At 64.1% G+C, this 56,051-nt stretch carries 55 protein-coding genes, 1 pseudogene and 1 other annotated feature; of the genes and pseudogenes, 31 read left to right on the plus strand and 25 right to left on the minus strand.

Going from position 1 to position 56,051, the window contains the following annotated elements; genetic code table 11:
- Window positions 1-119 precede the first annotated feature (119 nt).
- The 3 genes and pseudogenes from J1N50_RS09960 to J1N50_RS09970 form a co-directional block, all read right to left on the minus strand.
- A protein-coding gene (locus J1N50_RS09960; protein ID WP_137869471.1) for an IS3 family transposase occupies window positions 120-1,270 on the minus strand; the annotation gives its coding sequence in 2 pieces (ribosomal slippage) (window positions 120-1,018 and window positions 1,018-1,270; 1,152 coding nt in all).
- Between the two features lie 64 nt (window positions 1,271-1,334).
- Window positions 1,335-1,944 (minus strand): annotated as a pseudogene (locus tag J1N50_RS09965) (IS3 family transposase); the annotation flags it as partial.
- Window positions 1,550-1,664, minus strand: a sequence feature (AL1L pseudoknot). (Overlaps the previous pseudogene by 115 nt.)
- Before the next feature lie 103 nt (window positions 1,945-2,047).
- Window positions 2,048-2,413: a helix-turn-helix domain-containing protein gene (locus J1N50_RS09970; RefSeq protein ID WP_215353379.1), complete on the minus strand. Its 366-nt coding sequence runs from the start codon at window positions 2,411-2,413 to the stop codon at window positions 2,048-2,050.
- A 473-nt stretch (window positions 2,414-2,886) separates the two neighbouring features.
- Between J1N50_RS09970 and J1N50_RS09975 the strand changes: the two genes are divergently transcribed.
- The 12 genes from J1N50_RS09975 (at window position 2,887) to J1N50_RS10030 (ending at window position 12,566) form a co-directional block, all read left to right on the plus strand.
- Complete coding sequence (locus J1N50_RS09975; protein ID WP_246553357.1) at window positions 2,887-3,570, plus strand: DsbC family protein; 684 nt, start codon at window positions 2,887-2,889, stop codon at window positions 3,568-3,570.
- Between the two features lie 184 nt (window positions 3,571-3,754).
- Window positions 3,755-4,069 carry a hypothetical protein gene (locus J1N50_RS09980; RefSeq protein ID WP_062770222.1) on the plus strand — a complete coding sequence of 105 codons (315 nt, stop codon included), beginning with the start codon at window positions 3,755-3,757 and terminating at the stop codon, window positions 4,067-4,069.
- A 135-nt stretch (window positions 4,070-4,204) separates the two neighbouring features.
- Complete coding sequence (locus J1N50_RS09985) at window positions 4,205-4,471, plus strand: type IV conjugative transfer system protein TraL (protein ID WP_054588706.1); 267 nt, start codon at window positions 4,205-4,207, stop codon at window positions 4,469-4,471.
- Window positions 4,472-4,479: 8 nt separating this feature from the next.
- Window positions 4,480-5,115 carry a TraE/TraK family type IV conjugative transfer system protein gene (locus J1N50_RS09990; protein ID WP_062770225.1) on the plus strand — a complete coding sequence of 212 codons (636 nt, stop codon included), beginning with the start codon at window positions 4,480-4,482 and terminating at the stop codon, window positions 5,113-5,115.
- Window positions 5,099-5,863 (plus strand): type-F conjugative transfer system secretin TraK, encoded by a 765-nt coding sequence (locus J1N50_RS09995; RefSeq protein ID WP_062770228.1) that lies wholly within the window; start codon window positions 5,099-5,101, stop codon window positions 5,861-5,863. The genes J1N50_RS09990 and J1N50_RS09995 overlap by 17 nt, the downstream gene beginning before the upstream one ends.
- Window positions 5,860-7,161, plus strand: a complete 1,302-nt coding sequence (locus tag J1N50_RS10000) for a TraB/VirB10 family protein (protein ID WP_082813416.1) — start codon at window positions 5,860-5,862, stop codon at window positions 7,159-7,161. Before J1N50_RS09995 ends, J1N50_RS10000 begins: the two co-directional genes overlap by 4 nt.
- Before the next feature lies 1 nt (window position 7,162).
- Window positions 7,163-7,903, plus strand: coding sequence for a DNA-methyltransferase (locus tag J1N50_RS10005; RefSeq protein ID WP_062770231.1), 741 nt, complete (start codon window positions 7,163-7,165; stop codon window positions 7,901-7,903).
- Window positions 7,904-8,227: 324 nt separating this feature from the next.
- Window positions 8,228-8,836, plus strand: a complete 609-nt coding sequence (locus J1N50_RS10010) for a TraV family lipoprotein (protein WP_246553339.1) — start codon at window positions 8,228-8,230, stop codon at window positions 8,834-8,836.
- Complete coding sequence (locus J1N50_RS10015) at window positions 8,833-11,367, plus strand: TraC family protein (protein WP_062770234.1); 2,535 nt, start codon at window positions 8,833-8,835, stop codon at window positions 11,365-11,367. The genes J1N50_RS10010 and J1N50_RS10015 overlap by 4 nt, the downstream gene beginning before the upstream one ends.
- Window positions 11,364-11,693, plus strand: coding sequence for a hypothetical protein (locus tag J1N50_RS10020; protein WP_062770237.1), 330 nt, complete (start codon window positions 11,364-11,366; stop codon window positions 11,691-11,693). The genes J1N50_RS10015 and J1N50_RS10020 overlap by 4 nt, the downstream gene beginning before the upstream one ends.
- Complete coding sequence (locus J1N50_RS10025) at window positions 11,690-11,926, plus strand: hypothetical protein (protein ID WP_162928323.1); 237 nt, start codon at window positions 11,690-11,692, stop codon at window positions 11,924-11,926. The genes J1N50_RS10020 and J1N50_RS10025 overlap by 4 nt, the downstream gene beginning before the upstream one ends.
- A 37-nt stretch (window positions 11,927-11,963) precedes the next feature.
- Entirely contained in the window at window positions 11,964-12,566 is a 603-nt protein-coding gene (locus tag J1N50_RS10030) for a hypothetical protein (RefSeq protein WP_062770330.1), read from the plus strand.
- A gap of 217 nt (window positions 12,567-12,783) precedes the next feature.
- Here the strand turns inward: J1N50_RS10030 and J1N50_RS10035 are convergent, their stop codons facing one another.
- Entirely contained in the window at window positions 12,784-13,380 is a 597-nt protein-coding gene (locus tag J1N50_RS10035; RefSeq protein ID WP_062770243.1) for an SRPBCC domain-containing protein, read from the minus strand.
- A 260-nt stretch (window positions 13,381-13,640) separates the two neighbouring features.
- On the opposite strand from J1N50_RS10035, the gene J1N50_RS10040 reads away from it, so the two are divergent.
- The 7 genes from J1N50_RS10040 to J1N50_RS10070 all read left to right on the plus strand — a co-directional run bounded on the left by J1N50_RS10040 (window position 13,641) and on the right by J1N50_RS10070 (window position 21,022).
- Window positions 13,641-14,720, plus strand: coding sequence for a TraU family protein (locus tag J1N50_RS10040; RefSeq protein WP_082813418.1), 1,080 nt, complete (start codon window positions 13,641-13,643; stop codon window positions 14,718-14,720).
- Window positions 14,721-15,062: 342 nt separating this feature from the next.
- Window positions 15,063-17,006: a hypothetical protein gene (locus tag J1N50_RS10045; protein ID WP_294027726.1), complete on the plus strand. Its 1,944-nt coding sequence runs from the start codon at window positions 15,063-15,065 to the stop codon at window positions 17,004-17,006.
- Window positions 17,003-18,118 carry a conjugal transfer protein TraN gene (traN, locus tag J1N50_RS10050; RefSeq protein ID WP_062770246.1) on the plus strand — a complete coding sequence of 372 codons (1,116 nt, stop codon included), beginning with the start codon at window positions 17,003-17,005 and terminating at the stop codon, window positions 18,116-18,118. Before J1N50_RS10045 ends, traN begins: the two co-directional genes overlap by 4 nt.
- Before the next feature lie 43 nt (window positions 18,119-18,161).
- The gene (locus tag J1N50_RS10055) at window positions 18,162-18,983 is read left to right on the plus strand and encodes a type-F conjugative transfer system pilin assembly protein TrbC (protein WP_246553341.1); all 822 of its coding nucleotides are present in this window, start codon (window positions 18,162-18,164) and stop codon (window positions 18,981-18,983) included.
- Window positions 18,955-19,554 carry a S26 family signal peptidase gene (locus J1N50_RS10060; protein WP_062770252.1) on the plus strand — a complete coding sequence of 200 codons (600 nt, stop codon included), beginning with the start codon at window positions 18,955-18,957 and terminating at the stop codon, window positions 19,552-19,554. Before J1N50_RS10055 ends, J1N50_RS10060 begins: the two co-directional genes overlap by 29 nt.
- Window positions 19,554-20,441, plus strand: coding sequence for a conjugal transfer protein TraF (locus J1N50_RS10065; protein ID WP_215353381.1), 888 nt, complete (start codon window positions 19,554-19,556; stop codon window positions 20,439-20,441). The genes J1N50_RS10060 and J1N50_RS10065 overlap by 1 nt, the downstream gene beginning before the upstream one ends.
- The gene (locus tag J1N50_RS10070; RefSeq protein WP_062770264.1) at window positions 20,438-21,022 is read left to right on the plus strand and encodes a thioredoxin domain-containing protein; all 585 of its coding nucleotides are present in this window, start codon (window positions 20,438-20,440) and stop codon (window positions 21,020-21,022) included. The genes J1N50_RS10065 and J1N50_RS10070 overlap by 4 nt, the downstream gene beginning before the upstream one ends.
- An 11-nt stretch (window positions 21,023-21,033) precedes the next feature.
- Here the strand turns inward: J1N50_RS10070 and J1N50_RS10075 are convergent, their stop codons facing one another.
- Complete coding sequence (locus tag J1N50_RS10075; RefSeq protein ID WP_215353382.1) at window positions 21,034-22,200, minus strand: ATP-binding protein; 1,167 nt, start codon at window positions 22,198-22,200, stop codon at window positions 21,034-21,036.
- Window positions 22,201-22,299: 99 nt separating this feature from the next.
- Between J1N50_RS10075 and J1N50_RS10080 the strand changes: the two genes are divergently transcribed.
- Both J1N50_RS10080 and J1N50_RS10085 read left to right on the plus strand, forming a co-directional pair.
- A complete protein-coding gene (locus tag J1N50_RS10080; protein WP_062770270.1) occupies window positions 22,300-23,712 on the plus strand; it encodes a conjugal transfer protein TraH in 1,413 nt (470 codons plus the stop codon).
- 5 nt (window positions 23,713-23,717) lie between these two features.
- Window positions 23,718-27,452: a conjugal transfer protein TraG N-terminal domain-containing protein gene (locus J1N50_RS10085; protein ID WP_215353383.1), complete on the plus strand. Its 3,735-nt coding sequence runs from the start codon at window positions 23,718-23,720 to the stop codon at window positions 27,450-27,452.
- On the opposite strand, the gene J1N50_RS10090 is transcribed toward J1N50_RS10085, so the two are convergent.
- Together J1N50_RS10090 and J1N50_RS10095 are read right to left on the minus strand one after the other, a co-directional pair.
- Complete coding sequence (locus J1N50_RS10090; RefSeq protein WP_215353384.1) at window positions 27,449-27,895, minus strand: hypothetical protein; 447 nt, start codon at window positions 27,893-27,895, stop codon at window positions 27,449-27,451. The two genes, J1N50_RS10085 and J1N50_RS10090, sit on opposite strands and share 4 nt — an antisense overlap.
- A 163-nt stretch (window positions 27,896-28,058) precedes the next feature.
- Window positions 28,059-28,466: a MarR family winged helix-turn-helix transcriptional regulator gene (locus tag J1N50_RS10095; protein ID WP_120218834.1), complete on the minus strand. Its 408-nt coding sequence runs from the start codon at window positions 28,464-28,466 to the stop codon at window positions 28,059-28,061.
- Between the two features lie 232 nt (window positions 28,467-28,698).
- Here J1N50_RS10095 and J1N50_RS10100 point away from each other — a divergent pair, with 232 nt between their 5' ends.
- Both J1N50_RS10100 and J1N50_RS10105 read left to right on the plus strand, forming a co-directional pair.
- On the plus strand, window positions 28,699-28,938 hold the full coding sequence (locus J1N50_RS10100) for a ribbon-helix-helix domain-containing protein (protein ID WP_172594965.1): 240 nt from the start codon (window positions 28,699-28,701) through the stop codon (window positions 28,936-28,938).
- A 3-nt stretch (window positions 28,939-28,941) separates the two neighbouring features.
- Window positions 28,942-29,370, plus strand: a complete 429-nt coding sequence (locus J1N50_RS10105) for a putative toxin-antitoxin system toxin component, PIN family (protein WP_215353385.1) — start codon at window positions 28,942-28,944, stop codon at window positions 29,368-29,370.
- Here J1N50_RS10105 and J1N50_RS10110 read toward each other — a convergent pair.
- From J1N50_RS10110 to J1N50_RS10130, 5 genes are all read right to left on the minus strand, one after another.
- Complete coding sequence (locus tag J1N50_RS10110; protein ID WP_120218831.1) at window positions 29,367-30,290, minus strand: HEPN domain-containing protein; 924 nt, start codon at window positions 30,288-30,290, stop codon at window positions 29,367-29,369. The genes J1N50_RS10105 and J1N50_RS10110 overlap by 4 nt on opposite strands.
- Window positions 30,291-30,323: 33 nt before the next feature.
- Entirely contained in the window at window positions 30,324-30,638 is a 315-nt protein-coding gene (locus tag J1N50_RS10115) for a type II toxin-antitoxin system RelE/ParE family toxin (protein ID WP_120218830.1), read from the minus strand.
- Between the two features lie 2 nt (window positions 30,639-30,640).
- Window positions 30,641-30,898 carry a ribbon-helix-helix domain-containing protein gene (locus J1N50_RS10120; RefSeq protein WP_215353386.1) on the minus strand — a complete coding sequence of 86 codons (258 nt, stop codon included), beginning with the start codon at window positions 30,896-30,898 and terminating at the stop codon, window positions 30,641-30,643.
- A 90-nt stretch (window positions 30,899-30,988) separates the two neighbouring features.
- Window positions 30,989-31,258, minus strand: a complete 270-nt coding sequence (locus J1N50_RS10125; RefSeq protein ID WP_215353387.1) for a DUF7662 domain-containing protein — start codon at window positions 31,256-31,258, stop codon at window positions 30,989-30,991.
- A gap of 46 nt (window positions 31,259-31,304) precedes the next feature.
- Complete coding sequence (locus J1N50_RS10130) at window positions 31,305-31,541, minus strand: hypothetical protein (RefSeq protein WP_172594964.1); 237 nt, start codon at window positions 31,539-31,541, stop codon at window positions 31,305-31,307.
- A gap of 377 nt (window positions 31,542-31,918) precedes the next feature.
- On the opposite strand from J1N50_RS10130, the gene J1N50_RS10135 reads away from it, so the two are divergent.
- The 4 genes from J1N50_RS10135 to J1N50_RS10150 all read left to right on the plus strand — a co-directional run bounded on the left by J1N50_RS10135 (window position 31,919) and on the right by J1N50_RS10150 (window position 38,406).
- Complete coding sequence (locus J1N50_RS10135; RefSeq protein WP_120218826.1) at window positions 31,919-32,503, plus strand: RNA polymerase sigma factor; 585 nt, start codon at window positions 31,919-31,921, stop codon at window positions 32,501-32,503.
- Window positions 32,500-33,462: a FecR family protein gene (locus tag J1N50_RS10140; RefSeq protein ID WP_120218825.1), complete on the plus strand. Its 963-nt coding sequence runs from the start codon at window positions 32,500-32,502 to the stop codon at window positions 33,460-33,462. Before J1N50_RS10135 ends, J1N50_RS10140 begins: the two co-directional genes overlap by 4 nt.
- Window positions 33,463-33,580: 118 nt before the next feature.
- Entirely contained in the window at window positions 33,581-36,457 is a 2,877-nt protein-coding gene (locus J1N50_RS10145) for a TonB-dependent receptor domain-containing protein (RefSeq protein ID WP_062770303.1), read from the plus strand.
- Window positions 36,451-38,406 (plus strand): Atxe2 family lasso peptide isopeptidase, encoded by a 1,956-nt coding sequence (locus J1N50_RS10150; RefSeq protein WP_062770306.1) that lies wholly within the window; start codon window positions 36,451-36,453, stop codon window positions 38,404-38,406. Before J1N50_RS10145 ends, J1N50_RS10150 begins: the two co-directional genes overlap by 7 nt.
- Before the next feature lie 43 nt (window positions 38,407-38,449).
- Here J1N50_RS10150 and J1N50_RS10155 read toward each other — a convergent pair whose 3' ends face one another.
- The 7 genes from J1N50_RS10155 to J1N50_RS10180 form a co-directional block, all read right to left on the minus strand.
- Complete coding sequence (locus tag J1N50_RS10155) at window positions 38,450-40,057, minus strand: asparagine synthase-related protein (protein ID WP_162928326.1); 1,608 nt, start codon at window positions 40,055-40,057, stop codon at window positions 38,450-38,452.
- Window positions 40,058-40,146: 89 nt separating this feature from the next.
- Window positions 40,147-40,797, minus strand: a complete 651-nt coding sequence (locus J1N50_RS10160; RefSeq protein WP_062770312.1) for a lasso peptide biosynthesis B2 protein — start codon at window positions 40,795-40,797, stop codon at window positions 40,147-40,149.
- A gap of 44 nt (window positions 40,798-40,841) precedes the next feature.
- Window positions 40,842-40,976, minus strand: coding sequence for a hypothetical protein (locus tag J1N50_RS17955; RefSeq protein ID WP_255266016.1), 135 nt, complete (start codon window positions 40,974-40,976; stop codon window positions 40,842-40,844).
- 101 nt (window positions 40,977-41,077) lie between these two features.
- Window positions 41,078-41,698: a GntR family transcriptional regulator gene (locus J1N50_RS10165; protein WP_062770315.1), complete on the minus strand. Its 621-nt coding sequence runs from the start codon at window positions 41,696-41,698 to the stop codon at window positions 41,078-41,080.
- The gene (locus tag J1N50_RS10170; RefSeq protein ID WP_215353388.1) at window positions 41,695-42,537 is read right to left on the minus strand and encodes a phytanoyl-CoA dioxygenase family protein; all 843 of its coding nucleotides are present in this window, start codon (window positions 42,535-42,537) and stop codon (window positions 41,695-41,697) included. The genes J1N50_RS10165 and J1N50_RS10170 overlap by 4 nt, the downstream gene beginning before the upstream one ends.
- Window positions 42,538-42,610: 73 nt before the next feature.
- A complete protein-coding gene (locus tag J1N50_RS10175; RefSeq protein ID WP_281414829.1) occupies window positions 42,611-43,321 on the minus strand; it encodes an acyl-homoserine-lactone synthase in 711 nt (236 codons plus the stop codon).
- Window positions 43,305-44,045 carry a LuxR family transcriptional regulator gene (locus tag J1N50_RS10180; protein WP_062769491.1) on the minus strand — a complete coding sequence of 247 codons (741 nt, stop codon included), beginning with the start codon at window positions 44,043-44,045 and terminating at the stop codon, window positions 43,305-43,307. The genes J1N50_RS10175 and J1N50_RS10180 overlap by 17 nt, the downstream gene beginning before the upstream one ends.
- Window positions 44,046-44,391: 346 nt before the next feature.
- On the opposite strand from J1N50_RS10180, the gene J1N50_RS10185 reads away from it, so the two are divergent.
- The gene (locus tag J1N50_RS10185; RefSeq protein ID WP_062769488.1) at window positions 44,392-44,910 is read left to right on the plus strand and encodes a helix-turn-helix domain-containing protein; all 519 of its coding nucleotides are present in this window, start codon (window positions 44,392-44,394) and stop codon (window positions 44,908-44,910) included.
- Window positions 44,911-45,021: 111 nt separating this feature from the next.
- Here the strand turns inward: J1N50_RS10185 and J1N50_RS10190 are convergent, their stop codons facing one another.
- Window positions 45,022-45,513 carry a hypothetical protein gene (locus J1N50_RS10190; protein ID WP_215353389.1) on the minus strand — a complete coding sequence of 164 codons (492 nt, stop codon included), beginning with the start codon at window positions 45,511-45,513 and terminating at the stop codon, window positions 45,022-45,024.
- Between the two features lie 62 nt (window positions 45,514-45,575).
- Between J1N50_RS10190 and J1N50_RS10195 the strand changes: the two genes are divergently transcribed.
- Together J1N50_RS10195 and J1N50_RS10200 are read left to right on the plus strand one after the other, a co-directional pair.
- On the plus strand, window positions 45,576-46,748 hold the full coding sequence (locus tag J1N50_RS10195) for a JAB domain-containing protein (protein WP_215353390.1): 1,173 nt from the start codon (window positions 45,576-45,578) through the stop codon (window positions 46,746-46,748).
- Between the two features lie 235 nt (window positions 46,749-46,983).
- Window positions 46,984-47,745, plus strand: a complete 762-nt coding sequence (locus J1N50_RS10200; RefSeq protein WP_062769479.1) for a DNA -binding domain-containing protein — start codon at window positions 46,984-46,986, stop codon at window positions 47,743-47,745.
- A gap of 36 nt (window positions 47,746-47,781) precedes the next feature.
- Here the strand turns inward: J1N50_RS10200 and J1N50_RS10205 are convergent, their stop codons facing one another.
- From J1N50_RS10205 to J1N50_RS10220, 4 genes are read right to left on the minus strand one after another with little or no spacing between them, the layout of a single operon-like run.
- Window positions 47,782-48,426 (minus strand): lytic transglycosylase domain-containing protein, encoded by a 645-nt coding sequence (locus tag J1N50_RS10205; protein ID WP_322787082.1) that lies wholly within the window; start codon window positions 48,424-48,426, stop codon window positions 47,782-47,784.
- On the minus strand, window positions 48,416-51,352 hold the full coding sequence (gene mobF / locus J1N50_RS10210) for a MobF family relaxase (protein ID WP_062769515.1): 2,937 nt from the start codon (window positions 51,350-51,352) through the stop codon (window positions 48,416-48,418). Before mobF ends, J1N50_RS10205 begins: the two co-directional genes overlap by 11 nt.
- A complete protein-coding gene (locus J1N50_RS10215) occupies window positions 51,349-53,376 on the minus strand; it encodes a type IV secretion system DNA-binding domain-containing protein (protein ID WP_082813374.1) in 2,028 nt (675 codons plus the stop codon). The genes mobF and J1N50_RS10215 overlap by 4 nt, the downstream gene beginning before the upstream one ends.
- Window positions 53,373-53,696, minus strand: coding sequence for a hypothetical protein (locus tag J1N50_RS10220; protein ID WP_062769473.1), 324 nt, complete (start codon window positions 53,694-53,696; stop codon window positions 53,373-53,375). The genes J1N50_RS10215 and J1N50_RS10220 overlap by 4 nt, the downstream gene beginning before the upstream one ends.
- Window positions 53,697-54,177: 481 nt before the next feature.
- Here J1N50_RS10220 and J1N50_RS10225 point away from each other — a divergent pair, with 481 nt between their 5' ends.
- Window positions 54,178-54,423, plus strand: a complete 246-nt coding sequence (locus J1N50_RS10225; protein WP_058804246.1) for a hypothetical protein — start codon at window positions 54,178-54,180, stop codon at window positions 54,421-54,423.
- 193 nt (window positions 54,424-54,616) lie between these two features.
- Here the strand turns inward: J1N50_RS10225 and J1N50_RS10230 are convergent, their stop codons facing one another.
- Window positions 54,617-55,603: an SLOG family protein gene (locus tag J1N50_RS10230; RefSeq protein ID WP_058804219.1), complete on the minus strand. Its 987-nt coding sequence runs from the start codon at window positions 55,601-55,603 to the stop codon at window positions 54,617-54,619.
- Between the last annotated feature and the right edge of the window lie 448 nt (window positions 55,604-56,051).

The raw sequence follows: 56,051 nt of genomic DNA on the forward strand, positions 1-56,051 counted from the left end.
CCCTCCGACGCCGATTTCATGCGCCAATTGCAGTCTTGGGCGAGGAATGGGTGTGAGATTGACCGGCCCCCACCGAGTGGTCCGTGCGGATTGTGACGTGCTCCCCTGATTGTTACCAGTCAGAGGTAGAGTCCGGCTCCTTCATGATGGTTGATTGATGGGATGGCAATGGTCCTGGGGGCATGCCCCCAGGACCATTGGCCGGCGATCTCGGCGGGTGTTTGCCCGCCCAGTTTCGAGTGCGGCCTGACGTGATTATAATCGTATCGCCAAGCCATGAGCACGAAGCGGGCATGCGCCAGCGACGTGAACAGGGTCTCGTTGAGGCATTCGTCACGCAGGCGTCCGTTGAAGCTTTCAACGAAGCCGTTCTGCATCGGCTTCCCCGGCGCGATATAATGCCATTCGACCTGACGCTCCTGCGACCAGCGCAGGATCGCCGACGAGGTCAGTTCGGTGCCGTTGTCGCTGACGACCATGTGAGGCTTCCCCCGCAGGCCGATCAGCGTCGTCAGTTCCCGGGCAACGCGGATGCCCGACAGCGACGTATCGGCCACCAGCGCCAGACACTCCCGCGTAAAGTCATCGACGATGCACAGGATGCGGAACCGCCGACCGCACACCAGGCTGTCCGATACGAAGTCGAGCGACCAGCGCTGGTTCGGACCCTGCGGCAGTGCCATCGGCGCCCGCGTGCCCAAGGCCCGCTTGCGGCCACCACGGCGGCGGACCCGCAGTCCCTCTTCGCGATAGATACGCAGCAGCTTCTTGTGGTTCGGGCGCATGCCCTCCCGCGCCAGAAGATACCCCAGACGACGATAGCCGAACCGGCGGCGCTCGGCCGCCAGCTCGCGCAGGCGTTGCCGCAGAGCACCGTCATCCGGCCTCGTCGGCTCATATCTGATCACCCGGCGGCTCACGCCGACCAGGCTGCACGCCCGACGCTCGCTCAGCCCGTGATGGTCACGAGCATATGCGACGGCTTCCCGCTTGGCGCCGGGCGTCACCATTTTTTTGATGTCAGATCCTTCAGCACCGCATTGTCCAGCATCGCCTCGGCCAGAAGCTTCTTCAGCTTCGCATTCTCGTCCTCAAGCGCCCGAAGCCGCCGCGCCTCCGACACGTCCAGACCCCCGAACTTGGCCTTATACTTGTAGAAGGTCGCCGAGCTGATCCCGTGCCGGCGGCATACATCCGCCGTCGGCATCCCCGCCTCATGCTCCTTCAATATCGCGATGATCTGCTCTTCGCTGAACCTGCTTCGCTTCATTACGTCCGACTCCTTCGCGTCGGACTCTACTCAAAATCGGTCACATTTCAGGGGAGCACGTCACCAGCCCCATGGTCCGCATCAGCCGTTCCACGGTACACTTGGCTACCGCGATGCCCTCGCGGCGCAGCTGGTGCCAGACCTTGCGTGAGCCGTAGAGGCCAAAGCTGTTCTCGTGGACACGCTTGATGTCTTCCTTGAGTTCGTCATCGCGTCGCACACGGGCCGGACGCCTGCCGGGATCGGCAAGACGGACGGCATGCTCGTGGTAGGAGGATGGGGCGACCGCCAGTTCGCGGCAGATCGGCTCGATACCCAGTTCCTCGCGGTGAGCGTCGATAAACGACATCACCATTTGCCGTGGCGGTCGAGCTCCGCCTGAGCAAAATATGCGGACGCCTTGCGCAGGATCTCGTTGGCCCGGCGCAACTCCTTCACTTCGCGTTCCAGCGCCTTGACCCGGTCCCGGTCGCTGGCGGCCTGCGCCGCTGGTCCCGCTCGTCGGCCAGCCTCCTCACGGCACCAGCGGCGCAAGGTCTCGGTCGTGCAGCCGACCTTCCCGGCAATCGAGGACATCGCCGCCCACTCCGACGGGTAATCCCCCGGTGCTCCTCCACCATCCGCACCGCGCGATCGCGAAACTCAGGCGAAAACTTGTTCCTTATAGCGCTCATCGTAGCTCCTTCTCACAAATAGGAGCCTCCGGAAAACCCGGGACGCTTCAAACCGTTGGGGGCGTACCTTCAAATGAAAGCAACCCGTGGGTAATTAGTCCTGTCAAGGTGTTGTTCGCCTTCCCTGTGTGTGCCGCGCGATCAGACGGATACAGCGATACTCGAGATCAGCCTGATTGTGATGTGGCGGATCAGCCGACAAAGGCTTGCCGTGCGCGTGAAAAAGCAGTGGGAAAAAAATGTGGCTTGGCGCGAGACCCAGCGCCGCCCCGCAGCGTAAGTGATCCTCCAACTTCACGGCCGGATTGCCACTCTCAATTTCGCGCAGCCACCGAATGCTAATACCGACCCGCGTTGCGAACTGTCGTTGCGAGAGGAATTGACGTCGTCGTTCTCCCTCAATCCGTCGACCTGAAGATTCCTTCAGTTGCGCCAGCAATGCATCGTGACTGGTGGTTACGATTGTCATTTTAATTCCTGCCCGAAATGGCCAAGCATTGACTGCGTTCGGCAGGTGCAATGCTGATCGGCCATCGTGAGCCGGGCAACGGGAACTGCTTGCAAACCGAAAGTTTCGTTCAGCTTGTCGCCAGATTGGGATCACCCGGATCCCGCTCCGTTTAGAAATGGCGCGCTCATCGGCGGACCCGCTTTGCACTCTCCTGCCTGCTATGGGCAGCACGGTGCCCCCTGCCTTGTCCCGCCGCGCCGTAACCGCGATCCACCCTCCACATGAACAGCGGTCAGGGCGCAATGATGTCTTCATGCCCAGTCTCCGCCCCGGTCAATGTCGAATGGCGCACTCCGCGCTGAGGAGGACACATGCTACGCAATTTTGCCGATGATTGCTCTTCGCGCCTTTTGTCCGTCGCAAGCCTTCCGCTGATTGCGGCGTTGTTCAGCATCAGCCCCGCCGCCAATTCCCAGGAAATCGGCGAGAGGATGGCACTGGCAAAAGCTGCTGCCGACGCGGAGCAACAGCTCCACCAGACCTTCACCAATCTCCAGTTCGAGGACTTCGGGCCGGCACCGGTGAAAGGACCGCTCTACCAGGCAAGTGCCGGTGGCCGCATCGTGTACTATGCCCCCGAGAGCGAGCATCTGCTGTTCGCGTCGATCTTCGACAAGAACGGCGTCAACCTGACGGCGCTTGCGCAGGAGGCCGGGGCGGCGAAGCGACTGAAGGCGATCGACACTGCGGTCGCATTCGCTGTCGGCCCCGAGAACGCGCCGACCATCATCGAGTTCACCGATCCCGATTGCCCCTATTGCCGCGCGCTCGACCGCTATTGGGCGGCGAAAGCAGCGGAAGGCAAGCCGGTCCGACGCCTGGTCTTCTTCGTCAGCGGCATCCATCCCGAGGCGGCCGCGAAGGCCGAGCATATTCTCTGCTCATCGGACAAGGAGGCTGCATTCAAGTCTATCTACGCCGGCGCCGCGCCCGCGGTGCTCCGAACTTGCGCCGAGGGCCGCACCAAGGTCGAGGCCCACGCGCGGATTGTCGGCTCGGCCGGTATCACCGGCACGCCGACACTGATCGCCGGCGGCAAGCTGATCTCCGGCTTCCAGCAAGCCGAGATCGAGGCGTTCCTCTCTTCAGCGAAGACCGCCCATGCGCCTCGCTGACGCCTTCCCCTTTTTGGCGGACGCCCGAGCACCGGGAGCATCATCGCTCCCTGCCCGGGCGCACCGGAATGCCGGCGGCGGCGCCCCCATCGGGCCGTCCAGCGCAGTCGTCGGCCGACAGCGATACTCGTCGATGCCGGCAGGCAGGTCAGCGGACAGCCCGACTTTTGAGAAAGTGAGTAATGTGATCAAAAATCTCCGAAACAATGCGCTCTCGGTCGCCAACATCGGCATCCCGGTGCTGCTGCTGTCGATCATCGCCGCGAGCGCGCATGCGTTCACCGCGCCGGTCGCCGGCGACCTCGGTTACGACATCTACGACATCGTCGTGAACCAGGGGGTCAAGGGCCCGCTCGGCTTCGTCGGCGGCGTCGCCGCCTTCCTGTTCGGCGTGTCGCGGCTATTTTCCAACATCATGATCGGCATCCCGACGATCGTGGCGGCGGTCTGCCTGATCAAGGCGGACTCGATCCTCCAGACCTTTGGCATGGTGATCTGACGGCATCGGATTGCAGGCGATCGTTCCGGTTCCACCGTTCGCTTGCAATCCGGTCACCGGGAGGATGGCTCCCGGAAAAAGCCCCGTGGCCAGCGCCTGCGGACGCGGGGTTGTGAAGCAGGAGGAGAAGGGTCGATGGACGAACGCCTGCCCCAGTATCTGCACAAGCCGGTCCAGATCCTCTGGTTCGGATCGGACGAGTTCGTGCTGGTGGTCACGACCATCTTCGTCGCCGTCATCGTCGGCGGTCTGGTCGGCTGGGCGTTCATCGCGGCCCTTCTCCTTTTCCTGCCGTGGAAGCGCGCGCAGCCGCGCGGCTTCCTCGCGCATCTCGCGTGGCGATGGGGAATGCTGCGCTTCCGTCATTATCCGGGTCCGACTCAGACCCGCTTCTACGAATGAGGGCGCCCATGTTTTCGCGTTCCCGCAAAACCGCTCCCGTCGACCCGCTGGTTGGCAAGCCGGCGAGCTTCGGCATCCACCGTTATGTCCAAGGCTCGTCGAACCTGTTCGAGGAGAACCGGCTGCTCAAGTTCGCGATCGTCGGGCTGTTCGGCATCACCGCGGTGCTCGGCGCTGTCATCTACAGCTCCGACCAGAAGCAGCGCACCGTGGTCGTGCCGTTCGGCGCCGGTGGCGATCTCTATGTGACGGGCTCGAAACCGTCAGCCGCCTATATCCGCACGATCACGCGCAACATCGTCGCGCTTGCCGGAACCTATTCGGCCTATTCGGCCGATCGGCAGTTCCAGGAACTGCTCTCGATCGTCCATCCGTCGGCCTACAACAGCATGCGCGACAGCCTGAACAGCATCCTCGACGAGCTTGCCGGCAACCCGACGCTGTCGATCGCAACCTATATCCGCCCCGACCAGCCAGTCCAGTGGACCGACCGCGACATCCTCGTCCCCATCGAGAAGGTGCGGGTCATCGGCGGCGTCATCCGCAAATTCCGCGGCAACCTTCGCATTCGCTACGCCATCGAGAACGGCCGCTTCTGGCTGGTCTCGCTCACCGAGGAGAGTTTTGATGTCCAGGCTCGCTAGGACGGGCGTGGCGCTCATTTGCGCCGCGTCGCTGCTGCCGACTTCCGCATTCGCGCAGGCGATTACCGCGTTACCCGATCAGGTCAGCACGATCCGGCTCTCGAACCGCGACGTCAATCATATCGTCTGCGTCGGCGGCGAGATCGAGGATGTGAAGTTCTCGGCCGAGAAGGCTATCGCCGTCGAGCGCGCTGGCTCGGACGCCTGGATCAAGTTCCTCGTCAAAGAGATCGACGACATGGGGGCGGTCACCCGCACCTATGTGACGACACCGAGCGAGTTCTTCATCTCCTGCAATGGCGCCATCTATCCGCTTCACGCCGAGCCGTCGGATATCCCGGCCCAGACCGTGACTCTCGTACCCGGTCGTCCGCAACGCGCGCGGGCCAACGAGGATTTGCTCGGCCCACTGGTCGAGGAAGAGCGGGCCATCTCGATCAGCCTCGCCATGCTGCAGGACCGCGTGCCGGCGAGCTTCACCGAAGTCGCACCGCGATCAGGCCTTATCACGATCCAGGCTATGCCGTCGGCGACACTCACCGAACGCCGCCAGCTAGAGATCGAAGGATCTGGCCTCTCGGCTTCCGAATATCGCATCACCAGCGACAGCGATGCGGCTCTGGAGGAACGGCAGTTCCTCGACCGTGCGCTCGGCTCCGACATCTTTGCGGTGACGCTCGACCGGCTTTCCCTCAAAGCTGGCGAGAGCGCCCGGCTGGTCGTCATCCGGCGCGGAGATGGACAATGACCGCCGCCCCCGAACAGGAGGCGCTCGACCTCGGCGAGATTGGCCAGCCGCTACCACCTGAATCCGCGCGGCCCGAGCGTGGCCCAGCCCTGCTCGCGCTCAAGGAGCGCTGGGCGAGGATGAACTCGAAGCAGAAGCTACGCGCCAAGCAGCTCGGCGTCGCCGGCGTCGTCGCGCTGCTCGGCACCGGCCTCTACACCGCCAGCACGGGCGGTGATGACAGCAAGCCCGAAGCCCCCGCGGCGACCAAGCTCGACATGGGTGCGGGGCTCCGCGGCGACAGCCTCGAGGTGAAGCTGCGCGGCGACCTCCAGAAGATCCTCGAAGGCCAGTCGCTGCTCGGCGAGCGCGTCGCGGCGATTGAGGAAGGCAAGGTCATCCCCGGCAGCAAACCCGCCTCGTCTCCCGATGGCGATCCGGGGCTGCCGCCCGCGCTGCCCGGCGCCATTCCCGATTACCCGCCGGCGCCCGGCGAAGCCGAAGGCATGGCGGGCGAAATCCCGGCGCCGCCCATGCCGCCTGCCGCTCCCCCTGCCCCGCCCGCACCACCCGTCGAAAAGACGATCGGCGCGATCGGTGCCGCCGTGTCGGCGCCAGGAGCGGTCGCTGCGGCCGACGGGAAGGCCGCGCCAGGTAGCGCTAAAAAAAAGACGCGGACGATCTATTTGCCGCCTGGTTTCATGAAGGCGAGGCTGCTGACCGGGATCGACGCGCTCGCGAGCCGCGATGCGACTTCGAACCCCGAGCCGCTGATTGCCCGCGTCCAGGCGCCCGCGGTCTTGCCCAATGATGTGAAGGCAAACCTCTCGGGATGCTTCGTCATCGGCAACGCGACGGGCAGCCTCGCGAAAGAGCGGGTCGAGGTCCAGCTCGTCTCGCTGTCCTGCGTCGATTTCGACGAACGCTCGGTGGTCGACCAACCGATCAAGGGATTCTTCGTGGACACGGACGGAAAGAAGGGGCTGTCGGGCAAGGTTGTCACGCGCGCCGGGGCGAGCCTTGCCCGCGCGTTCCTGGCCGGCACGATCAGCGGCATCAGCCAGACGGTCGAGAACACCATCGGCGACGTCTCGACGTCAGCGCTTGGGTCGGTGCGGACGCTCGATGCGGGCGACGCCGCCAAGGCTGGGATCGCCGGAGGTCTTTCGAAGTCGTCGGACAAGCTGACGGATTTCTATCTCGATCTCGCGCGCCAGGCCGGTCCGATCGTCGAAGTCGGCGCCGCGAAAGATGTTGTCGTGGTTATCCAGGAGGGCGTTACCCTCGAGATCAAGCCGACGGCCGGAAGCAAATTCTGATTTGGCGGGTTGCCCTGCCGTCCTTTGCGGCGACTGCCGCGAGATCGCGGCCGCCCATGGTCCCTATGACCTGATCATTGCCGGTCCTCCTTATTGCATCACTACCCTCTGCTGGGACAGGCGTGTCGAAGGCCGGCATGCGCTCGCCGCGGCATTGCTCAAGCCCGTAGGCTCGCTTTGGGTCTTCGGTTCGTTACGCTATCTGCTCGCCGACGCTGGCCGTTTCGAAGCAGTGGGGTTGCGTTACGCCCAGGACATCGTCTGGCGCAAAGCCAACGGAACCGGATTTGCAGCCGACCGCTTCAAACGAGTCCACGAGATCATCGTGCAATATTATCGTCACGACGCGCTTTGGAGAGACGTCTACAACGACGTTCAGCGCGTACCAGCGACAACGCGAAACAAATCGGTTCAACTGAGGCGAGCGCGGACGAAACACACCGGGTCAATCGGCGGCGGCGCCTATCATGACGACGGCACGCGGATCATGAAATCGGTGATCGAGATAAACAGCGTGCGCAGCGGCCTCCATCGCACCGAAAAGCCCGTGGCGTTGCTCGCGATCCTTATGCGCACCTCCTGTCCGACTGGCGGTCTCGTCGGCGATTTCTTCGCCGGCTCCGGCGCCGCCGGCGAGGCGGCTGCGTTGACCGGGCGCCGCTATGTCGGCTGCGAGGTCGATCCGCTCATGGCTGCAAAGGCGCGGGCGCGATTGAACGCACTGCATAACCGTCCCTCCTAAGCCGGCAGCAAAAAGAAGGGCCGGCTCACGCCGACCCTGCGAAGTTTTGGGAGAGGATGCCTGAAAGGCATCAGGGATATGGGTATCCTCATTTCATGCTGCAAGTGCGAACAGAAGAAATTCTGACCGGTTAGTTTCGGCCGACGGAAGGGAAGCACGACGCTGCCTCCGACCGGCAGGTTCCTGCCCCTGCCCTTGTTCGCGACCCGGAAACGCGGCCATCCAAAGATTACTAACCCCGGTTCGCGAGCATCCAATCCACAATGATTGGTCGACCCTCGCACGGCCGCTCTCACCCCGCGCCACCGGCGCAAAGGAGGACTCATGATGCATTGCCGCCCACACGATCGCCCCATTCGCAAAGCATGGCTGTCATCCCTCGCTGTCATCCCCACGTTGCTGTCGGGCTGCACGGCGCTCGGATCGGCGATGTCGCCCTACAGTGAGAAGTTCAGCTGCAAGAACGACGATCACGGCCAATGCATCCACCCCGAGAAGGCCTATGAAGATGCGGCGCTGGGCCACGCGTCGCACTCGGACCCGCCGGTCACCCGCGACAAAGCTCTGCTCAAAACGAACTCGCGCGGCGCGGTAGGCCGCGGCCGCGGCGACACCGGCGCCTACGGTAGCTATCGCGACAGCGTCTATCGCGAGCTCCAGGGACTTATCGACGCACCCGATACGCCGATGCTGCGGCCCGCCCAGGCCGTGCGGACGCTGATCCTCCCCTATGCTGATCGCAATCGGCCCGACCGGCTCTACATGCCGCGCTTCGTCTACTCGGTCCTCGAAACCCCCTCCTGGGTGGTCGGCGGCTATCTTGTCCCGCCCGTCTCGGCCGCTACGCGCGCGCCGGTGCTCGAACAGGTGCGCGAGACGCCCGGGACCGAGCCAGCCCCAACGATATCGCTGCCCGCCGAGCTGCGCCCGTGAAGGCGCCCGGGACGCGAACGGGCGGCGGCCTCACCTTTGCCGACCTCCATCGCGGCGTCGCGCGCGACCGTTATTCGGACTTCCTGCCGCTCGTAGCGTGGGTGGAGGAAGAGGAAGCCTTTCTCTGCATCGACGACGGCTGGGGCTATGCCTGGGAACTGACGCCCGCGGCCTATATGTTCGCGCATGTCCACCAAGCCCTTCTCGGTCTGCTCAATATCCAGTTCCCCGAGAACAGCGTCGTCCAGCTCATCAGCTTCGCCGACCCGCTGATCGCGCCCGCGCTCGACCAATATCTCGATCTCAAGACGCGGCCCGATCCGCTGATCCAGGCTTCGGCGCGGCGAACCCATGCCTATCTCAACGAAGGGCGAAATGGTCTCGCCGCGCTTCACGGCATCCCCGTGCGCGATTTCCGGACCTTGCTTGCCGTCAAGACGCGCGCGCCGATGCACAGCGACCTTCGCCGCCAGATCGAGGAGCAGCTTGCCAAGCTCGGTATCCGCCGCCTCGAGCCCGAAGAAATGGTCGCCTTCTATCGGCGCATCTTCAATGGCGTCTTCGACGCCGCGCCCGGCGTCTACGCCACGGCTGCAGCCGCCCACGCGGCGCCGCCGATCCGCAAGCAGATCATCGATGCCGGCCCCGATCTCGCGTTCGATGGTCCGGAAGTCTTTCTCGGCAACCAGGTCGCGCGCTGCCTGACGCCGAAAGCACCGGCGCGGCGCGTCACCGCGGAGCGCGCCAACCGGTTGACAGGCGGGATGCGGGGGAGTGCCGAGGACAGCGACCAGATCGGCGGGCCCTTCCTCTATTGCCTCAACATCCTCTTCGACCATTCGCAGTTCGAGATTCACAAGCGCGCGCAGATCCTCTCGGCGCAGAAAGCCGCGGGAAGCTTCGCGGTCGAGGTCGGCAAGCAGATCGAGGAGATCGGCTGGGTACTCGACGAGGCAGGCAACAGCCGCTTCGTCTCGGTGATGCCCTGCGTCTGGGTGTTCGGCCGCGACCGCCACCAGGCGCGCGAGATGGCCGCGCGCGCGAAGCGCCTCTGGGAAAGCGAGCCGCTCCCCTGGATGGTGCAGGAAGAATCCTACCTCAATCCCATCCTGCTCACCGCGAGCCTGCCGTTCGGCCTCTATCCCGAACGCCGGACGATCAGGATGCTCGAGCGCGATTTCAAGATGCCGGTGAAGGCGACTGCCCTGATGGCGCCGATCCAGACCGATTTCCGCGGCGGCGGCCGCCCTGCCCTGCTCTACACCGGACGCAAGGGCCAGCTCATCACGCTCGATCTCTTCGACCCGCGCATCAACAATTATAATTTCATCGTCGCGGCCGAAAGCGGCGCCGGCAAGAGCTTCCTGCTCAATGACCTTTGCCGCCAATATTTCGCGCAGAACGCGCTGATCCGCATCATCGATATCGGCGGCAGCTACCGCAAGCTCTGCACCCTCTGTTCGGGCCGTTATATCGACGTCGGTGAGGAACGGCTCGTTCTCAACCCCTTCGATCTCGGGCTTGCGCTCGACGGCGAGGACAAGCAGTCGGCGATCGCGATGGCGGTCGCGATCGTCGCCGAGATGGCGAATGCCGCGACGCGCAAGGGTGTCTCGACCTCGGAATGGAACCTTATCAAATCGGCGGTCCAGTGGACGATCGACGAGGGCCATGCCGACGAAGGCATCGATTCCGTCCGTGCGTGGCTCGGCGCCTATCCGCAATTTGCCGCAGCCGACCTCGACCGCGTCGACCATCTGAAGCCAGTCGCCCGCGAACTCGCGTTCAACCTGCGCGATTTTGGGTCGGACGGAGCCTATGGGCATTTCTTCAATGGGCCGTCGACCTTCGACATCAGCTCGGACGAGTTCGTCGTGCTCGAACTCGAACGCCTGAAAGCCATACCCGACCTGTTCAACGTGGTCGTGATGGTCGTGATCAACGCGGTGACGCAAGAGCTCTACCTCTCGGCCCGCGATCGCCCGCGATTCGTGATCTGCGACGAAACCGCGCAGTTCATGCCCAACAACCCGGGCCAGGATTTGTCCCGCCTCGCCGAAGCCATCGCCCAGGGCTATCGCCGCGCGCGCAAATATCGGGGCAGTTTCGGTATCATTCTCCAGAGCATGAACGACCTTCTGCTGTTCGGGGGCATCGGCCAGGTGATCCTCGAAAATGCCGCCACCCGGTTCCTGTTGCAGGGATCGACCTACGACAAGGCGGTCGAAAACAAGATCCTCGATTATTCGGGGTTCGTTCTCGACCTCCTGAAGTCGGTTCGCAACAACAAGCCGAACTACAGCGAGGTCTTCATCGACAGTCCGCTCGGGCTCGGCATCGCTCGCATCGTTGTCGATCCCTTCTCGTACTGGATCAACACGTCGGCGCCCGAGGATGTGGCGGCTTTCGAGGCGCTGGTACGCAGCGGTCGTTCGCCGCTCGAAGCCGTGTGCGAACTGGCGGGCGTGGACCCGCGCGAGATTCTCGGCGAGCGGTCGTTGCCAGCCACCGCGCATGAGCACCTGCCATGACGCGGCGCGCGGCTAACGCGGACCAGCTTCGGCTCGATCTGGCCGCCATGCTGCCGTCCGACCGCATGCGCTTCGAGGCAGCTGTCGCGGCGGAGGCCGAGCGTCGTGCCTTCTATTGGCGCTTCCGCCTTGTCGCGATCGAGACGGTGATGATGTCGGGACTGGTGCTGATCGCCGGCCTGCTTGTCGAACAGCCGACGGACATCGTCGTCCAGGCATCCGTGACGGTCGGCATCGCCTGCTTCGCAAGCGGGATGCTGCTGATCTGGCTGTCGAACGTCGCGAGCGGGTTGATGATCCGGTGGCGCGGGCGTCGGCAGCGGTGAACGGCATCTTCTCCAATGCGCCGTCGCCCGGCGTGATCCGGCTCGTGGTCTCAGGGCTCCTCTTCGGCGTGGTGCAGGCCGCAATCCTGCTGGTTGCGCCTGCGAACATGCCTTCCCCTCGGTCGCTGATCATCCTCCTCGGTCTGCTGACCCTAGGCTGCTTCATCGGCGCGGTCATCGGCGAAAGCGCGGTCGATCCGAAGGACAGGTGGAGAAATCGCGGTGGACCATGACGCCCAGCGTATCCGGCTCGCGGCCTTGCAGTTCGGGATGTCGATAGGGCTTGTCGCCGCCGCCGTCTTCATAGGCGCGTCAGCGCATGGTCAGACGTCGATCATTGGCCGGACCTGGCCGATTGCCGAGCCCGACGCCCTCGCCGAGATTGAGGCGCGCGCGGCGCGGCAGCCGCCGAGTATCGCCGAGCGGTTCGGGCCACGAGAAGGCTGGAGCGCTATGAAATCCGCGGCCCTCGGCGTCGCGGCGGTGGATCGGCGGCGCACCGTCATCCCCTTTCATACGCTCGATTTCGAAATTCGCTTGCCCGATGGCAAGCTGCTCTACCCGAAGGGCTACACCTTCAATCCCCTTGCCTATGTATCGTTGCCGCAGCGGCTCGTGGTCGTGCATCCGCGTGATATTGGCTGGGCGATCATGCAAGCCCGTCCGATCGACTGGATATTGCTGGCCGGGGGAGAGACAGCATCGACCGATCCGATCGCGCTCGGTGAGAAGGTGGGACGACCGCTTTTCATCCTCGAAGAGCGTATCAGGGATCGGCTCGGACTGACCGTCGCGCCCGTCATCGTGGAGCAGGTTGGGCAGAAGCTCGAACTGCAGGAGTTCGAGATCGAACGTCGACGTCCGATTAAATAGACCGCGCGCCCTTCGCAACGATTGGCCATTGCTCGCTGCCCAGAGCGGAACAATCTTTCGCGTCCTGGCCTTTTGGCGCTTTCATCCAATCCCGAATCGAACAGAGCGCATAACCCGGCACTGCGACCCAGGAGAGCTCTCCCTCGGCAACGAGGACAGGGATCTTCATCTTGACACCCATTCGGCTTCGGCCGGGTGGGTGTCATTTTTTTGATCGTTATTCGACGAAGTTGGCGAGCTTCTTGAGCATCATATCCATCCCGGCGCGACAATCGCCTTCGCTGATCCCGGACGGAACATCCGCCGCCGCTATCGTAACCTTTGTCCCGTCTTTGACTTGCTCGAGTATGGTCGTGATCGACAATTCTCCCTGCGAGGGAGGGTTTGCGATGTCGAAGCGGACGCTCTCGACGATCCGCTCGTCGGGAAGAATTTCCGCGAACCTGCCGTCGACGACACCGGCAACCTTGCTCGATTCGCTCTCCTCTGGCCCCTCCCGCGATTGCTGAAATGCGATGCGGTAAGCCCCGCCCGGGCGAGAGTCGAAATGTTCGATCTGGGCCGTCACGCCGCTCGGCAGGCGCCACGCCGGAATCGTCTCAGGGTCGAGCATCGTGCGAAATATCGCGCGCGGCTTCGCGAGGATGACGCGGGAGTTCTTGTGAGTCGCCGGGAAGGTCATGACCTTCCCACCTATTGCGACGACAGCCGCGAGAACAAGACATTCCTGCGCCGGCACGCCAATCTCGTGAAATACTAACCAGAGCGACGCGGCTTCCAGGCCGCCGACGATCGATGCGCGCTGGGTGATCACCGCTGAGGCGCCAGTTCGAGCGGATCGTCACTCGTCATTAGTCCGGATAGTTCGCGGGGATTCCCGAAGCCTCCGCCGGCAAATGCGGAACAGCCGCGCCTCTCGTCGGCACGTTCGCGCCCCACCCGTTGTTGCGGGGCGTTCAGACCTGCATTCCTGCCCGCGGATAGGGCCGAGATACCGGCAGATCGCAGGATCGAACACCGCCTTTCCATCTTTCGCTGACCTTCACGCGCCCCGAGCGGCGCAACGGAGATTCTATGCTCGCTCGCTCCGTCCCTTTCGACGCGCCGTCCGGCACCGAGCCGCGCGGCGCGAGCGCGAAGCGGGCGAGACGGTTGAAGTTCGCCGCGCTTGCCGCCGCGCTCCTCGCCGGAATCGCGTTACCTGCAGCGCCCGTCCACGCCTCCAAATGCCCCTCGGACGCGATCTTCAACCCGATCACCAAGGTACGCTGGAACTGCATCTTCCCGATCACGATCGGCGGCGTGCGCGTCGGCAGCTATGACAAGCTCGACAAGGCGCTCGACGCCCAGTCGGCCTCCAGGCCGCTTTGCGCCTGCCGCAAGGGCGCGAGTTTCTGGTTCGGCGTGAAGGTGAGCTTCTGGACGCCCAACCGGATGATCGACGTCGTGACCGAGCCCGGCTGCATGATGGCGCTTGGGCTGGACATCATGCCGACCGGCGGGCGCCTGCAGGGCAGTCAGTCGTCGATCTCGGATGGCACCAACACGACCAAGCTGTTTGCACAGATGCATTATTACCAGGCGCCGGTCTGGAAGATGCTCGACATGTTCACGGACCTTCCTTGCCTCGAAGATGACGGGTTCGACGTTGCGCTGATGACCGAGGTTATGCCGACCTGGCAGTCGGGAACATTGGGTGCGATCATCCAGCCCGAAGGCATCCTCTTCGGTAACCCCGCGGCGGGTCTCGCTTGCATGGCAGACAGCGCGGCCGCCGCCGCCGGCAAGGTCGTCGATCCGCTCTTCTGGTGCATGGGAAGCTGGGGCTCGACCTATCCAGTCGCCGGCGACATCCACATGGGCGACCGGGTCGAGGCCTGGGCAGGGCTGGCCGCGCGCGGCACCTTCATGATGGGCCGCATGGGCGCGCTCACTATTCATTCGGCGGACGGCTGCTCGTTCAAGCCGCAGCCCATCTGGACCAAGAGCCGATACAAGCTCCAACTGATGGAGCCGGTGAAGGGCGGCAAGTGCGTCAACATCGGCCGCCCGGGCGCACTCTGGACCTCGGGCAAGCATGCGCCCGGCAAGGACAACGCCCAGTTCATGCTCTTCGAGAAAGCGATTTGCTGTGCTGGCATCTCGACGCCCTGATGCGGCGCCGGTTCCGGCGCATACCGATCGCCTTGCGCGCAGCCCGGAATCGGCCCGGTCTGCCCGCCACAGCCCTGGTGGCTGCCGGCAGGCGCGCGAGGCGGGGGCGGCGCCCTGCCCCCTCTCCTTGGGCGCCGCTCCACCTTCAGCCGAGGCGGCCACCGAACCTCGGACGGCGGAAAGCTGTGCCTCAACCCCGCTGCGTTCGCAGGTGAAGGCCGTGCTCACCGTCTTCGAAGGCCAGGCGGCGTTTCGGCTCCTCCCGCCCGGATGCGATGATTTCCGGGCGGGAGACCTGTTTCGCGTGGCCCATGGCTCGCGCACCATCGACGGGAATCGCTCGTGACCCCGCGGTTTCTTGCCCTGTTGCCTATCTCGGCCGCGCTCCCCGGCGTGGCGCTGGCCCAGACGATCGAGGACCGTGCGCGCACCGCGGCCGAGGCGTCGCGCTCCAAGAGCAGCGACAGCGAAGCCATCCTCGAAAATTACATCAGCCCCGGCCTCGCCGGGCAGTCCATCGCGACGGTCGACAAGAGCAAGAGCTTCACGCCGAACCTCGCCTGCCAGAAGACGGCGAACTTCCTTGAAATCCTGATCCAGCCTGGCGCGGGCGGCGATATCACTACCGTCCGCATCGCGCGCGACAAGGATATCGACGGCCAATTCGATAGCGTGACGACCTTGCCCGTGCCGGTGTCGGGGATTTGCGCCAACGGCGTGATCTCCTGCCGCCCCGGGAGCTGGAGCGACTGCCGCAGCTTCCAATGGGATGTCGACAGCAGCGGCGACCTCAAGCTCGCCGAAGTCGAGATGCCTGCGCTCGCCGGCTGCTATTGCGTCAACAACAGTTGCGGCGCGAACCTCGTCATGGGCAATCTGCCGTCGGTGCTGAAAGATCTTGGCGGCGGTGCGGTCGGCGCGCTGTCGAGCCACGATCCGCGCAACGGTGTCGCCGACGCACGGGTGAACGGTCCCGTCATTCAATATGTCGGCGCGCAATCGACCGCGTGCAGCCCCGATCCCGCCCTGCCCCAGACGGCCTATCGCGCGAACCCGACCGCAATCCAGGGCGACGCTTTTGCCGCATCGCGGTCGAACAGCCTGTTCCAGTCGCTCGCTGGCTCACCTGCCGGCACGGGCCGTGCCGAGCAGGTCCGGGCCTGCACGATCGAGCGCGAAGTGACCTTCCTGCCGCTCGGTTACGACGATATCGTCTCCGCGTCGGGCTCCATTTATTCGGTTCGCGACTGCGGCGAGGGATGTCGCCGCTATCGCATCATCGGCGACGGCGATTGCAGCGGATCGCCGCCAATCTTCACCGCGCGCTTCGAAGTCAGCGACCCCGCGAAGCTTATATCCGCACAGATCGTCGAGATGGGCGCCGACGACTGGGTCCAGGGCCGCGTCAACGGCCGCATCGTCAGCTCGGCCGGACCGCGCCCCTGGCTGACCACTGGATTGCCTTCTGGCGATTGCCGCACCGACGGCGGCGCGGCGCGCAACTATACGCCTTATGATTTCACGGCCGACCTCCGGGCAGGTCCCGCAACCGTATCGGCGCGCGTGCGGGGCGGGGGCGGCGGCGCGCCGCTCACGACCCAATGGGGTCTCGTCGATGTCGAGATCCGCGTCTCGCCCGGCTGCGAGCCCAGCGAGCGGCTCGTCGACCTGTGCGCGGGCACAGGCGGCGATACGAAGTGCCGCCTCGACAGCGAAAATGTCGACGGCGTCCAGACCTTCCGCAATGGCATCAGCACCGGCCTGAGACCCCTCACCCAAACCCGCCTGTTCGGCACCGGGTCGTGCACCATCCAACTCACCCGCGACTTCTTCCGCCGCGAGCGCAGCTATAAATGCGTCGTCGACACGGGCTCCATGCCCGAGCCCGATCTCAGGCGCGGCGCGTGGATCATCGACCATTCGACCGAGACGATGCTCGCCGACCGCGTGCGCACCGCCGACGGCGGCATGGCGTCGTTGACGCGGCCGTTCGCGCTCCCCGACCGCGGCTCGGTGCCCGCCTGCGAGGCGATCTGCAAGACGCGGGCGCCCAAGGCGAACGCAGACGCCGCGCCCGATGGCGTCGTCGGCGCCAGGCAGACGAACCCGACCGGGTTCGACACCTTCTATCATGTCTGCCGCGCCGACAATGTCTGCCCGGCGGGTCCCGGCGAGACGATCGTCAGCCCCTGCGGCTGTCTCGACGATTTCCCCGAAGCGGTGGTGGTGATGCAGACGGTCCGGCTCGCCGGCGCCGATCTCGCCTGCACGGCGACGGCGCGATGAGCTGGCGCGACATCCCTTGGCCGCACCGGGCCGCGCTGATCCTTTTGCTAGTCCTGGGGCTGGCTATCGGCAGCGCGCTCGCGGCCGCGCCAGCGCACGCCCAGCAGATTTGCGCCGCCGATCTCGACGGCAGCGGCGAGGCCGACGGCCCCGGCGAAACAGCAAGCTGCACCGGAACAGCAAACGGCGGATGGCAATGTCCGCTCGAGCGCGCCTGGTGCGCAGCCGAGCCCGGCGGCGGCTGGTCGTGCCCGCTTGGACCCCAATATGGCTGCGAGACGCCGACGAGCGGCGGCGTTCCGGCCTGCTCGCCGCATAGCTGTATCGATACCGCCGCGAACCCGATCGAGGATGAGCCCGTTATCGACGATCCCGGCGCGCCCGCCGATGGGCCGGTCGATGCCGATGGCAATTGCCTCGGCAATATCGAGATCTTCGCGGGCCGCGCGCTGCGCTGCCGCCCCGCCGGGCTCAAGACCGGCTTCCAGAGCTGCTGCAAGGACAAGGGCAAGATCGTCAAGGACGGCATGGGCTCGTCGCTCGCATCGACCCAGACCAAGATCGCGATCGCCAAGGGCGTGTTCACCGGCGCCAAGGCCGCCTATGCCGCCTTCCAAGCCGGGGCGACAGCGAGCCAGGCGGCGAGCGCGGGCGCCAATGCGATCATCGTCGGCATCGATCCGACCTCGATCGCGATCAGCCTCGCGATCAACGTGATGATCGATTTCCTGCTCACCTCCTGCGACCAGCAAGATATGGAAGTCGGCATGCTGCGCGGCTCGGGCATGTGCGTCGAGATCGGCAGCTATTGCTCGTCGAAGATCCTCGGCATCTGCGTCCAGAAATCGCGCAGCCATTGCTGCTTCAACACCAAGCTCGGCCGCATCATCCAGGAACAGGGCCGTCCGCAACTCAAGTCCTTTGCCGATGGCTGGGGGCCGGTGAAGACGCCGAACTGCCGGGGGTTCACGCCCGAGGAATTCCAGGCGCTCGACTTCAGCCGGATGGACCTGTCCGAATATTACAACGAGATCGAGGCCCGCGCGCAAGCCGACATCCAGATCGACATGAAGGATCGCATCGATGCCTATACGCAGGCCATCGGCCGCTAGGCCGCGCCTTGCCGCGCTGATCGCGCTCGCCGGATGGGCGGGGATGCCCAGCGCCGGGACAGCGCAGGTGTCGCCGGGGACCGAAGAGCCCTCGTCGGCGCGCAGTGAGATCGAACGCGAAGGCAATGCCGCGATGGAACGGCTGCGCGGCGCAATCTCGCGGCCAAAAGTCGAGTCTGTCCACGCTCCATCGGAGCTGCCGGAGCCGACCGAAGCCGAGCGCCGCCGCGCCTTCGAAGCCCTGCGCGGCCACTCCAAGTCTCCGGCAATGGAATCACGTGCGCGCGACGCGCTCAAGGCCGGCAAGGATCGCTTCGCTGCCGAGCGCGAGGCGATGGCGAAGCGGCTCGGCCAGGCGCTCGGCCTCGAAGCGCCCGACATGAAGGCCATCGCCGATGCGGGGCCGGCGCAAGCGACCAAGGGCTGGGTGCCCGTGCTGTTCGTCTCCTCGTCGATGCCGACGGCAACGCTCAGAACCTATGCCGCGCAGGTTGAGAAGGCGCGCGGCGTGATCGCATTTCGCGGCATGCCGGGCGGGATGACCAAGGTGGCGCCGATGGCGAAGCTCACCGCCGAGATGCTGCGGCTCGATCCGGGCTGCGAAGGCCCGGCCTGCGTGATGCGCGACATCCAGGTGATCGTCGACCCGCTGGTCTTCCGCCAGCACGGCGTCGCCCGCGTGCCTGCGCTCGCGATGATCCCGGGCGATCCGGCGCTCCCCTATTGCGAGCGCGAGGACGAGAGTCCGCGCGCTTCCCATGTCGTTTACGGTGACGCGGCGCTCTCCGGCCTGCTCGAAGAAATTGCCCGCCTCGGCGGAAAGGAGGAGGTGCGCGATGCTCAGTCACGCCTGGAAGCTCGGTAAGCGACTTGCCATCGCGCTGAAAGGACTGCCGCGCCGCGCGGCGGTCGCGCTCGGCAGTGAAGGGCTTGGGCAGCCCGCGCGCCCGAACCGGCTATGGAAGGCCTGCGCGATCGTCATTCCCTCGGGCCTTTTCGCCTGCTGGGCGATGGCACAGGTCACTTGGGTCATGTCGCCGTCGATCGACGCCTGGGCCGTGCGCGCCGCGCCGGGGCCGATCGCGAAAGGCGACCTCGTCATGTTCACGCTCTCGCATCCGCTCGCGGGACCAAAACCTGTCAATGTCACCAAGTTCGCGCTCTGCTTTCCCGGCGAGCGCATCAGCCTGATCGAGAAGCCTTCGACCTTCGAACCCAATGCGCTCGACGGCTGGTATTTCTGCGAAGGCAAGCTGCTCGGTATCAGCAAACCGTTCGGGCGAAACGGCCAGCGGCTCGAGCATTGGCGTCCCGACAACGGGCTGATCCTGCCCGGCACCATCTATGTCGGCTCGCACCATCCGAGCGGGTTCGACAGCCGCTATTATGGCCCGGTGCCGATCGGCGAGCTCAAGCGGATGGAGAAGTTGTTGTGATGCGCGCTTCCCTGCTCTCGCTCGTCGCGCTGGCCGTCGGCGTTGCGGTGCCCGCTGCGGCTCAGCTTTCCCGCACGGCTCAGCCCGAACCCAAGCAAGGCTATTGGTGGTATCAGGCCCCGCCGCCTAAGGATGACGATGCGGACCCCGAAGCGCTGGCGAAGCCCCGGATTCCGCCGATGGCAGAGCTTGCGCGCCTAACGCCGCCGAAGATCCGCAAGCTGATCGAGGCGCAGCGCGACTATGCCGCGACCGTGCTCACGATCGATGCCGTCGCCGATTTCTGGCGCTTGCAGGACTTTGCGAGGCGAAAGGCCCGCGCCTTCGCCGGCGTCACCCAGGTCGCGATGCTTCATCACCCCGAACTCAGCGCCAAGTCCGCCAACCCGATGGTCGGGGACGCGCGTGCCACGATGGGGGCCGAGAAGGAGCAGGTCCGGCGGCACTATCTTCGCGGCCAGGCCGGGCAGTTCGCGCTCGTGATGTTCTCGCGCTCGAGCTGCGGATACTGCCGCGTGCAGTGGCCGATCATCGAGCGCTTCCGCGAGGAAACCGGTTGGCAGGTCACGCTGATGGACATCGACCAGCGGCCCGAACTCGCCACGCGGTTCGGGGTCGAGATCACGCCGACGACGATGGTGATCCGCCGCGGCAGCGCCCAGCGCATGGTGATCGCGAGCGGCGTCGAATCCTATCCGAACCTTTCGCAGACCGCTTACCAGGCGGTGCGGCTGCTGCTCGGCGATATCCGGCCCGAGCAATTCCTGACCGGCGCGGGCGAAGAGGACGGCTTCTTCGATGCCCTGTCGGCGGGGCCGGTCTCTGCGACCGATCCCCGCGCACTCGGCGGCGATCTCGTCACCTCGAGCCTCGAACCTCGGCCATGAAGGCGCGCGCCCTCCTCTCGCTGCTCTGCGTCGGCCTCGCCTTGCCGGCGCTCGCGCAGTCCCCTTCGCGCGAGCAGGCGGCGCGCGCCGCGATCCACCCGGTTGCGAGCGCGGCCGAGATGAACGTCTGGCTCGCGCGCGTTCCGGTAACGCGGTCCTTTCCGCCTAACTTCGCCGAGGAGTTGCGCGGCGCGGGCGGCGCCTTCATCGTCGAGATGAGCACGGCGCCGGGCTGCCTCCCCTGCGCCGACCTCTGGCCGAAGCTCCAAGACCTCGGACGCCGTTATGGCTGGCGGGTTCGGGCGCTCGGCGCCGACGAAGCGATGCTGCGCTCGGGTCGGGTCGGCCTCCCCTGGGTCGGGCATCCCGTAGCCTGGGTACGCCCGGTGAAGGACGCGAACCGTATCATCCCGATCGCGGTCGGCACCGACCATAGTCCGAACCTCGCGCGCAATCTTTATCTGTCCGCCAAGATGCTGACTGGGGTGAAACCCGCTGTCGGCGTGCGTGCGCTTTCCAAGTTTACGGGGATCGTCGGGAACAGTCCGGGAGCGCCATCGCAGCGCAGTGCCAAGCCATGAACACTGCCCGCCTATACCTCCGCGAGAAGTGCATGACCGGCGACCACAACCGGCATCACTTCGACGCCATCGGCAAGCGGGTAGCGCTCGCGGCCGGGATAGATCAGCAATCGCTTCGCGGGCGAGAGATCGTCGCAGGCATGATGAAAGCCGCGTTCAAGCTTGGGTTGCAGGCTCCTCTTAATCTCGATTGCCCAAAGCTCGCCGCCAGGAAGCGTCAGCAGCAAATCGATTTCCGCGCCCGCCGCCGTCCGATAGAAATTGGCTTTCGTCCCCTCCGGGGCAGCGGCGGTCAGCGTTTCGATGACGAAACCTTCCCAACTTGCCCCCGCGATGGGATGGCCGAGAATATCTTCGTAGGACGAAAGCCCAAGCAGTGTGTGAACGAGTCCGCTGTCGCGGACATAAATGCGCGGCGATTTGACGAGACGCTTGCCTGCGTTGCTGTGCCACGGCTCGAGACGTCGGACCAAGAGAAGATCGACCAGAAGATCGAGATATCCAGCGACCGTCTTGCCGTCGACGCCGAGGCTCCGGGCAAATTCGGCCGCATTGAGAAGGCCGGATTGAGGATGTGCGAGCATCGTCCAGAAACGGCGGAGTGTCTCGGCCGCGATGCGGGGACCGAACATTGGAATATCGCGTTCGAGATAGGTGCGGATAAAATCCTGCCGCCATCGCTGGCTTGCCCGATCGCTCGCCGCAAGGAAGCTATCGGGAAATCCGCCGCGTACCCAAAGCCGGTCAATTTGATCATCGCCGACTTCAAGCCCGTCGAGCGGACGCATTTCGAGGTAGCTGATACGTCCGGCGAGACTCTCTCCCGACTGGCGCAGAAGATCGATCGATGCCGAGCCGAGGAGCAGGAAGCGGCCTGTCCTTTGGCCTCTACGCCGACCGGCGTCGATCAGCCCGCGCAAGATCTGGAACAGTCCCGGCAAACGATGGACTTCGTCGAGGATGACCAGCTTGTCCGCATGTCCGGCAAGATAAAGTTCGGGTTCCGCCAGCTTGGCGCGATCCGCATCGGACTCGAGGTCGAGGTAGATCGAGGGTCTGGATTCGCCGATTTCAACCGCGAGCGTGGTCTTGCCGACCTGTCTTGGGCCGATGAGCGCAACAGCTGGCACTTCGGCCAACCTTTCCGCCAGTTCCGTCGAGATACGGCGATCAATCATCCTTGCATTTATGGAGTTCTATTCCAGTTTTGCAAGGTTAATTTGCATAACATGCTGATCATGGCGAACCCGGCCCGAGAGGATTGAAAGGAGCAAGTCATGCCAAAATCCCGCCAGATGATCGCTGCGCTCACTACGCTATCAGCTATGGGAATGGCCGCGCCGGCTCATGCCCAAAGCTGGGCCGAGCATTGGTTCGACAATGTGACCTACACCTCGCCCGGCAGCTTCGAGGATCAGGCGCGCGGCTATGTGACCGCGGGCGGCTTCTCGGGCCGCGTCGACGTCCACAACGATTACCTCATGAGCGTGACGTTGCCGAAAGTGCGCGCCGGCTGCGGCGGGATCGACATGTTCCTCGGCGGCATGTCCTTCCTCGATCCCGAGTATCTCGTCCAGAAGCTGGAAAGCATCCTGCAGGCCGCGCCCGCCGTCGCCTTCCAATATCTCCTCGAAACCCTCGACGAGAAGATGGGCAACATCATCTCAAAGATGGAGGCGGCGACCAACTATCTGAACTCGATCCAGGTCAACGACTGCCGCCTCGCCAACCGCATGGTCCAGATCGCCAAGGGCGACGACAATATGTCAGGGATCATCGAGGAGATGACCGGCTACAAGTCGATCAAGGAAGGCTATGCGAAAAGCTATCAGCAGAGCCGCGAGAAGATCCAGGCGAACCAGAACAATCCGACGGAAGACCTGCGCGACGCGCTCGCCAACTGCCCGCGCGAGGTCACCGACATCTTCCGCACCGGCTCGCTCCTCGCCCATGCCGCCGCGCGGGTCGGCGCGAGCGAATGGACCGGGGTCATGCGCGCCCGGGTCGGCGACGTCTATATGCGCTGGGATGCCACCGACAAGGTGCCGCTCTTTTCGGCGATCCCCGCCTGCCCGCGGCAGGAGACCGAAGGCGTCGAGGACTTCCTGACCGGACGTGTCCAGCGCCGCGCGCTCAATATCCCGCCGACCGGCGCCGATTGCGGCGTCGACGGACCGGGCCGCGGCGCGCTGATCCTCGCGCGCGAGCGGATGCAGGCGATCGCGACGAAGATCCGCACCCGGGCCGCGCTCACGGCCGAGGAACGCCAGTTCGTCGCCAATGTGAAGACGCTGCCGATCTACCGCATGCTTGAGTGGGGCGTGCGCGAAGGCGTCGAGGACAGCGTGATCGGCGACACCGACGAACTGGTGGCGCTGACCCTCGCCTACCAGATGCTCAACGACCTCACGCGCAGTCTCGATTTCGCGCTGTCGAACGCCGAGCGCGGTACCACCGCGGCGGGCGCCGCCGATGCCGGAAACTCCAACATCTGCCAGACGCGCATTCTCACCAAGGGGATCGAGCAGCTCCAGGGGCTGCGCGAGGAGGTCCTCCGCCAGCGCGCCCAGATGCGCCAATCCTATATGGCCGCGCTGAACCAGGCCAACCTCTCCGCCAATTACGCCGGTCTCGTCCGCCAGCGCGACCGCGATGCTCGTGATGCCGCGGGCGCCGCGGCCAACCGCTGACCGCCATGCGCGCGCCCTTCCCTTCCACGCTCGCCGCCGCCTTCGCGCTCGTTCCCGCTCCCGCGCTGGCGCTCGAGACGAGCTTCCACACCTATGACGGGTTCAACGAGACGGTCGACGCGTTCCGCCTTGTCTCGATGATTTTCGCCGACCCGCGCTACGAGACGCTGGTGGTGATCATCGCCGTCGCCGGCATCGCGCTCGGCGCGCTCCTCGCGAGCGTGCGCGGCAACGGCATGGGCATCGTCGCCTTCGGCTTCCAGACGCTCGTCGGCATCGGCCTCTTCGTCGGCCTCGTCGCGACGACGGGAACGGTCCATGTCTACGACCGTGTCCGCAATGCCTATCAGCCGGTCGGCGACGTGCCGAACCTGATCGTGCTCGTGGCCGGCGTCACCAACATGATGGAACGCGCGATCGCCGAGACGATCGACGACAATACGCTCGATCCCAATGCCAAGCTCGAGTTCGGCGCCGGCGGGCACAGCTTCGATCTCTTCCTCAATGCCGTATCCCCGCGCGGGCCGATGACCGACAGCTTTCTCGACGCGACGATCAAGGACTATGTCCGCCAATGCTACCCGGTCGCGCGCGTGTCGCCCGCCTATGGCATCGACGACGATCAGCTGTTTAGGACCACCACCGACCTGCCGCAGGCGTTCGCCGCGATGGCGGGGCCGGCGACCTTCAGCACGGTGTTCACCGCCTCCGACAAGGGCGGCACCACGGTGAGCTGCACCGAGGCATGGACGCATATCTCAGACCGCCTCTCCGATCCGGCGCTTTTCGAGGATTATAGCCGGCAGGTGTGCGAACGCACCGGCTATGACATATCGAACGCCGCCCAGCTCCAGCGCTGCCGCTCGAACCTTGGCGCGCTCGGCGACAAGATGCTCGGCACCCCGCTCACGCTCCAGCAACTGATGACCAACATCAACCTCGGTAACGCCGTCGGCGACGTGCTCTTCGAAGACAGCCCCGCGACCGCGGCGCGCGTCATGGCGAACCGCGCCATCGTCTCGAGCGGGCTTGCCACCATGTCGACCGCGAACGAATGGATGCCGACGATCCGCGCGACCGTCTTCGGCATCATGCTGTTCATGATGCCGATCGCCCTCCTCTTTATCTTGACCCCGATCAACCTGCGCGTCGCGAGCTTCGCGCTCGGCCTCTTCGTGTTCGTCGCCATGTGGGGGGTGATCGACGCCGGCATCTATCAGCTGACCCTCGGCCGCGCGATGGACGTGCTTGCCGAGATGCGTTCGAACCATGTCGCCGCCAATGCCTGGATGCTCGCCCCCGGCTCGGCGATGAAGGCGCTCGCGATCTTCGGGTCGTTCCGCACCGCCGCCGCCGGGCTCGCCGGCGCGTTCGTGTTCACCGTGTTCCGATTCTCCGGAAACGTGTTCACCTCCTTCACCAGCGGCGCGCTCGGCGTCCAGGGCCAGGGCACCGCGGCGGCGACCTCGATCATGACGCACGAAGGCCGCGCGCAGGCGCTCGAGGCGCAATCGTCCGCGACCGGCACGATGGCACGGCGCAGCGCCACATCGAGTTTCGGGGATTTCGGGGAGCGCTCGACGCTCGGCAGCAACCGCGCCTTCGGCGCCGCCGGCGGCTATCTCGCCGATCGGACCCCCGGGGTAGGCGGAACGACGGGCTTCGCACTCGGCGCGACCGATGCCGCACGCGATCTTGGCGGGCTCGCGCCCGCACTCGTCGGCCGCGACCTCACTCATCCCGCGACCGCCGCGGCCGTGCGCGCCAATGCGACGACGGCGGCGATCCATAATTTTGCCGAGAAGGACGCGCTGCGCGGGCTCGGCACGAGCTATTTCGGCGAGGGACAGGCGGGCGAGCGCGCCTTTGCGCGCTTCGCACAGAACATGGTCCAGTGGAAAGCATTCGGCGACACCCGCGCCTATGACATGATGTTCCAGGGCGCGCAGCGGCACTTCGAGCGCAACGGCTATGCGGGGAAGGATGCCGAGCTCAAGGCCTCGACGGTGATCGCGCAGGCGTCGGCCGATCCGACCTTCGCGAAGCTCATCGCCAACACTTTCGACCAGGAGCAGATGCTGCGGAACGATCTGACCGGGGCTGAGGTCAATGTCGGCGCGATGGAAGGGCGGCGCGACTATGCCGGCGATAATGTCGCGGCCGTCGAGCGGCGCAATGTCGCGACCGAGCAGGCGTATCGGACCGGCAGCAATGAAGGCCAGCGCAATGCCGCAGCGATGCTCGGCCTTCCCGTCGACGAAACCGCGCGCCGCATCTCCTTCATCAACACCCTCTCGGGCGAAGCGCGCTCGTCCGCCATCTCCTCCCTCTCCCGCGCCACGGGCCGCAACGAGGCGCAGGTCATGCGCGCCCTCGAAACCTACAACGCCTCGGTCCAGCTCGGCACGGCCGACGGCGCGACCGAACAGGCGGGGCGCGAGGGTACCAGCGTCTATGGCCGCACCCGCGAAGCGGCTGGCTATGATTTTGCCGAGCGGTCGGGCAAGCTGGATGCCCAACGCGAAATTGGTCATTCGGGCGTGCGCGGCGCCGCGCGGATCGGCGAGCAGCGGCGGCAGAGTGATAATTTCGGATTTGCCGAAGGCGCTGCGGCTGCCGGCATGTCGACCCGCGGCGCGGCGCAGCTCGATGCTTTCATCGGGGCGCTCAGCCGCACGGCGGGCAACCAGGTCGACATGGCCGAGGGCGGCGCGGCGGGCATCGCCGATCGCGCACGCAACGAGCGGCTGACGCGTATCGTCGACAATGAGCGGCTGACGCGCATGCAGGGCCTACTGCGCAGCGAGGGCATCAACATGACCAAGCGCGAGCTCGCGATGGCGCAGAATGGCGACCTCAATCTCAATGTATCGCCCGACGTCGCGCGCCAGCTCCGGGCGGCAGGACTCATCAACGACAGCCAATATGGCGCCATCGCCGAAGGCGGCCGCGCACGGTTCAGTTTCGCGGACAATGATCTGCTGGTGTCGAGCAGCACGGGATTCTCGCAATCGGCGCGCAGCGACACCAGCACCAAATATGAGGCCGGCAAGCAGGCCGGACCCGACACGATCGAGAATATGCTGAGCAGCGAACAGGGTCAGGCCATGATGGCGAACTGGCTCAAAGGCGGGTTCGAGATGGATCGCAATGGCGAGTGGCGGCTTAATCCGCAGGTGGCCGATACGCTGCAGCGCGATGTGTCGGCAATCATGGCGCAGACGGGTTGGCAGCGTTCGATATCGCGCTCGGCACAGGATCAGATCACCATGGGAACGACTGTCGGCGGCAACATCGGCGGCAGCGCGCAAAGCAGCGATTATGCTTCCCGTGGCGGTAAGCAAAAAGGCGGTTCACGATCGCAAACCGCGACTTCGGGAAATGTCGGCGGAAGCCTCGGGTTTTCCAGCCGCGACGTCGGGATCAGCAGTGAAAACGCCCAAGCTTCCCTTGATATCGTCAACTATGAAGTTCGCGGGGCGATTTCCGCAGCAGAACGCGCCGCCGCGCGGTCAGAAACTCCCGAAGCGACGTTCACCCGCGAGTTGAACCGACAAGTGCTTGGACAGGAAGGGCTACGGAATCGCTATCTTGGTCAGGCCGATTCCGCGCGAGGTACTGCGGACATCACGGCCCCGATGACGTCGTATGAGCAGTCATCGATCTTGAGCAAAGGCCGGTTCTCGACTGATCTCGCCAACGGTCCATTCGACGGAGATAACAGCGACAAGAAGCGCTAGATTCGCGAGCCGTTGTTGGGACTGAGCGGATTGCCGATATAGATCGTGCCCGAGAACGGATCGTAGATATCGCCTACGGGACGCAAATGGTCTGGGGGATACCGCAGAGTTTCCTGCTCGATCTTGATACGTTCGAGTTCCTCGATTTCCTCATCCGAGAGCGGGTCGCCGGCGAAAGGCCTATCGAGCCACGCGCGCACGAATCCGAACCCCAGTACGAGCAGCGCCGTGAGCGGGAAGAAGAGGGCGGTCAGATAGCCAGCGAAAGCGCTCTCGAAAAACGCCCGCAGGGCCGGGATCTTCAACGACGCCGCCGCCACCGTCCAATATATTGGGATCGCTGCCCACCAGAGCTTGGCATACCACGGGCGCCACAGCCAATCGGCCGCAGCGGGCTGCGGAATTTCAAGCTCCGGGATCGCTGAAGAAGGCGTGTTCTGCATGGCTTACCTCGCGTTCAAATGTAGCATCGACGGCAACGCATGGGAATTCGGAGTGGTGCCGAAATCGAACGAATTACCTCGGGAGCTAAGCGACATGTGCTCCCCTCGCCGATTTCGATTGCACGCTCGCCACGCCCCCTCCCTTCCCTCAGGTTGCAATGGGCTAATTCTTCAGGGCTGGCGCTGCAGCCCTGTTCGCCACGCAATCGTCAAAGATGCACCGAAGAGATGCTCTCCCGCGTGCCGAAAGCGCCACATTTGTTCGGCGCGCATCGTGCGGATCTCGTTGACGTTCGACGATCGCGCGCGCTTCTAGACTTTGGGTCAGCCGAACGGCCGTCGCGATCGAAACGCCGCTCGCATAGCCGAGGCTGGATACGGACAATCGTTTGCTAGCGGCGTCAGCTGAATAAAGCTCGAGCAAGATGATCCAGCTTGCAGGGCTCAGGCTGATTTCCCGGATATAGCGGTCCATTATTCGCCGCTCCATGAGCAGCTCGCGGCAGAAACGCAGTCGGTTGGCTTCGACATCGAAAGTCGGATCATCTTGATGTGCCGCGACATCCGACATTCGCCCAAACCAAGCCTCTGCGCTTTCCGGCGCGAAAAGCCAGATAGGCAGGCGCCGCAGACGAAAGCTGCGGCCCGGCGCCGGTCTTGCAGAGGCTCGAATATTGGTACCACAAAAAACGAGCCTCCCGTTTGCTTGCGGTGATTCCAACGCCCCTTAGGCTGGTCGGTTGATAGACGGCACATAAGATGATAAGCGTATAACCGCTTTAGCGACGATGAGGGAATGTGTGATGGGCGAAGTAACCCGCTGGACGGTGAATGTCGCACCGGAAACCGACATCGATGTCCGAACCTATCTTGCCCAGCGTGGCATGAAGAAGGGCGACCTGTCGCGTTTTATCGAAGAATCGGTGAAATGGCGCCTGCTCGACCTGACGTTGGCGGAGGCCCGTGCCGGTTTCGATGACCTGTCACCGGAGGAGATGGATAGTCTGATAGACGAAGCGGTTGCCGACGCGCGTCGGAACTGACGCATGCGCGTCATTATCGATACCAATGTGCTTGTGAGCGCCCTGTTGCATGAACGGTCGCTGCCCTACCAGCTGATTGCCCTATGGCGTCAGGGCAGGGTCGCGCTGGTCACATCTGCCGAACAATTGGACGAACTTCGGCGCGTCACTCGTTATCCCAAAATCCGCGCCCGGCTGAATCCTGCAGTCGCCGGACGAATGGTCAACGAGTTGAAGGGCGCCGCCATAATGGCACAGGACCTGCCGGACGTCTCCGTCAGCCGCGATCCGTGGGACAATTATCTGCTGGCAATGATCGAAGCGGCGAAACCCGGATATCTGATCACGGGAGACAGGGCCGACTTGCTGAGCCTGGAACGCCATGCCGGAGCACAGATCGTCACAGTACGAGAATTCCTGAAACTGATCACGGGCAACGAACCAGGATTTTAGCTGCCGCCGGCAGCTTTCTTCAGGTCCGCGATATGTGAACCGCAGATCGCCTCGACGATCGCGCGCAATTTCTCGGCCGACGCTGCAAGCGCTTCGAGGTCGGCAGCGCTAATTTCGTAACTGGCAGAGTATCGAGCCTCAACATAAGCGCGTTTCAGCAATTCGAAGCGGCGGCGGTCGATCTTACTGTCGCGAGCCCAGGCTTCAACCAGGCGCGGCTCGCGGTCCTCTGCGAGCGATCGCAGGAACTTGATATTGTGCGAGCGTGGAAAATAGAACGTGTTTGCAAGCAAATAGCACCCGTAAAGCCGCTCAACGGCTTGGTGCAATGCGAATGCAGCTCCCTTTAGCCATCCCCCGTCAAGCATGGCCTTACCAAACTCGAAATCGAACGCTTCCAGTCTGCGCCCGGCTTCCGCAAAATTTGCCGAGAAATACCCCACGGCCATTTCATAGGCATCAACTGGCGTCAGCGGCTTCGGCGTTGCCAAAGGATGGTTCGGCAGGTCGTATAGCATCACGCCATCGCGGATGATATCGACCCAGAAATATTCGCCGCGGCTGAGCGCGCGGTTCACGTCGGCGAGCGTATGGACAATGATGTTCAGCGTCCGTCCGACATCGGGGTCGCGGAGGATCTTGTCCTCGGCGATGTACCAATGGTCGGAGATGTCGGTGAGATCCTCATGGCTGACAACGATCAGCAGGTCGAAATCGGACTGATAGCCATTCTCCGGCTCATCGACCCAATCGTCGCGGGCATAGCTGCCGAACAGGATGATCTTCAGGATCTTGCCGTTGCGTTTGCCAGGCTGTGTCGCGCGCTCGATCGATCGCGCGAACTCCTCCATCAGCACGGCCTTGATGCGTTCGAGTTCGCCCTGCTGCTTTGCCGGAAGGTGGTCGATTTCTGTTTTCATTTTCGCCCTGCGCTTCGGAACTGCCGCAGCCCCTTATGCCGCGGTGTCGTCGCGGAAACGATCCATCTGATGCATGCGTTCGTGAAGGATCGTAACGATGCCCGCAGTTCCGTCGCCGAGCAAACGCCAATAGACATAATGATGTTCGCACTTGCCGTAATAGCCATCAACACCGAATTCAGCCGGAATAGCCCGCCAAAGAAGCTCGCGCCTGGCGATCCGACCAAAACAGTCGAAAAGGCCCCGCACATAGGCTTCTGCCTGCGCATCTCCCCACTTCTCCCGCGTATAGGCATAGATTTCGTCGAGCCGCTGCCCGGCGATCGCGGAAACCCGAAAATTAGCCATCGTCAGTTTCGGCGCGCCCGACCGATCACCGCATCGGCATCGAGAGCCACGAAGTCAGAGTCAGGCGCTGCGAAGGCCCTTTGCAACTCCGCCTTCAAGCGGGCGAATTGCTCCGCTTCCGCGCGTTCCTTATCGCGCCGAATGAGATCACGGACATATTCGCTGACATTCTCATAGGAGCCGTCGTCGCCAACATTGGTCGCCACGAAATCGCTGAGGGCGCCGCCAATACGGACATTCAGGGTCGTTTGTTTGTTCATAAAAACCTCGCGTCCGTCACAATGTAGAGGAATAATATGGACAATCAATCCTGATCATATTGACCCCGGCATAGTCGGATATCTTTCTACCTACTGGCCGCCGCTTCGACGACGGAAATAGACGCATTCGCGAGCCGGTTTGGCAACCGCCTCGAAGCCCGCATCGAGCCAGGCACGTCGATGGGGCGGCTCTACTTCCGAAAACTCTGCCGCTGACCACCAATCGGCACCGAACGCCGCGCGCGGAAGAACCGCGCCAATGATGCTCTCGATGTGCGAAAAGCTGAGCTCGACGCCATCGGCATCGTGGCAAACCCTCCACCGCCTGAGGAAGGCGCCAAGCGCATCATATTTTCCCATGACGCCGTTTCAGGGCGGTGGCGTCTCGAAGTCAAGGGCGCGGCCTTCAATAGCGCCAGATCTGCCACCACGGCGGGGGCGGCGTGGTGATCAGGATATGGACGGCGCGCGCAAACGCCTTCTCGATCTCTTCAATGCCCATGCCGTGTCTTTCGGCCAAATCCTCGTAGCCCGCGTTCTCGAACCGGATCGCAAGAAAGACGGCGCGATCGAACGGCTCCATTCGGCGGATCGCCCGCCGCGCGATCCGCAACCGCTTACTCCCGCTCCCGTTGCTGGACATGATGATCCTCCTGCCAGACCGGCAGCCTGAGCGACCGCCACCACCTTTCTGACTCCCCCCCTTCACTCCCTGCATTCCGAACAAGAAGCGCGCGCATCCCCTTGCTTTTCCGAGTGTCCGGGCACGATGAGGCATGGTCCGGCGGAAGTCTTGCTCTTGGAAAGCAATCGATTATGCTGAACGGGCATCGGGCTGGCAGGCGGCGCGATGCCGGGGCTTGAGAACCCTTTGAGCAAAAACACCTGTTCGCCATCCTGTCCGGGTGGCCGTCGCGTATGTACAAGCCTTCGGGCTAAAGGCGACGGCGCACGCGCCTCAAGTGTGTTCTCAACACCCGGCTTTAGGCCGCCTTTCCTCCCGTCCGGGAAGGCGAGACAATGGATTATGACGAAGAGGCTGCCGAAGCGCGCCGGCGAGCGGAGCCTGCATTTCAGATCGAAATCGATGACTGGGGCAACCAGCATAAGTCTGCGGCTATCGAAGCCATGTATCAAGAGCACCAGCCGCAACTTTCCCGTTTCCTGCGCCGACGGACGAATTCACAGGATGTCGGGGATCTGGTCCAGGAGTGCTTCCAACGCCTTGCCGCAAGCGGCGCGGATATTGTGTCGCGGATCGAAAAGCCCGGAGCCTATTTGGCACGAGCGGCACGCAACCTGCTCATCGAACGTGCCCATGTCGACCGGCGTCGCTTCGCCTCGGCACATCATGAATATGACGATACCGAGCATCCAGGGTCCGACCCCCACGCCGCGCTCGAAGCAAGGGACATGATGCGCCGTGTCGAGGACCGTCTCGAACGCCTGAAACCGAAAACCCGCGACATCTTCCTGATGCACCGGTTCGAGGGTATGTCCTATGCCGAAATTGCGGCTGCAACAGGAATGAGCGAGAAGGGCGTGGAAAAGCAAATCGCCAAGGCCATGACGGCAATCCTTCGCGTAAAAGGTCCGCGGTCATGAGCCGCGAGGTACAAGCGGGAAAATGGTTCGCGCGCATGCGCGCGAGCGATGCGGCGGCTGATCGCGCGAAGTTCGATGCGTGGATGGCCGATCCCGAAAATGCCGCGGCCTATGCCGAGGCGGAAAAGCGCTGGGCGGCTCTCGATGTGAATGTCGCGGGCCGGATCAGGGCGCGTGCGCTGCGCCCTTCCGGATCAAACCGGCTACGCTGGGCAACGGCTTTCCTGCTCGTCGTCATGCTTGCCCTCGGAGGCGCCTGGTATGCCGGGCGTGCCGGGACCGGTCCGCAAATCGCGACCCGGTCCGTCGAGGGCGAAGCCGTTCGGCTGGTCGACGGCACATTGGTTGAACTCCTCGACGGAGCGAAGATCGAGACCAGATTTTCGGAGCGTGACAGGGAGGTCGTCATGACCGGCGGCCGTGCCCGTTTCACCGTAGCGCACGATGCCTCCCGGCCCTTTCGTGTCATCGCCGGGGGATCCGAAATTGTCGCACTCGGCACCATCTTCGAAGTCGATCTGACACGACGCAATCCGAGCGTCCGGCTGGTCAGCGGCTCTGTCGATGTGCGGGCGACAGCGCCCGGCGGACGCACGGTCAGACTGAACCCCGGCGACACGGTCGAGGTACAGGGCGGCGAACCGCTTCATCTGCCGCGCGGCGACGCCGCTCGGTCGACGCCCGACACGGCAATGACGCTACCCGTGGCAAACGTCCAACCGACATCTCGGGTCGTCGCCGACAAGTTGCCGCTCAGCGAGGTCATCGATCAAGCGAACCGGGTGAACAGCAAGTCAATCCGGCTGGCTGACCCCGCGCTCGGATCGCTTGAGGTCACGGGCCGGTTCGATGTCACCGACAGCGCGTCGCTCGCGCGAAAACTCAGCGCGGTTTTCGGACTTTCGGCCCAAGAGAGTGACGGCGCCATCATCCTGTCCCGAAAAAAAACGGGGGGATAATTCAGCCGGCCTCGTCTCGCCCTTCCAGACGGCCATCACGGCCGCGCGGGAGGGAAAGATGAGAGTGAGACTTCTGGCAGCTATCCTGGCTTCGACGGCTGCGACGATTGGGCTTCCAGTGCCCGCCGCCTCGGCTGAGACGGGCCAACAAAGCTATGACATCGCGCCGCAGGATCTGGCGGACGCTTTGCGGCAATATTCCGAACTTTCGGGCCGGGACGTCATCGCCAATTCGGACGTTGTCGCGCGCAAGAAAAGCGCCCGGGTCAGCGGCACCTTCAACGCCGATGCGGCCCTGGCGCAGCTTCTGGCCGGCACCGAACTGGTCGCCGAAAGCGTGGACGGAACGCTCGTTATCCGCGAGGGAAAGGGCGACAGGTTCGCCGAAAGCTCGGCAAATCGCGGGACCGCGCAGAGTGATGACGCGCAGATCATTGTCACCGGTACCCGCATTCGCGGAGCCGGCCCGGTCGGCTCGCCCGTGACGATCGTGGATCGCGATGCGCTTGACCGGAGCGGGCGCACGACGCTCGCCGACTATCTTCAAACCATCCCGCAGAATTTCTCGGGCGGCCCCAGTGAGGCCACATTTGGCGCGACCGCGCGAGGCAATGCGAACACAAATCTCAACTTCGGGTCGGGGATCAATTTGCGCGGTCTTGGCAGCGCCTCTACGCTCACCCTGTTCGACGGCGTTCGCCCGGCCATGGGCGGTGCCTGGGGTGCGTTTACCGATCTCTCCTTGATCCCCTCGTCCGCGATCGACCGTATCGAGATACTGACCGACGGGGCGTCGGCCATTTACGGTTCGGACGCGGTAGCAGGCGTCGTCAATCTTCGCTTCCGCAATCGCTTCGAAGGTGCGGAGACGCGCATGCGAGCCGGGACGGCGGACGGCGATTTCAGCGAGATGCAGATCGCCCAGCTGCTCGGCAAAAAATGGAACAGCGGTCACCTCGTACTCGCCGCCGAATATTACAGCCGCGGCAACCTGCCCGCAACGAAGCGGCGCTTCACCAGCGAAGATCTGCGCCCCGTAGGCGGCCCCGACCTTCGGTCGAATTTCGCCAATCCCGGGACGATCCTTGCCGCCAATGGCCGCGTTTTCGCAATTCCCCCTGGACAGGACGGGCGGGGCCTCACCGCGGCCGATCTGATCGAGGGGAGCTTCAATCGCGCCGACGCGCAGCGGCTCGTCGACATCCTGCCGCGCCAACGCAGCCTCAGCTTCTATGCCTCAGCCGAACAGGAGATCGGGGCGATCACCCTTTTTGCGCGGGGTCTCTATGCGGACAGGCGTTACCGTGTGAACCAGCGCCGGTTCGGACCCGTTCCCGTCACCGTCACGAGCGCCAATCCCTATTATGTCGATCCGATCGGCACCGGTCAGCCGATCACGGTATTCTACGACCCGTCGGCCGATTTCGGTCCCGAGGGCGCGCGCGGTAGAGCGCGCGCCCTCAACCTCTCAGGCGGGGCACGCGCCAATGTTGGCGACTGGTCGCTCGAGATCAGCGGCGGCTACGGCCTGCAGCGCGAGCGCGCCGACGACATCAATATCATCCACATCACGCGCCGCTCCGAGGCGCTCGTATTATCCGACCCGGCAACAGCGCTGAACGTGTTCGGAGACGGCGCGGTCAATGATCCGGCGCTTGTCGGCAGACTTCGCGGCGGCCTTGTCTCGCGGGTGCGCTCGCGAGTCTGGACGGCGGCTCTGCGCGCGGACGGCAGTTTGTTCGATCTTCCCGCCGGCACAGTGAAACTCGCCGCCGGCGCCGAGATTCGCGGCGAACGCCTCGACTATACGTCGGTCTTTGACCTCTTCGGTAACAGCACAACCACCTCGCGCCTGCCCGGGCTTCCGGGCAAGCGCACGGTTCGAGCCCTTTATGGCGAGTTGGTAATTCCCATCTTCGATGCAGGGACGAGCCTCCCGGGTGCGCTGCAGCTGTCGCTCGCCGGACGCCATGAGGATTATTCGGACGTCGGCAGCACGAGCAACCCCAAGCTGGGTCTGCGCTGGACGCCCGTTCGGGGCGTGGTGGTCCGGGCCTCCTATGGCCATTCCTTCAGGGCACCCTTCTTCACCGAACTGGTCGGCGCCGCCAATGCGACCTACCAGCCCGTCTATCTGCCCGATCCTCAATCGCCGACCGGCCAGACGCTGGCGCTCGCGCTACTTGGTTTCCGTCCCGACCTTGGCCCCGAGAAGGCGACGAGCTGGACGGCGGGCGTCGACCTCGAACCCGTCGCCCTGCCGGGGTTGAGGCTTTCAGCCACCTGGTTCGACATTGCCTATCGCGACCGTATCGCGAGCGCCTCCTTCGATATTTTCAACTTCCTCGCACGGCGGGATGTCTATGGCGAGCTTGTCGACGAGACGCCCGACCCGGCGGAGGTCGCTGCCTATTTCGCAAATCCGAACCTCAGAAATCCGCTCGGTGTCCAAGCTTCGGATATCGAGGTCATCGCCGATGCGCGAACTTTCAACCTGTCGCGGGTGACGATCCGCGGCCTGGATTTCGACGCTTCCTACCGCCATTCCATTCCGAATGGCGCGCTCACGCTTTCGCTGGGCGGATCTCGCCTGTTCAGCATCGACCAGCAGGTCACGCGCTCCGCGCCAGCGATCAACGCGGTCGGGACGCTTGGCAATCCCGTGAAGCTCCGCCTGCGCGGTCGCCTCGGCTTCGAGGCGGGGCCCTTCGACGGCGGGCTGTCGCTGCTCCATATGTCGGGTTATCGCAACCAGACCGCGACGCCTGCCGAAAAGGTGAAGAGCTGGACGACATTCGACCTCCAGCTCGGCGCGCGCATCGCTGGCGCTCCAGGTGGGCGAGCCTTCCGCCTGGCACTCAACGTCAACAATCTCTTCGATCGGGACCCGCCTTATGTCCTTTTCAGAACGGCGACCTCGGTACTCGGCTATGACCCCGAGCAGGCGAGCGCTGTAGGGCGAACGATCGCGCTGCAGGGGATCGTAACATGGTGATGCTGGCGGCGGCGATGGCCGCCGCCACGCCGCTCGTCACCGTCGAGGATATTGTGGCGACACGCGACATCAGCGGCGTCACCATATCGCCCGACGGCCGCTGGGCTGCCTATCGTGTGAGCGAGCCTTCGGTGGCCGAAAACCGCGTTGCACTTGGCTGGCATATCGTTGGGGTCAATGGCGGCGACCATCGCCGCGTCGCGGATGGAGGCGCGGCGAGGTTCAGCTTTGCCGGCACGCTGATCGAGAATGCGCCCATATGGGACGCGGATTCGAAAGGCTTCCACTTTCTTGCGATGCAGGACGGCGCGGTCGGCGTGTGGTCGTGGCGCATGGGCGGCAAGGCCCGGCTCGCGATTTCCGATCCTGCCGACATCGTCGATTTCCGGATGGCGGACGATGGTCGCCGCATCATCTATCATGTCGGGGCGACACGAGCCCAAATCGCGGCGGCGGAAAAGCGGGCCTATGATGAGGGGGTGCTCGTTGATCCAACGGTCGATGTCATGCAGCCGTTCGCCGGGGGCGCGATCGTCGACGGGAAGCGCGTCATGCAGCGGCTTCGGGGAGGATGGTTTGAACGCGTGCGCCTCCTCGCGGACACGCCGCCGACGGAAAAATCGGCGATGGTGTGGGGATCGGCCCAGCCCGACTCTCCCGTGCCGCAGACCTCTGCGATCGGGCAACATGTCGTCGCCGGCGACAGCGCGGAGGCCAGAATCGTTCGCGATGGAGGCAAAACCCGCGTCGACGTGTTGCAGCCGGGCCATCCGCCCCTCGAATGCGCTATCGCTGCCTGTGCATCACCCAGGCTCCGCGCGCTTGGCTGGCGCCCCGACGGCAAGGCGCTTTTGCTCTTCGAGGCCAGTCCGGGATCCGAAGAGACAATTTCGTTGTGGCGTCTGAATGGCGAAGCGCCTGAACGGCTCGCGGTCACCGACGGGGCGCCCTTCTCGCCCTTCAATCCCGATCGCTGCGCGATTGGACCCGCCTTCCTTGTCTGCGCCGAAGCCTCAGGCGTCTCGCCGCCGAGGCTTGTTCGCGTCGATTATAGCAGCGGGGCCCGGAAACTCCTGGTCGACCCCAATGCGGACCTGCGGCGCAAGATCGCCACAAAGGCCACGCCCATGTCCTGGTCGATCGCCAGTGGGCAAAAGTTCAGCGGTTTCCTGCTTCGTCCAGCGCACGCTGCGCCGCCCTTCCCGCTCGTGATCCAATATTATCATTGCGACGGTTTCTTGAAGGGCGGCGTCGGCGACGAGATCCCGATGCTGCCCCTCGCGGACTCCGGGATAGCGGTTCTCTGTATCCGAAAGGCTCAGGGCAAATTCTCCAACGCTGAGGAAGAATATGACCTGGCGCTTTCGGGCATCTCCGCCGCAATCGATACGCTCGCCGCAGACGGCATCGTCGATCCACGGCATGTCGGTATTGGCGGCCTCAGTTTCGGATCGCAGGTCGCCCTCTGGGCCATCCGCAAGTCGGATCGCTTCGCCGCCGCGACGCTCTCGTCGGCGCAGTTCGAACCCCATTTCTATTGGGCCACTGCGTTGCCCGGCAGCGGTATGCCCGACACGCTGGCGAACCGATGGGGCCTCGGCGATCCCGACACCGATCCCGAAGGCTGGAACCGGCTTTCCGCGACAAGCGACGCCGCCGGCCTCGACACCCCTCTCCTGATGCAACTACCCGAAGCCGAGGCTCGCCTTGTCATCGAGTTTCACACGCGCCTCAAACGGGCCGGAAAGCCCGCCGAGCTCTTCGTGTTCGCCGACGAGCCTCACATCAAGACCCAGCCGGTGCATCAATTTGCGGTCAATGCGCGCAACCTCGACTGGTATCGCTTCTGGCTGGCCGATTTCGAGGATCCGAACCCTCAAAAGCAGGATCGATATGCGCGTTGGCGCGAATTGCGCGCGGGACATCCCTTGCAACGTCCCGCGCCATAGGTTCGTGCCGGGCGTCCGTTCCCCGGCGGACATCCGGCACGGGCTATTGGCCGCCAGCCGTCGGTGCCCCTGCAACCGAACGCGCCCATCTTTCCATGTCGACGAGTTGCAATATGCGAACATAGTCATTGTCGAGCGCGCCAGCAGGACGCGCGGTCGCGGCGCCAATCGCGTCACAATCAATGATACCCAGCGCCGCCAGCAGTCCCTCCTGCAAAAAGTCGCGCAGATGTGCGCGGTTTCGATCATAGGCCGGCACAAACAGGGATTCGAGTCCGCCCTTCGTTCGGCGCTGTAAAACAAGCGCCGGAAGATCGCCCGCAAACGCCTTGCGCGCTAGTGAGCGATCGTGCCCGCCCGCCGACCATTGCCAGACCGGGACGCCAAGGCCGTATTCGACCAATGGTTGCGAAAGCAGCGGCGCGATCACGGGCACATGAAAAGCGCGGTCATAACCGTCGAGAAAGGGCAGGATGCGCATCAGCATGCCCACATAGGCGCGCTGTCCGTCGCTGGCGGCGGACGCATCGGCAAACCAGGGATGTTCTGGCACCGTCGAAGCATGACGGCTAGCCAGGAACCGCTCATCGCGAGGCCAGGGCGGAGGCCGCTTCAGAAGGCGCCTGATAGCGAAGCGCCATGCTTCGAGCATATGGGTGTTAGTGAGGCGCCCAAGGTCGGAGGCCGCTCGCCAGGCCGCGCCGAGCCCGGCAAAGCGCAGCGCGTCGACTACGGGAGCTGCGGAAATGATATAGCCGAAGAGATTATCGCCGCCGACGCCGGTGAATATCGCGCCCGCACCATAGCCCTCGGCTGCTTCGCATAACCGGATATCGCTCTCGTCGATCAGGCCGAAGCCGCCGGGCCTGACGCGCGGTTCGCCGAGGGCAGCAAGCGGGTCCGGTGGGGCCGCATTCAGCAATATTTCGAGAAGCGCTATGTCGGCGTGATCGGCGACCGCATGGGCGTATCGGCGTTCGTCCCCATCAGGACGCCGCGTCACAAGCGTCACCGCGCGCCACGTCGCACGCGTCCGCGCGAGCGAGGCGGCGACGATCGAGGAATCAAGCCCGCCCGAGAGCTCGAGCTGGACGCGCTCGAACCGCGTCGACCATGCGCCGACCGCTGACATGACGTGTCGGCGGAGCTCGTCGAGCGACGCCTCGACTGGTGGACGCACGGTGAAGGACCATGGCGACCAGGCTTGGCGAACGACCGCGGGCGAACCCATCATGAGTGTTTCGCCGGCGAGAAGCTCGCGCACCATGGCGATCCCGGTTGCCGGACCGCGCAAGATAGGGAAGCGAAGCTGGGCATCGATCGCGGCGGGATCGAGCCTGTCGAGGGAAAGGCCCATCGCCTTGCCAATCTCGAGGTGCGAAAATGCGCAGGCGCCGTCTTCGGCGAAAAAGAGCGCTGGTCCCGTCACCGGCGATCGCAGGACATGGACATCGCCCGCCGGCTCCTTCCAGGCCAGAAGATAATTGCCCCACAAATGTTTGACGGCCCATTCAGCGCCGCGCGCTTCGATTTCACGGGCTTCGTCATCACCGAGCTCATCGCAGGCGCGATTGTCCGAGCGGCGGAACGCCCAGCCAAACAGAAGCGTGTTACCCTTCTTCGAAAACGCTACCGCCGCGTCGCTCAGCAACCGGACATGGGCCAGTCGCGCGACCTCGCGGAGGCTCCCACGGGGTTCAGAATGCGACGCAGCGCGCGCTTCGAAGGCGATGCGCAAAGTCACAGCCTGAAGACCGGTGTGAAACTGAGCACATTCGCCAGCGGATCGGACAACAGATAGTCTTCGGCCTGCACCCAGCAATGCGCGGCGAAAGGATCGAGGCGAACGCCGAAATAGAGGTCGGCGTCGAGGCCCTTTCGCCAGAGGAGGCGCATCAGGGCGAGCGAGTCCGGAACGCAGCTTCGCTGGATCGGGACGTCGGCACGTCGAAGAGCGAAGGCGCGCGCGTGGTCCGCAGTTTCGATCGAAAACTGCCGCCCGACATCCACCGGGCGAGCCCGGCGCCATGCCGCGATACTGCGCTTGATGCCCAATATCCGCAGGCTGGCGCTCGCCTCCAGTTGCGCGCGCAGCGCATGGTGAAATGGAAGATGGGCTGACACACGGGCTTCCGCCTCGAGGACACTTGAGCCGGGCAGCGCAGCCTCCACCGGTTCGAAACCGTTGCTGCCTTCGACCAGCAGCGACCGCCCGCCGGGCCGGGGAAGGCGACGAATTGTGCCTGCATCAATGGTCCCGGCGATCAGGTCCCGCAGAGCCTGGGCGGCCTCGGCCTTGATCAGAAAATAGCGGTTGATGTCGAGGTCGAGCAAAACGGCGCGTTCGCCGATGAAGCCAAAGGAAAGCCCGGGTCGAAGCTGATATGTCATGAGAATGTGGAGGGCGCGGCGATGTGCCGCGCCCTCCCCGGCCTTCAGTCAGCCAGGATGGCCGGAACGAGCCGTTCGAAGCCGCCGATTTCGGCGACGTAGATGAGCGAGCCGCGCGTCTCGATGCTCGCGACGCCCAGTTCCTCGATGCCGTCTTCGACAATGTCATTGCGGTCCATGGGACTCTCCTTCGTCAATGCCGCGGAATTGCGACACGGCCAAGGCTATGCTCCCTCGTTCAAATAGGAATTTTATACGGCTCATATGGGTCGAATATATTCTAGAGCGACTCTTCGCGCGGCCTGAGTTCCGCCACGACGCGGCCCGCGAGAAGGATACGGCGGCGATGGAAACGTGTGATTTTGCTGCGCAAGGCGCTCCAGCGCCCGAAACGAAAATCATCGTCCATCGCGATGATCGCCGCGTCGCTCCGCCGGTCGACGCGTACTTCGGCGGCCCGAAACACATGGCAGCGTTCGATCAAACTCACCGTCGCAAATCGAAGTTCTCGATTAGAGTTGGTCCAGGCGATCGCCCGAAACAGCGCCGCAACCCGCTCGGGATAATCGCCGGCGCCTGAGTCGCTGAACGATCTCTGCGGAATGTGGGGGTCGGGCGGCTGCCCCTCGAGCGCCAGCGCCAGAAGCGACGCGCCCCAGGCATAAAGGTCGTGGAGGTCGGCTTCGGCCAGTATCGGTTGCCGAAACCCTTCGTGACGCCAGGCTTCGAGCAGCCTTTCGCCCGAAAGCCGGTAGAGGGCGTCGCGGACCGGCGTCGGGCTGACGCCAAGCACCCTCGCAAGTTGCGCGGGTTCGAGCCGCTCCCCCGGCGCGAAGTCGCCGCGCATCACCTTCGCCTTGAGCTCGGCATAGACGAGTTCCATCGTCGCGCCGGGACTCATGATCTCGTCCCCGAGGCGACCGCTTGCTGGGACGCGACATGCTGCGCGAGCATGGCGGCTTGATCGGGCCGAAGGGCATCGACCGCCGCGCGCGCGTCCTCGGGGTCGGCATCGAAGAGGACCGACGGGCATTGACCCTCGAAATTGCCGAGATTGGGCCGGTGCTGGACATAGCCGACGAGTTCGGAGATCTCCCTTGGAAAGGATCGCGCGATATGCGGAGGATAGGCCAGCCATTGATTCTCATAGGGCTTGAGCCATCCAAGACAGTAGCTGACAATGATCCCCCGCCGGACAGCTTTGCTATGGTTTGCGCCGGCTCCGTGCAGCGTCGACCCGAGGAAAACGATCGCATCGCCGGGTTCGGCCTCAGCGATGATGGGCGCCTCCCTTGGCTCTTCCACCAGCGCTTCGAGCCCATGGCTGCGCGGCCAGATGATCGTTCCGCCATTTTCTGCAGTGAACGAGGTCAGCGGCCACATGACGTTGACGAGATATTCGACCTCGCCGAGCGCGCCTTGCCACATATCCTGATCGCGATGCGGGAACTGGGCGAGCGCGCCGGGATGAAGCTCGATCGCCTGCGCTAGGTTGAGCTGAATGCGCTCGCACCAATTGCCAAGCGCGATCTCGGCCAATTCGAGTATCGCGCGGTTCATGACGAGGTCCGCCATGTGCGGCGAGCGAATGAGCAGGCGTCCGAAGCGCTTGGTCCTCGCGCCGTAGAAGCCGCCTTCACAGAAGGGTGTGGCAGCATAACGCGAATCGAGGTCGACATTGATACGGCCGAGCAATGACGTTGGCGCGGCGCCCCGGATGATCGCGAAGCCATTGGACATGAGGTCACGGGCCGCGGGCGAGCCTCGACGGTTTATTCCGTATGATGCTGGATTGATGATCATCGCGCCCTCCTCAAGCGGCACGCGCGGCGGGGGCCGCAGCGGACTTGACGGCGATGCCCGCTGCGGCGAGCTTCGCCACCGTGGAGCGATCGATATCGATGCGAAGCGCCACAAGCGCCTGTCCCTGGTGGAGGACCGGCTCGCCAAGCGCGTGGCAATCCCAGCCGAAAGTCTGAATCTGCCGGAACCAGGTATGTTCGGCGACGCCAGTGTAGGTGTGGATGTCGTTCGCGAGGGCATGTTTGGCGAGACCCACGAGGAGCACGTCGCGCGCGATCCGGCGCTGCCGCGCGCCGATCCCCGGCGAGAGACAGAAGCGGGTGATTTCGAAGATGGCTGGCCCCTGAGGGATGGGGCCGGTGACGAGAAAGGGAAAGAGCGCATCGAGCAGCGCGGGCCGCGTGGTTGGCAGCAGACGTGCCGAAGCGAGATGTTCGCCCGCCTCGTCGGTGACGATCAGATAGGTGGCATGGATATCGTCAAAATGATCGACTTCATATTGATCCGCGAGGGCCGGAATGTCCCATTTCAGAAGATCGATGAAGACGCGTTTGCGCGCCGCGAACATCGAACGAAGCGCGATATGTTCGCGGTCCCGGCTATCCTGGTCGATGGTGAGAAGCATGAGATTGTCCCCTTGTTTGAAAAGAGACAATTCAGATGAACCGGGAAATGCGGCCGTGCCATAACACAAAGGGGGGGTGTCAGCCTCGGGCGACATCCCCGAAACAGATCGCGCTGTCGAACAGGGCGCGAATGGCGAGCGCTATCCGCGTCGGCGCGTCATAGGCTGCCCGCGCATTGCGCAAATGCTCGCGCACCGTCTCCTCGCTAATATCGAGCAGCTGCGCGATGACCGAATTGGATTTGCCGCGCGCCGCCCACATCAGACATTCGATCTGCCGATCGGTAAGCTGCGGCCGCTCATCGAGCGAGACGGGATCGCCGAGCCGGCGCGCGGCTTCGAAGACGAACGCCCCGAGGCTTTGCGCAAAGACAAGCGCTTCGGGCGGCATCGATCCGCTATCGGTCCATGCAAAGGATACAGAGCCATGCGCCTCCCCCGGCAAATGCACAGGGACCGTCAGTCCGTCGGCGATGTTGTGACGGCGGGCGCGTTCCAGCACCTCGGCATCTTGAGGTCGCGGCCGATGGAGCGTCATATCGCGCCAGCGAAAACCCGATGTTCGGCGATGACTGAAGCGGTGCACGGGATCCGAGACGCCGAGGCGATTCTCGTCGAACCAATGCGCAAAGCCTTCAGGATAGTTGTGGAGACGGATGCCCTTGTCGGGAGCCGCGAGAAAATCGACATGGTGGCTGATCGCAAACCAGGCGCAGCCCATATGCGAGCAAATCTCGCGGAGGATATCGACGAGCGCGTCCTCGCTATCGACCGCCATGATGTCGTCTTCAAGTTGCCGCGCGGCCTCGATTGTGCGCATTCCGACCCATTGGCGGCACCGGCAGCGTCCTCAAGCCTGACTGCCGGGTGAAGCCCCTGTTTCAGTGCTGCCCCCCAGCCCTCTCAAGCAGGCGAAAGTCCAGCCATGACGCCTGCCGTTGGTCCACCAGCAGCGCGGAACAGGGGCGACGCTATCGGCGGCGCCATATGTTTCAAATATATTCGTCAGTTAGAACCAGATTGGGGATTGTTTCGAAGTCGAAGCACACCGACAATCAAAGGTCACCGCCCGGTCACGGGCAATATCTGTTCGAGGATGGGCTTAATGAAGAAGCCAAATTTCAAAAGCGGCTTGCCTCAATATACAATGTCACGAAACTGACGGGATGGATGGGGCGCAGGAACCTGACGCAGCCGAAGCAAGGCTCTGGGCGCTGCTCACCGACAAGCAGCGCCTGTGCCTCGACCTCGTGCTACAGCGCAAGACGTCGAAGCAGATCGCCCGCGAGCTCGGCATTTCGCGGTACACGGTCGATCAGCGGATATCGGCTGCGCGCAAGACGCTCGCCGCCATCAATCGTGACGATACCGCCATCCGCTATGCCCGGCTGAAGAGCATATGCGATCGGATCGCATATGATCCGGTAGAGCTTCCCATCATGCCCTCCCTCGCGCCATCCGATTTCCCGGACGGCGATCCGGACCATTATCTCGATGTCCGCGAGGGCAAAGGGGCGATGGCCGGATTATCGGGCGAACGCCCACCGTCCGGGACGATCTGGAGGCATGACCATGCACCGACTGCCAAGGCTACAATCATCGCCATCATGCTCATGGTGGTGGTGTTCGCCCTGCTCGGCGGGCTCGGTATTGCAGAGGCGCTGACGCGGCTCATGTCCGGCTAAATCCCTTCATCTTGCCCTACAGCAACAGCCGGAAGCCCTGCTTCTGGCAAAGGAGAAGTCATGTCCGAACATCTCATATCCATTGCCACCAGCTTGCAGCAGCAATTGCCGTCAGCCGAAATCCGGATCGACGATGCCCTCATCGCCGTATCGTCGCTCATGGCGAGCGTGGTCACGGCGCGGCGTGATACCGAAGGCGTGCCGCCCGCCAAGGGGCAGGCGACGATCCAGCGCCTTGCGAAAGCGCAGATGGCACTGATCGACGCCGGCGGCGATGTGCTGCGCGTCCATGGCGAACTGGTCGCCATCGGCCAGGAAACGGCGGGTTATGACCTGCACGAGGAATGCCCGAAGCGGGCAGCCGTCCACCGGCTGCATGCGGTCGCAACGTAAGAATTTGACCGGGGGCCGCGAGAGTGAAACAGATGCGAAATGCGTGTCGCGATCTTCGCCCTGTTCCTGCTCGCGGCTCTTGGCTACGCCGCCTGGCGGGGTGGCGGCCCCGAACGGGTGATGGCGGGGATCGCGGCGACGATGGTCGGATCGGACCTTCTGCTGCACCAGTTCGTTGCGCCCGAATATGCGGTTCTCGACTTCGGGCATTTGCTCATCGATGGTTTCGGCGCCTCCGCGACATTGCTGCTCGCACTTTTCGCCTATCGTTTTTGGCCGATGATCGCGGCCGTTCTCCACATATTGCCGCTGCTGGCCCATTCCAGCCGCGCCCTCAATCTCGCGATGGATCCGGCGGCCTATATGGTCATGCAGGTAGCGGCCTCCTGGGCGGTTCCCCCTCTCCTGTTGTTCGCAACCTGGCGGCACCAAAGACGGCTTCGCACCAACGCCAATTATCCGTCCTGGCACAGCTCATCGCAGCGATTTCTCCGGAAGACAGCGAAGACCTAGCGCGCGCGCTTCTCGAAGAGTTTCACAGCCTCGAGAGGATCTGGGCCCAAACGCCCGAAGCCCTGGCCCGCATTCTCGGCGACCACGCAGCGGTGATCGACCTGCTCCTCTGCACGCGGCGCGCGATGCTCGCATCGATGCGCGGCAGGCTCTATTCGAGGCGGATCGATCTGGACGATGCGAAACTCGGAGACTATCTCATCGCATCCATGGGGTCGCTCGCCGACGAACATCTGCGCATCCTGTTCCTCGATGGGTCGCGCCATCTTATTGCCGATGAATGCCTGCAAAGCGGCAGCCTCGCCCATTTGGCGCTCTATCCGAGGGTCATCTTCCGCCGCGCGCTCGAACTCAATGCCGCCGCGATTCTGCTCGTCCACAATCATCCGAGCGGAAATCCGCATCCGAGCGACGAGGACATCGAAGCAACGCGCCGCCTCGCGGATATCGGACATGCACTCGATATCCGGCTGTCGGGTCATATTGTCGTGACCGCAAACCAGACATCACGGATAATCGTCGATGATACGGCCCGACGCGGCACCTTCTCCTTCACCCTGAAGAGCCCCGATACCGCCGCCGATCGGCGGGCCAAGGCAGAGCTCGTGCTGACCAACGCGCGCATCACGCAGCGTCGCCGCTTTCTGCGCCGACAACTTATTGGCGCCGAATGTCTTTTCGTCGAGCCTGCCTGGGACATGCTGCTCGACCTGTTCATCCACCAGTGCGAAGGCCGGGTGCTCCATCTATATCCCATGTGCGTCGCATCGGGCATCCCGATGAGCAGCGCGCTACGACTCGCCCAAAAGCTCTGCGAAGCAGGCATATTACGGCGGCAGCCCGATACCTTCGACGGGCGACGGAGCATCATGACGATCGAGCCCGAGATTATGCATCGACTCAGCGCCTATTTTGCGGAAGGTGCCGAATAGCCGGCTAGCCCTGCTCCCGGCGCCGCATGTGCGCGCCGGAGACCCGCAAGCCCGGACAATGCAGGTTCGGGTCCGCGGAGGTAAAGCAGCGTTGCAACCACCTCGCCTGGCGCAACCGGAACGTGCCGCACGGCACGACATCACCACTCGCCAAGCTTCCGGAATCTGAGGGATATCGACAAGGGCCAGAACGACGCTTCATGAAAATATTCCGAATATATTCCGGCTATTTTGCATGAACAGCGGTCCGCCTGCAGCCGATTGGCAGGTGGCCAGTGAATATTCGGCGCTTATGCTGTGCGACCGCCGCGCCTTCGCGTGGGAATGGCTGCGGCGAACACCCCGGTATCGCCGCCTATGGGCGGCCCGGGACCGGCTCCCGATCGATGCACCGATAAGGGTCGGTCTGCTTGCCTGGATCGACCCCGCCATTTCCGCACCCGAAGCTCGCCCCATCTGGTCGCCTGACGTCGACCCCAAAGTTCTCCAGACGCGCGCCGGACGCCGCGCGCCTGGTCCCGGCGATAATTTCGATGTCCTCGCGCTCGCCGACTATGTCTCGATCTCGGTCGATCAGGCGAACAGAGAACATTGGCTCATTTCGGACGGTCGCTGGCTGATCCGGCTTATGCACCATGATGGCACCTTGCTCGGCCGATCCACTCTTCTCGTGCATGAGATCGAAGGCGTGGATTCAGCGGCCCCAAAGATCGCGGCGTTGCAACAGTTTCTGGCATTGACGGCGCGCGGCGAAATGCCGGCGTCGCTGCGTCCGCGCGAAAGCCGGGCCGCGCGCTGGATACTCGAGCTACGAACCGCCGATGCGCTGGCCGCGGGCGCATCGCAGAAGAGAATCGCCGAGGTCCTGTTCGGTGAGAGTGTCACGGCGCGTCGTTGGCGAATTGAAAGTGCATCCTACCGCTCGCGCGTCCAGCGGCTAGTGAAGGCCGCGCAGCAGTATCTCGCCGACCCATTCAGCGGGCCGTGGTTCCGCTGAGCCACCCAAGCGCGGGTCATCTCCGCAATATCGGTGTCACCATATCGATCGTCCAAAGCGCCGCCGTAAATGGACTGCGACGCTGTTTGCATATCGCGCCTGCCTCCACCCCGTTGGACTATGATAGACGCCGACCGCTTTCCAATAATCGCCTGTGACGGCCAGCCCGGACAGAAATATCCAGCGCGCGGCCTCGGCGTTGAAGCAGGCATCGTTCTGCAACCATGATCGGACATGATCCTCGGGACGTCCGACGAGTTTGGCGATTTTCGGAACCCACCAGCTGTTGACCTGAAGGGGTCCGAGATCATGTGTGCCATTGCTGTTGGCGACCGCGGCGCCGATCCAGCCGCCCTCCTGATCGCGGAGTCCCCACAGGGTGCGCTCAAGCCAGGCCCTGCCTTTTGAGGCCTTGCGAATGCAGGTGGCGAGTTCGACTTCCTGCTGCGCGTCCGGAGGCTTGGCCGATGCCGTGCTTGCGTACCCGGCAAAGGTTGAAGCCGCGACAATGATGGTCAGCAAACGGCAGACAATAGGGAATTTCATCATGGGGCTCGTCGCTCCGACAATAAAAGGGTGTCGATGTCGATGGGTTCGAACGCCATCGGTCCGACGTGACTTCCGCTCGCTGATCCGCAGTCTTCGTGGTCCGGTCCGGGACCATCGGATTTCATCGATCATGGCCTCCGCGATCGGGTTCCTGGTGGCGCCGCTGTTCGGGTACCGGCTCGGGTGCCGCTTGCTTGCCCGCACCCAATAGCCCGTGCAGATAGTCATCGAATTGGCCTGCCGCACGGTGGGCGCGCCCGGCAAGCCGTTCGGCGAGGCTGGCCGGACGGAACATCTCCGCCCAAGCGCGTTCTCGGTCCGCCCGCCGCTGCGCGCGCTCAGTTCGTGACTGCAACATTGCAGCGCGCTCGCGTTCGATTGCGCCCGGGTGGCGCAGGCTCCGTATTCGGTGGCTGTCGCGCGCGAGGCGCCCCAGCCCCTCCAGCGCCGATGTCTTCTCGCCCGAGTTCGCCTCGAGCTTCCGGACGAGGCGCTCGGGATCCTCGGTCCAGAGCTTGACGCCGAAGCGCGCGCGCGTGATCGCGGTGTAATAATTCTGGGCATTGACGAGGCCCGATCCGAGCGGCGCCAGCACATAGGCGCGGTCGTAGGTTTTCGACTGCGCCGAATAGACGGTCTCGGCATAGCCATGATCCCAGGTGCGATGGAGCGCTAAATCAATAGCTTGCGGCTCGGCCTTGCGATCCCAACGGATTGTCGCGACCGAGCCGTCGATCCGCTCCACGGTCCCACGTTCCGCATTTTTAAGATCGAGCTCCTTCGCTGCCAGGCGCCACTGGATGCGGTCGCCCGCTGCCACGTCGCGTGTGTCCTCCAGAAAGACGGCGACCTCGGATGCCCGTCCCAGCCTCGGGTTCCAGAGAAGCTGACCGCCATTCTCGCCCGCCAGCCGTACCCATTGGCGACCCTTGCTATCGGGCTCGATGCCGGCGACGCGATATTCATGGTCCTTGGCAATTCCGCGCGCTGCGTCATCGCGCGCAAACCGGACGACCTGCCCGCACGAATAGAAGCGGGCGAAGCGTTTCTCCTCGTTGGTCATGCCCGACGATGTGAGGACGGAGTGCCGCAGATCCTCAAGCCCAATTGCGCCTTCCCGTTTCAGCACCTCGCGAATCCGGCTGTTGACGATCAGCCGCGTCGCATTGTCGAGAACGAGAATGTTGGTCGTCTCGCGGGTGCCGGGTTTGAGCCGCGTCCATTCGCCAACCAACGATTCCGCAAGCTTGTCGGCGCGCTGGCCGCTAACCACCTTGTCGAGCGCATCGAGCGACGCGGCATAATCGCCGCGCCGCGCGTTTGCGACGGCAGCCTTCATCGACTTGGTTTCCTGCCGAACCGCGACCTTCAGCCGCGCTGTCGGAAGACCGAGCTGCTGCATGAGCCAGGCGGGTTTTCCCTGCTCGATCGCCCCGGTCTGCTTGTTGTCGCCGAGCAAGATGACGCGGGCGCCCGTGTCGCGGCTGATTTGCAGCACGCGGAGCGCCTGCCGGCTGCCGAGCTGGCCAGCCTCGTCGAGGACGAGCACATGGCGGTCGGTAACGTCATGACCGCCGCCGGCAAGCAGCGCCGCGACGGTTCGCGATTCAATGTCGGCATCGGCGCCGAGCTTGCCCGCTGCCGACGAGGTGGGCGCCAAACCGACGAACGTCCAATCGGGATCGGCGGCCGCCTTCAATTGCTGGACCAGCGTCGATTTGCCCGAGCCCGCAACCCCATCGACGCTGACGACCCGGTCACTCGACAATGCGAGCCAGCTTAGCACCTTGCGCTGATCGTCATTGAGGATGCTGCCCCGAAGCGATCCCTCGATCCGTTCTGGTGAAGCTAAGGGTATAGTGTCGTCGAGACTGAGCGAGATCTGGCCCGAAAGCGCGATCTCGAGGCGCGCGGTACGGCGCGAGGTCCGTCCGCGCGTCAGTACGCCGTCGCCCGTTTGCTCCCTGGTCCGCAGCAGCTTGAACCTTTCTTCATGCGCTTCGAAGAGGGGCCGGACATCTTCGAGCCGCACCTCGCCGACATGCGAGGCGAGCCCGGTCCGAATGAGCCGCCCGAGATTGTTGACGGCCTCGCGCGTCTCGGACTGGCGAAGTCCGTAAAGCGATGCCCGGCTCGCGGTCGCCCGATCGACGCCTATTTCCCGTTCGCCGCGCTCGTCCGCGCGGCTGCGAATTGCGTCGAGAGTTGGAGCGTGCGCCGCGGACCGCACCGACCATTGGCTATGAAGGCCTTCGAGCCCGACCTTCTGCTTCGCGCGGCGGGTTTCGAAGAAGGATCTCGTGCGTGCCGCCTGCCCCTCGAGGCCATGATCCTTGGCGTGGGCGTCGATCTGTTCGGCGCGCCGCGACATGTCGGCGATCATGTCCTGCGGTACGCCGCGTATCTCGAAGAGCCCCCGCCGCGGGTCGAAGTCGATATCATATCCGAGTCCGCGCAGGCGATGCGCGAGATCGTTGCGGTAGATTTGCCCGGCGGTCATCTGCTCGGCGAACATGGCGCGGGTTTCGAGGCTGACCATTTGTTCATCCCCCGCGTGCCGGGTCATGTTGAGAATGACGACATGGGTGTGGAGATGGGGGTCGAGCTCGCGGGAGGCATGTTCGGTGAAGCGCGCGTAGAGAAGCTGGCGGGTCGTCTCGTGGACGATGTCGCCGTTCATGCGGCGGCGAAGCGCGGCATCTTCCTCGATCCAGCCGATCGCAGTACCCACCGCTTTCTCATGGGCTGCAACGATACGCTCGTCGCCCGCGACCAGCGCCATGATCGACACCGATTTCGGCGCGTTGACCGAGAAGTCCCAGCCGGGATGATGCTCGATGGTGCCATGGCGGCGACGGCCGAGATGCTGCTCGCCGACCTTGCCGGCGAGCAGCATCTCGAGCGCCCCGCGCTCGACCGCACCTTCGAGCCCGAGTTCGGTAGCGATCCGCCCGCCCCATGCCGAGGGCTCGTTCCCTCCCTTCGTATAATAGTCGCCGATGGTGTAATAGCGGGCGACATTAGCGGGCGTGCCCCCGAGGCGGCGCGGATGGATCATGCCGGATTCGCGGGACTGCGGCGGCCGCCCGGGCGACCGTGCTGGCGAAGCGAGTGCGTCCACGGCGTGGCGATGATCTCGAGGCGTGCAATCGGCGCATCGGGGTCATGTCCCCCGATACCACCGGCAGGATCGATCGGTGCCTTTCCGTCGCCTTTGTCGCCATCGCCAGCGGTGGCGACCGGACCCAGAGGAAGTTCGGGCGCCGCCGAACCGGCGGCCTGTTTCGGCGGGCGCTTGCGCGTGGCAGGCGGTTTGGATGGAGCAGCGGGAGCAGGCAGCGAAGGGGTCGACACGGTGCGCAGCGGGGGATCGCTCCGCTCGATGAAAGCCTCCGCGGAGGACGGCGTCCGGTTGTAGCGATCGTCGAACCGGATCACCGGCAAGCCGCGGCCGAAGCGCAAGAAGCCTGCAAGGTTCGGCAGGTTCGTGACCTCGGTGTGGAGGACGAGCGGCCGCGTCACCTGGATGCGCGAGAGATTGACCCCGTCGCGCATATCATTGACGCCGTAGCTCATCCCCTCATTGGCTTCGACCTGCTCGACCTGTCCCAGATTCTTCGAGACGAGATCGGCGGTGTCGCCGTCGTTCCCCCGGAGTGCGACCCAGGTCGAGCAATAGCCGGTCACGGCGGCGGCTTCCTCCTGGCCATAGGTTGCTTTCAGCTGCGGATAGGACTGGAACCCCAAAATGCCGCAGCCGCCATATTTGCGGGCGCGGGCGAGAAAATCCGAAAGCGAGGGCAGTTTCTGGAGGCTCGGCAGCTCGTCGATCACGCAATAGAGGCGCCGGGCCTGATCGGGTTCAAGGCTCATGATCGCGCTGATCGCAATGTCGAGCCAGACGGTGATCAGGGGGCGGAGCGACGGAAGCTGGTCGGCCTTGACGGTGATGAAAAGCCAGCTGTCATCCCCCTCGGTGGTCACCCAGTCGCGGATCGAGAGACCATCGTCGGTATCGTCGAGATAGGCGAAGCTGCGCATTACCGAGGCAAGCTCGGCCTGCACCCCCGCCGAGGTCCGCTCGCCTTCCGACGACACAAAGGCCGCCGCATCGGTCCCCGCGACATAGGCGCCGAGGGTCTTCAGCGGCGAACGCACGATGGTCTCGAGGAGCGCCGAGACATAGGTGCGCTTCTCGGCCGCGAGCTTGCGCATGACTGCGACCAGAGTCCCGCGCGCGGCCTTCGACCAGAAGGGGTCGCCATGCTTGTCCGGGATCATCGATTCCGCGATCTGGTCATAATGATAGTCGCGCGGGACATCGACCCAGGGCGACCAGATGGCGGTTCGCTTGTCGAGCGGATTGAGGAGGATGTCCTTCCCGGGCCGGTAGAATTTCTCGACGAAGGTGCCGGCGGTATCATAGACGATCGCGCGCCGGCCCGAGGCGCGGATGCCGGCGAGCATCTTGACGATCATGTTGGTCTTGCCCGTGCCGGGAGCCCCGCAGATCAATATATGTTCGGGCTCGAAAGCAAGCGGAACCTTGACGCCGCCGATCGCGAAACTCCCCTTGCGTTCGCGCCAGAGCGCGCGGCGGATTTGCCAGACGGACCCGAAGCGCGCGCCGCGCAGATATTCGTTCGAACCGAGTCCACGCCCCATCCGGGTAAAATAGAACCAGGCGACGAGGAGCGCGCCGAGCGCGAAGAAACCGGAGAGGATCGCCCCGGTGATGATGTCGCTCTCGAGCGTTTTCAGCGCTTCCTTCATGATCGGCGCGCCGATGAGCAGGTCGGCCGAGGTCCAATATTCACGCCCCTCGGGGCTGCGGAACAGCACCGGGTCGGTGGTCCCTCGCGCCGTATCGGACTTGAACAGGGCCTCGGCATATTTGAGGAGAAGGTAGCGCTGATAATCGCCCGACTTTTCGAGCGCGTACCAGATGGCGCCGATGATCCAGATCGCGGTTCCCGCCATCACGGTCTGGAAGAAGACCTGGGTGGTCATGCGGACATTGTGGACGATAGCTTGGCCGCCGCGCGTCCAGCTTCCGAGGGTGTCGTTGCGAAAGATGCTCATGACATCCGCCCTCCCCCCTGGCGAGCAAGCGCATCGCCGGTCGGCAGCCCCCGTTCGCGGAGCAGCCGGTGGGTGTCCTCCATCCCCTTGGCGAGCGCCCGGGGGTCGCGCGCACCAACGTCCGACGCGAGGATCGCGAGTATCTGGATGACGGTCGAATGAAGTTCATCGAAGCGGGCGTGGAAACCGAAGGGATCGGCGCCATTGAGCTGTTCGAGTGCCTCGCGGATATAAGCGGACGGGGTCATGCCCGCCGCGTCCGCCGAGGCGAGCAGACGATCATAGAGAGCGTCGTCGAGCCGGAGAGATAATTTTGCCAAAGTGATGCTCCAAAAAAGTGGAGCCTTTGGACATGAGGTTGTGAAGCGGCTCGACTATAGCCGCAAAGCTCCAATATTCCAATGGCCTAATGCGTCCGACGCGTCGGGCAGAAGATGGCGCTATGGATCAAGGGGTTAGCGGCGCTGTCGGACAAAGTCCGCCGGTCTTGTCCGACATGTCCGACATATGACGCCCAACGAGGATCTCGCGAATTCGCGCGAAAATCCTCGATTTTGCGGGCCAGAGCGCGGCGCAGCACCCGTGCGTAGGGTGCATTACAAACGCCAACGGCGTGCGTCCGCCCACCGCAGCGACCATGTCGCTGCGCAGCCTCGTGCCGGAAGGCGCGCGGGCTCCCCCGCCAGGGGGATTTCTTCCTTCCCGGCGGCCCGCCGGGCATATTCTCGGGAGACTTGATTCATGGCGTATCCATTCGATAGGAAAGTGCGTGGCGGGCAGACCATCGAAAGGAAGATGGACATGCCCAAGAAGAGTGAACGCGAGCGCCTCGCCGACCTCGAAGCGCGCCAGCGCAAGGTCGCAGACGATGTCGAAAATGCCCGCCGCGCGCTGCGCGGCAAATATGCCGCGATCGTGCCCGAGCTCCCTGTCGAGACGCTCACCGAGCGTGAATTTCGGGAGATCGTCGATCTTGCGATCCGTGCTGGAGGGACTGCATCTGTCGCGGCGCTAAAAGCCCTCTCGGGGATGGCCCCGAACAAATGACGCCCATCCCGAAGGGATGGTCCCAGCGACGAGCACGGCGAAGCCGCGCGCAGGAGGCCGGTGCGCCGCACCGCATCGCCGCCCGACGGGACCGGGCGCTCCCGCGTCCGGTTCCCTGAGGGTGGCGACAGGACGCTCGACATAAAAAAGGGGATCGGTCCGAGCTTGCGCCCGAACCGATCCCCTCGCCTTTCTATGCTCGCACCCGTTCGCGCGGCATATCGTGATGCGGGAGCAGCACCGGGTCTACCCCCGCCGCCCGCAGCACCCGCACGAGCTGCGCCTGCACCCCGGTACCCTCGGCGACCACGGCACCCACCGGCTGCAACCGCGCGATCTGGTCGTTGCGGACGAACCCCGCCCGGTTCCCCCAGCGCGCCTTGTCGATCCCCAGCGCGACCAGCGGCGTCTTCGTTCTTGCTGCCCACGCCGCGGCGATGGCATCGGCGCCCCTGTCCTGCGCGGTGGTCAGCAGCACCATGTCGGGGCGCGCCGCTTTCATCTCCTCAAGCGCCTTGTAGATCGGGCGATGGTCGGCCCAGCGAGCGCCCCCGGAGAAGACCACCAGCGGCCCCGCCGGAAAATGCTGCGCGAGGCGGCGCTGGCGGCGCGCCGCGAGATAATCGGTCCCCGCGATAACCGACGCGGTGCGCTTCGACGATACCAGCGTCGCTTTCGGCGCCGACCACGGACGCCCCGTTTCGGCATGGAAGATGTCCGCTGCATGATCGCGCATGCAGGCTATGGCATCGCTCGCTTCATCGAGCGATTCCAGGAGTTGCTGCTGTTCCTCAAGTTCGACGCCGTGGATCTCGCTGCCGTCGGCCGAGCGCAGCAACTCGCGCACCTCCTGCGCCGCCCGGTCGGACTGTCCGGCGAACTGTCCTGCGACGCGGTGGAAGCTGTGGACGATCCCCCATGCGATCCGTTCGGCCGCGCTTTCGATGCGCGTGTCGCGCAGCACGTCGAACACGGTCGTGATCATCAGTTCGACGGCAAGCTGCACCTGCATCGCATCGGGCATATCGCACGTCAGTTCCTCCTCGCTTTTCCCAAGCTTGCTGCGTTCGAGATCGGTGTCGAAGGCGGCGCTGAAGCTGTCGTTCGCCTCTCCCGTCTCCTCGGCAATAAGTGCGGCGATTTCCGAAAAATCCCTTATGCTGCGTTTGAACGTCGTCATATTGACCTCCTCTAGATTGAGAGGTCATTCCCCCTGCACGGGCGCCGAGCATCGGGGTCAAGGATCGGGCGAAGCCCGACCGCGAAGCGGCGGTGGGGGTCACGATTTTCTCTGGCGGCCACCGCACATGGAAGGAAGAAGCCCCGCGCCCGACCCGCCAGGGAAAATGGTGGGGCCCCGCCGTCCTTGAGGCCGATGCGGTCCCGTGCCACGATAAGAAGACTTGAGAGAGAGGAAGAGGTTTGCGGAGCGGGGGCTCGATGCCCCCGATCCGCAAAGGCTCCCGTTCTTGTACGGCGCGATATGCGAGCACGGCGGTGTGGCTGGTTCGGCGCAGCCTGGGCGGTCAGGACGTGCGGCAAATCCCCTGCAGCAAAAAGAAAAGCCGGCGCGCTTCAGCGCACCGGCTCAGGGAGATCAAAGTGACGGTCGGGCCTATGGCCCGGCC

The organism is Sphingopyxis soli (genome assembly GCF_018682675.1).
Lineage (GTDB): Bacteria > Pseudomonadota > Alphaproteobacteria > Sphingomonadales > Sphingomonadaceae > Sphingopyxis > Sphingopyxis soli.

Coding starts and splice junctions, on each gene's coding strand:
- J1N50_RS09970 (WP_215353379.1), bottom strand. CDS start 2,413: ATGACAATCGTAACCACCAGTCACGATGCATTGCTGGCGCAACTGAAG.
- J1N50_RS09975 (WP_246553357.1), top strand. CDS start 2,887: ATGGCACTGGCAAAAGCTGCTGCCGACGCGGAGCAACAGCTCCACCAG.
- J1N50_RS09985 (WP_054588706.1), top strand. CDS start 4,205: ATGGACGAACGCCTGCCCCAGTATCTGCACAAGCCGGTCCAGATCCTC.
- J1N50_RS09990 (WP_062770225.1), top strand. CDS start 4,480: ATGTTTTCGCGTTCCCGCAAAACCGCTCCCGTCGACCCGCTGGTTGGC.
- J1N50_RS09995 (WP_062770228.1), top strand. CDS start 5,099: ATGTCCAGGCTCGCTAGGACGGGCGTGGCGCTCATTTGCGCCGCGTCG.
- J1N50_RS10000 (WP_082813416.1), top strand. CDS start 5,860: ATGACCGCCGCCCCCGAACAGGAGGCGCTCGACCTCGGCGAGATTGGC.
- J1N50_RS10010 (WP_246553339.1), top strand. CDS start 8,228: ATGATGCATTGCCGCCCACACGATCGCCCCATTCGCAAAGCATGGCTG.
- J1N50_RS10020 (WP_062770237.1), top strand. CDS start 11,364: ATGACGCGGCGCGCGGCTAACGCGGACCAGCTTCGGCTCGATCTGGCC.
- J1N50_RS10030 (WP_062770330.1), top strand. CDS start 11,964: ATGTCGATAGGGCTTGTCGCCGCCGCCGTCTTCATAGGCGCGTCAGCG.
- J1N50_RS10040 (WP_082813418.1), top strand. CDS start 13,641: ATGCTCGCTCGCTCCGTCCCTTTCGACGCGCCGTCCGGCACCGAGCCG.
- traN (WP_062770246.1), top strand. CDS start 17,003: ATGAGCTGGCGCGACATCCCTTGGCCGCACCGGGCCGCGCTGATCCTT.
- J1N50_RS10055 (WP_246553341.1), top strand. CDS start 18,162: ATGCCCAGCGCCGGGACAGCGCAGGTGTCGCCGGGGACCGAAGAGCCC.
- J1N50_RS10060 (WP_062770252.1), top strand. CDS start 18,955: ATGCTCAGTCACGCCTGGAAGCTCGGTAAGCGACTTGCCATCGCGCTG.
- J1N50_RS10065 (WP_215353381.1), top strand. CDS start 19,554: ATGCGCGCTTCCCTGCTCTCGCTCGTCGCGCTGGCCGTCGGCGTTGCG.
- J1N50_RS10070 (WP_062770264.1), top strand. CDS start 20,438: ATGAAGGCGCGCGCCCTCCTCTCGCTGCTCTGCGTCGGCCTCGCCTTG.
- J1N50_RS10075 (WP_215353382.1), bottom strand. CDS start 22,200: ATGATTGATCGCCGTATCTCGACGGAACTGGCGGAAAGGTTGGCCGAA.
- J1N50_RS10080 (WP_062770270.1), top strand. CDS start 22,300: ATGCCAAAATCCCGCCAGATGATCGCTGCGCTCACTACGCTATCAGCT.
- J1N50_RS10085 (WP_215353383.1), top strand. CDS start 23,718: ATGCGCGCGCCCTTCCCTTCCACGCTCGCCGCCGCCTTCGCGCTCGTT.
- J1N50_RS10090 (WP_215353384.1), bottom strand. CDS start 27,895: ATGCAGAACACGCCTTCTTCAGCGATCCCGGAGCTTGAAATTCCGCAG.
- J1N50_RS10095 (WP_120218834.1), bottom strand. CDS start 28,466: ATGTCGGATGTCGCGGCACATCAAGATGATCCGACTTTCGATGTCGAA.
- J1N50_RS10100 (WP_172594965.1), top strand. CDS start 28,699: ATGGGCGAAGTAACCCGCTGGACGGTGAATGTCGCACCGGAAACCGAC.
- J1N50_RS10105 (WP_215353385.1), top strand. CDS start 28,942: ATGCGCGTCATTATCGATACCAATGTGCTTGTGAGCGCCCTGTTGCAT.
- J1N50_RS10110 (WP_120218831.1), bottom strand. CDS start 30,290: ATGAAAACAGAAATCGACCACCTTCCGGCAAAGCAGCAGGGCGAACTC.
- J1N50_RS10115 (WP_120218830.1), bottom strand. CDS start 30,638: ATGGCTAATTTTCGGGTTTCCGCGATCGCCGGGCAGCGGCTCGACGAA.
- J1N50_RS10120 (WP_215353386.1), bottom strand. CDS start 30,898: ATGAACAAACAAACGACCCTGAATGTCCGTATTGGCGGCGCCCTCAGC.
- J1N50_RS10125 (WP_215353387.1), bottom strand. CDS start 31,258: ATGGGAAAATATGATGCGCTTGGCGCCTTCCTCAGGCGGTGGAGGGTT.
- J1N50_RS10130 (WP_172594964.1), bottom strand. CDS start 31,541: ATGTCCAGCAACGGGAGCGGGAGTAAGCGGTTGCGGATCGCGCGGCGG.
- J1N50_RS10135 (WP_120218826.1), top strand. CDS start 31,919: ATGGATTATGACGAAGAGGCTGCCGAAGCGCGCCGGCGAGCGGAGCCT.
- J1N50_RS10140 (WP_120218825.1), top strand. CDS start 32,500: ATGAGCCGCGAGGTACAAGCGGGAAAATGGTTCGCGCGCATGCGCGCG.
- J1N50_RS10150 (WP_062770306.1), top strand. CDS start 36,451: ATGGTGATGCTGGCGGCGGCGATGGCCGCCGCCACGCCGCTCGTCACC.
- J1N50_RS10160 (WP_062770312.1), bottom strand. CDS start 40,797: ATGACATATCAGCTTCGACCCGGGCTTTCCTTTGGCTTCATCGGCGAA.
- J1N50_RS17955 (WP_255266016.1), bottom strand. CDS start 40,976: ATGGACCGCAATGACATTGTCGAAGACGGCATCGAGGAACTGGGCGTC.
- J1N50_RS10165 (WP_062770315.1), bottom strand. CDS start 41,698: ATGAGTCCCGGCGCGACGATGGAACTCGTCTATGCCGAGCTCAAGGCG.
- J1N50_RS10170 (WP_215353388.1), bottom strand. CDS start 42,537: ATGTCCAATGGCTTCGCGATCATCCGGGGCGCCGCGCCAACGTCATTG.
- J1N50_RS10175 (WP_281414829.1), bottom strand. CDS start 43,321: ATGTCGCCCGAGGCTGACACCCCCCCTTTGTGTTATGGCACGGCCGCA.
- J1N50_RS10180 (WP_062769491.1), bottom strand. CDS start 44,045: ATGCGCACAATCGAGGCCGCGCGGCAACTTGAAGACGACATCATGGCG.
- J1N50_RS10185 (WP_062769488.1), top strand. CDS start 44,392: ATGGATGGGGCGCAGGAACCTGACGCAGCCGAAGCAAGGCTCTGGGCG.
- J1N50_RS10190 (WP_215353389.1), bottom strand. CDS start 45,513: ATGCCCGAAGTCGAGAACCGCATATTCGGGCGCAACGAACTGGTGCAG.
- J1N50_RS10200 (WP_062769479.1), top strand. CDS start 46,984: ATGAACAGCGGTCCGCCTGCAGCCGATTGGCAGGTGGCCAGTGAATAT.
- J1N50_RS10205 (WP_322787082.1), bottom strand. CDS start 48,426: ATGATCGATGAAATCCGATGGTCCCGGACCGGACCACGAAGACTGCGG.
- mobF (WP_062769515.1), bottom strand. CDS start 51,352: ATGATCCATCCGCGCCGCCTCGGGGGCACGCCCGCTAATGTCGCCCGC.
- J1N50_RS10215 (WP_082813374.1), bottom strand. CDS start 53,376: ATGAGCATCTTTCGCAACGACACCCTCGGAAGCTGGACGCGCGGCGGC.
- J1N50_RS10225 (WP_058804246.1), top strand. CDS start 54,178: ATGCCCAAGAAGAGTGAACGCGAGCGCCTCGCCGACCTCGAAGCGCGC.
- J1N50_RS10230 (WP_058804219.1), bottom strand. CDS start 55,603: ATGACGACGTTCAAACGCAGCATAAGGGATTTTTCGGAAATCGCCGCA.